General features: G+C 48.8%; 41 protein-coding genes (1 of these 41 cut by a window edge). 27 read left to right on the top strand and 14 right to left on the bottom strand.

From position 1 onward, the window contains the following. The 6 genes from lpdA to ACN0UN_RS06870 all read left to right on the top strand — a co-directional run. Positions 1-1,957, top strand: a 1,957-nt coding sequence (gene lpdA / locus ACN0UN_RS06895; protein ID WP_417659352.1) for a dihydrolipoyl dehydrogenase, incomplete at its 5' end; no start/stop codon positions are given. Beyond that, complete coding sequence (locus tag ACN0UN_RS06890; protein ID WP_417659351.1) at positions 1,958-3,037, top strand: ABC transporter substrate-binding protein; 1,080 nt, start codon at positions 1,958-1,960, stop codon at positions 3,035-3,037. Then, on the top strand, positions 3,016-4,626 hold the full coding sequence (locus tag ACN0UN_RS06885; RefSeq protein ID WP_417659350.1) for an ABC transporter permease: 1,611 nt from the start codon (positions 3,016-3,018) through the stop codon (positions 4,624-4,626). Before ACN0UN_RS06890 ends, ACN0UN_RS06885 begins: the two co-directional genes overlap by 22 nt. Beyond that, on the top strand, positions 4,613-5,239 hold the full coding sequence (locus ACN0UN_RS06880; protein WP_417659349.1) for an ATP-binding cassette domain-containing protein: 627 nt from the start codon (positions 4,613-4,615) through the stop codon (positions 5,237-5,239). The genes ACN0UN_RS06885 and ACN0UN_RS06880 overlap by 14 nt, the downstream gene beginning before the upstream one ends. Beyond that, positions 5,232-5,849, top strand: a complete 618-nt coding sequence (locus ACN0UN_RS06875) for a CDP-alcohol phosphatidyltransferase family protein (RefSeq protein WP_417659348.1) — start codon at positions 5,232-5,234, stop codon at positions 5,847-5,849. The genes ACN0UN_RS06880 and ACN0UN_RS06875 overlap by 8 nt, the downstream gene beginning before the upstream one ends. Further along, the gene (locus ACN0UN_RS06870) at positions 5,846-6,673 is read left to right on the top strand and encodes a sterol desaturase family protein (RefSeq protein WP_417659347.1); all 828 of its coding nucleotides are present in this window, start codon (positions 5,846-5,848) and stop codon (positions 6,671-6,673) included. The genes ACN0UN_RS06875 and ACN0UN_RS06870 overlap by 4 nt, the downstream gene beginning before the upstream one ends. A gap of 1 nt (position 6,674) precedes the next feature. Here the strand turns inward: ACN0UN_RS06870 and ACN0UN_RS06865 are convergent, their stop codons facing one another. After that, positions 6,675-7,823 (bottom strand): dicarboxylate/amino acid:cation symporter, encoded by a 1,149-nt coding sequence (locus tag ACN0UN_RS06865; protein WP_417659346.1) that lies wholly within the window; start codon positions 7,821-7,823, stop codon positions 6,675-6,677. A 137-nt stretch (positions 7,824-7,960) separates the two neighbouring features. On the opposite strand from ACN0UN_RS06865, the gene ACN0UN_RS06860 reads away from it, so the two are divergent. From ACN0UN_RS06860 to ACN0UN_RS06835, 6 genes are all read left to right on the top strand, one after another. Next, positions 7,961-8,500: a sigma-70 family RNA polymerase sigma factor gene (locus ACN0UN_RS06860; RefSeq protein WP_417659345.1), complete on the top strand. Its 540-nt coding sequence runs from the start codon at positions 7,961-7,963 to the stop codon at positions 8,498-8,500. Next, positions 8,497-9,171 (top strand): anti-sigma factor domain-containing protein, encoded by a 675-nt coding sequence (locus tag ACN0UN_RS06855; RefSeq protein ID WP_417659344.1) that lies wholly within the window; start codon positions 8,497-8,499, stop codon positions 9,169-9,171. Before ACN0UN_RS06860 ends, ACN0UN_RS06855 begins: the two co-directional genes overlap by 4 nt. Positions 9,172-9,271: 100 nt before the next feature. Continuing rightward, complete coding sequence (locus ACN0UN_RS06850) at positions 9,272-10,840, top strand: DUF4331 domain-containing protein (protein ID WP_417659343.1); 1,569 nt, start codon at positions 9,272-9,274, stop codon at positions 10,838-10,840. Positions 10,841-10,851: 11 nt separating this feature from the next. Further along, on the top strand, positions 10,852-11,361 hold the full coding sequence (locus ACN0UN_RS06845; protein ID WP_417659342.1) for an Ig-like domain-containing protein: 510 nt from the start codon (positions 10,852-10,854) through the stop codon (positions 11,359-11,361). Next, the gene (locus ACN0UN_RS06840; RefSeq protein WP_417659341.1) at positions 11,354-12,340 is read left to right on the top strand and encodes a tetratricopeptide repeat protein; all 987 of its coding nucleotides are present in this window, start codon (positions 11,354-11,356) and stop codon (positions 12,338-12,340) included. Before ACN0UN_RS06845 ends, ACN0UN_RS06840 begins: the two co-directional genes overlap by 8 nt. Before the next feature lie 2 nt (positions 12,341-12,342). After that, positions 12,343-12,822, top strand: coding sequence for a hypothetical protein (locus ACN0UN_RS06835; protein ID WP_417659340.1), 480 nt, complete (start codon positions 12,343-12,345; stop codon positions 12,820-12,822). A 3-nt stretch (positions 12,823-12,825) separates the two neighbouring features. On the opposite strand, the gene mnmE is transcribed toward ACN0UN_RS06835, so the two are convergent. From mnmE to rpmH, 5 genes are read right to left on the bottom strand one after another with little or no spacing between them, the layout of a single operon-like run. Then, positions 12,826-14,199, bottom strand: a complete 1,374-nt coding sequence (gene mnmE / locus ACN0UN_RS06830; protein ID WP_417659339.1) for a tRNA uridine-5-carboxymethylaminomethyl(34) synthesis GTPase MnmE — start codon at positions 14,197-14,199, stop codon at positions 12,826-12,828. Between the two features lie 3 nt (positions 14,200-14,202). After that, a complete protein-coding gene (yidC, locus tag ACN0UN_RS06825) occupies positions 14,203-15,879 on the bottom strand; it encodes a membrane protein insertase YidC (protein WP_417659338.1) in 1,677 nt (558 codons plus the stop codon). After that, positions 15,876-16,166 carry a membrane protein insertion efficiency factor YidD gene (yidD, locus tag ACN0UN_RS06820; RefSeq protein WP_417659337.1) on the bottom strand — a complete coding sequence of 97 codons (291 nt, stop codon included), beginning with the start codon at positions 16,164-16,166 and terminating at the stop codon, positions 15,876-15,878. The genes yidC and yidD overlap by 4 nt, the downstream gene beginning before the upstream one ends. Continuing rightward, positions 16,103-16,495: a ribonuclease P protein component gene (gene rnpA / locus ACN0UN_RS06815; RefSeq protein WP_417659336.1), complete on the bottom strand. Its 393-nt coding sequence runs from the start codon at positions 16,493-16,495 to the stop codon at positions 16,103-16,105. Before rnpA ends, yidD begins: the two co-directional genes overlap by 64 nt. A gap of 2 nt (positions 16,496-16,497) precedes the next feature. Next, complete coding sequence (rpmH, locus tag ACN0UN_RS06810) at positions 16,498-16,632, bottom strand: 50S ribosomal protein L34 (RefSeq protein WP_128352472.1); 135 nt, start codon at positions 16,630-16,632, stop codon at positions 16,498-16,500. A 289-nt stretch (positions 16,633-16,921) separates the two neighbouring features. Here rpmH and dnaA point away from each other — a divergent pair, with 289 nt between their 5' ends. From dnaA to gyrB, 4 genes are read left to right on the top strand one after another with little or no spacing between them, the layout of a single operon-like run. Beyond that, entirely contained in the window at positions 16,922-18,337 is a 1,416-nt protein-coding gene (gene dnaA / locus ACN0UN_RS06805) for a chromosomal replication initiator protein DnaA (RefSeq protein WP_417659335.1), read from the top strand. A gap of 48 nt (positions 18,338-18,385) precedes the next feature. Beyond that, complete coding sequence (dnaN, locus tag ACN0UN_RS06800) at positions 18,386-19,486, top strand: DNA polymerase III subunit beta (protein WP_417659334.1); 1,101 nt, start codon at positions 18,386-18,388, stop codon at positions 19,484-19,486. A gap of 21 nt (positions 19,487-19,507) precedes the next feature. After that, positions 19,508-20,590: a DNA replication/repair protein RecF gene (recF, locus tag ACN0UN_RS06795; protein ID WP_417659333.1), complete on the top strand. Its 1,083-nt coding sequence runs from the start codon at positions 19,508-19,510 to the stop codon at positions 20,588-20,590. An 11-nt stretch (positions 20,591-20,601) separates the two neighbouring features. Beyond that, on the top strand, positions 20,602-23,022 hold the full coding sequence (gene gyrB, locus ACN0UN_RS06790) for a DNA topoisomerase (ATP-hydrolyzing) subunit B (protein WP_417659332.1): 2,421 nt from the start codon (positions 20,602-20,604) through the stop codon (positions 23,020-23,022). Between the two features lie 116 nt (positions 23,023-23,138). Here the strand turns inward: gyrB and glyS are convergent, their stop codons facing one another. Continuing rightward, the gene (gene glyS / locus ACN0UN_RS06785) at positions 23,139-25,205 is read right to left on the bottom strand and encodes a glycine--tRNA ligase subunit beta (protein WP_417659331.1); all 2,067 of its coding nucleotides are present in this window, start codon (positions 25,203-25,205) and stop codon (positions 23,139-23,141) included. 11 nt (positions 25,206-25,216) lie between these two features. Next, the gene (glyQ, locus tag ACN0UN_RS06780) at positions 25,217-26,131 is read right to left on the bottom strand and encodes a glycine--tRNA ligase subunit alpha (RefSeq protein ID WP_417659330.1); all 915 of its coding nucleotides are present in this window, start codon (positions 26,129-26,131) and stop codon (positions 25,217-25,219) included. Between the two features lie 82 nt (positions 26,132-26,213). On the opposite strand from glyQ, the gene ACN0UN_RS06775 reads away from it, so the two are divergent. Genes ACN0UN_RS06775 through tusA form a run of 3 tightly spaced genes read left to right on the top strand, consistent with a single transcriptional unit; the run spans position 26,214 to position 27,574 of the window. Beyond that, positions 26,214-26,807 (top strand): DNA-3-methyladenine glycosylase I, encoded by a 594-nt coding sequence (locus tag ACN0UN_RS06775; protein WP_417659329.1) that lies wholly within the window; start codon positions 26,214-26,216, stop codon positions 26,805-26,807. A 12-nt stretch (positions 26,808-26,819) separates the two neighbouring features. Beyond that, entirely contained in the window at positions 26,820-27,299 is a 480-nt protein-coding gene (locus tag ACN0UN_RS06770) for a GNAT family N-acetyltransferase (protein ID WP_417659328.1), read from the top strand. Positions 27,300-27,337: 38 nt separating this feature from the next. Next, the gene (gene tusA, locus ACN0UN_RS06765; RefSeq protein WP_417659327.1) at positions 27,338-27,574 is read left to right on the top strand and encodes a sulfurtransferase TusA; all 237 of its coding nucleotides are present in this window, start codon (positions 27,338-27,340) and stop codon (positions 27,572-27,574) included. A 152-nt stretch (positions 27,575-27,726) separates the two neighbouring features. Here tusA and fadA read toward each other — a convergent pair whose 3' ends face one another. Both fadA and fadB read right to left on the bottom strand, forming a co-directional pair. Next, positions 27,727-28,890: an acetyl-CoA C-acyltransferase FadA gene (gene fadA, locus ACN0UN_RS06760; protein ID WP_417659326.1), complete on the bottom strand. Its 1,164-nt coding sequence runs from the start codon at positions 28,888-28,890 to the stop codon at positions 27,727-27,729. Between the two features lie 29 nt (positions 28,891-28,919). Beyond that, positions 28,920-31,061: a fatty acid oxidation complex subunit alpha FadB gene (gene fadB / locus ACN0UN_RS06755; RefSeq protein ID WP_417659325.1), complete on the bottom strand. Its 2,142-nt coding sequence runs from the start codon at positions 31,059-31,061 to the stop codon at positions 28,920-28,922. A gap of 126 nt (positions 31,062-31,187) precedes the next feature. Between fadB and ACN0UN_RS06750 the strand changes: the two genes are divergently transcribed. From ACN0UN_RS06750 to ACN0UN_RS06740, 3 genes are read left to right on the top strand one after another with little or no spacing between them, the layout of a single operon-like run. Beyond that, the gene (locus ACN0UN_RS06750; protein WP_417659324.1) at positions 31,188-33,161 is read left to right on the top strand and encodes a transglycosylase SLT domain-containing protein; all 1,974 of its coding nucleotides are present in this window, start codon (positions 31,188-31,190) and stop codon (positions 33,159-33,161) included. 7 nt (positions 33,162-33,168) lie between these two features. Beyond that, positions 33,169-33,789, top strand: coding sequence for a YigZ family protein (locus tag ACN0UN_RS06745; RefSeq protein WP_417659323.1), 621 nt, complete (start codon positions 33,169-33,171; stop codon positions 33,787-33,789). Beyond that, positions 33,789-35,240, top strand: coding sequence for a TrkH family potassium uptake protein (locus tag ACN0UN_RS06740; RefSeq protein ID WP_417659322.1), 1,452 nt, complete (start codon positions 33,789-33,791; stop codon positions 35,238-35,240). The genes ACN0UN_RS06745 and ACN0UN_RS06740 overlap by 1 nt, the downstream gene beginning before the upstream one ends. A gap of 7 nt (positions 35,241-35,247) precedes the next feature. Here the strand turns inward: ACN0UN_RS06740 and trkA are convergent, their stop codons facing one another. Genes trkA through def form a run of 4 tightly spaced genes read right to left on the bottom strand, consistent with a single transcriptional unit; the run spans position 35,248 to position 39,386 of the window. Then, entirely contained in the window at positions 35,248-36,624 is a 1,377-nt protein-coding gene (trkA, locus tag ACN0UN_RS06735) for a Trk system potassium transporter TrkA (RefSeq protein WP_417659321.1), read from the bottom strand. After that, positions 36,621-37,931, bottom strand: a complete 1,311-nt coding sequence (gene rsmB, locus ACN0UN_RS06730; RefSeq protein ID WP_417659320.1) for a 16S rRNA (cytosine(967)-C(5))-methyltransferase RsmB — start codon at positions 37,929-37,931, stop codon at positions 36,621-36,623. Before rsmB ends, trkA begins: the two co-directional genes overlap by 4 nt. Then, complete coding sequence (gene fmt, locus ACN0UN_RS06725; protein ID WP_417659319.1) at positions 37,928-38,890, bottom strand: methionyl-tRNA formyltransferase; 963 nt, start codon at positions 38,888-38,890, stop codon at positions 37,928-37,930. The genes rsmB and fmt overlap by 4 nt, the downstream gene beginning before the upstream one ends. Beyond that, a complete protein-coding gene (gene def / locus ACN0UN_RS06720) occupies positions 38,877-39,386 on the bottom strand; it encodes a peptide deformylase (RefSeq protein WP_128352454.1) in 510 nt (169 codons plus the stop codon). The genes fmt and def overlap by 14 nt, the downstream gene beginning before the upstream one ends. An 81-nt stretch (positions 39,387-39,467) precedes the next feature. On the opposite strand from def, the gene ACN0UN_RS06715 reads away from it, so the two are divergent. The 5 genes in view from ACN0UN_RS06715 to ACN0UN_RS06695 are tightly spaced (at most 45 nt apart) and all read left to right on the top strand, a layout consistent with a single transcriptional unit that may run on beyond the window. Further along, a complete protein-coding gene (locus tag ACN0UN_RS06715; protein ID WP_417659318.1) occupies positions 39,468-40,556 on the top strand; it encodes a LysM peptidoglycan-binding domain-containing protein in 1,089 nt (362 codons plus the stop codon). Between the two features lie 34 nt (positions 40,557-40,590). Then, positions 40,591-41,637, top strand: coding sequence for a DNA-processing protein DprA (dprA, locus tag ACN0UN_RS06710; RefSeq protein ID WP_417659317.1), 1,047 nt, complete (start codon positions 40,591-40,593; stop codon positions 41,635-41,637). Between the two features lie 2 nt (positions 41,638-41,639). After that, positions 41,640-42,113, top strand: coding sequence for a DUF494 family protein (locus ACN0UN_RS06705; RefSeq protein WP_417659316.1), 474 nt, complete (start codon positions 41,640-41,642; stop codon positions 42,111-42,113). Continuing rightward, positions 42,114-42,509: a type I DNA topoisomerase gene (locus tag ACN0UN_RS06700; protein ID WP_417659315.1), complete on the top strand. Its 396-nt coding sequence runs from the start codon at positions 42,114-42,116 to the stop codon at positions 42,507-42,509. A 45-nt stretch (positions 42,510-42,554) separates the two neighbouring features. Continuing rightward, positions 42,555-43,095: the 5' portion of an L-threonylcarbamoyladenylate synthase gene (locus ACN0UN_RS06695; protein ID WP_417659314.1), read on the top strand. The gene runs 26 nt beyond the window's last position; the window shows 541 of its 567 coding nt (coding positions 1-541); the start codon lies at positions 42,555-42,557; the stop codon falls past the right edge of the window.

Below are 43,095 nucleotides of genomic sequence, written 5' to 3'. Positions count from 1 at the left end.
ATTGTCGTTACCGGGCGCAACCATCATGACACTGGGTGCCGGCGCTATATTTGGTTTTGCATGGGCGCTATTGTTGGCAAGTTTTGCCAGTTCCATCGGTGCGTTATTGGCATTTTTGAGTGCTCGCTTTCTATTACACGACTGGGTGCAAGCTCGGTTTGGCAAGCGTCTTGAGGCTATCAATCAAGGTTTACAGCGCGATGGCGCCTTTTACCTGCTGAGCTTACGGTTAGTTCCATTATTTCCATTTTTTGTGATTAACCTTGCCATGGGGTTAACAAAAATTAAGGGCTGGACGTTCTACTGGGTAAGTCAGGTCGGCATGTTGCTCGGCACGGCTGTGTATGTGAACGCTGGCACGCAGTTAGCACAAGTTGATTCTCTGGGCGATGTGGTTTCTGCCGACCTCATTCTTGCCTTTGTGTTGCTTGGCGTATTTCCTTTGATCGCGAAATGGCTACTTAGCCGCATGAAACAGCGCCGCTTGCTTGGCGATTACCAGCGGCCCAAAAAATTTGATACGAACCTCGTTGTTATTGGTGCGGGTTCAGCTGGACTGGTGAGTGCGTATATTGCGGCGGCGGTAAAGGCCAAAGTGACGCTGATTGAACGCGAAAAAATGGGTGGCGACTGTTTAAATACAGGGTGCGTTCCTTCGAAAGCGCTGTTGAACGTTGCTAAAACAGTCGCACAAGCGCGAAAGGGTGCGCAGATGGGCGTGCACGTTGATGGTATTAAAGTCGACTTTGCACAGGTTATGAACCATGTACAGGACGTTATAACCAAGATAGCGCCGCACGACTCCATTGAGCGTTATACCAATCTAGGCGTTGATGTGGAGCAGGGTGACGCGAAAATTGTGTCACCGTGGGAAGTTGAAGTGACGCGCGATGGGCAAACCAAGCGCATTAGTGCACGGTCGATTATTGTGGCAACTGGCGCGCGGCCCTTAGTGCCGAAATTTGATGGGCTGGATGCGGTGCATTGGTTAACGTCGGATACGTTGTGGTCGATAAGCGAACTGCCGAAACGTTTGACGGTATTGGGCGGCGGGCCAATTGGGTGTGAATTAGCACAAGCGTTTGCGCGATTAGGCTCGCAGGTGACGGTTGTTGAAATGGCCGATCGCTTGCTTACTAATGAAGACGAAGACACAGCAAGCCGTTTGGCTAAAGCCCTAGAACATGAGGGCGTAACCCTGAAGTTATCGCATAAAGCGCTGCGGTTTGAAGCGGCCGAACAGGGTTCACGGTTGATTGCGGAACACGATGAGAAGGAAGTTCCGATTGAGTTTGATACCGTGCTTATCGCACTTGGTCGCCAGGCAAACTTAACCGGTTTTGGCTTAGAGGAGCTGGGCGTTGAGTTTGCCAAAACACTGAATGTAAGCCCGCTATTGCAGACCAATTACCCGTCTATTTATGGTTGCGGTGACGTGGTGGGGCCGTATCAGTTTACCCATGTTGCATCACATCAGGCCTGGTACGCAGCAGTTAATGCGCTGTTTGGGCCATACAAAACGTTCCGGGTGGATTACTCCGTTATACCTTGGGTAACTTACACGTCACCAGAAATTGCGAACGTCGGTTTAACCGAGCAAGAAGCGAAACGCCAAGGCGTTGACTATGAAGTCACCGAATACGACTTTTCTGATCTCGATAGGGCAATAGCTGATGCGCAAGACAGTGGCCGCATTAAAGTGTTAACCAAGCCCGGGAAGGACAAAATTTTGGGTGTAAACATTATTGGCCCGCAAGCCGGTGAGCTGCTGGCCGAATATGTATTAGCGATGAAGCAAGGCATCAGTTTAAATGCTATTTTGGGTACTATTCATAGTTACCCGACGCTAGCAGAAGCAAATAAATATGTGGCAGGTAACTGGAAGCGCGCCCATGCGCCCGAAGGATTGTTGCGCTGGGTTGCTAAGTTTCATCGCTGGCGCCGAGGAGGCGAATAAATGCAAACCATTCGAGTCTTGGTAGCAACTTTGGCGATGATTGCTGCTGTTCAGGTTACCAGTGTTGCACAGGCACAACCTGTACCGGTTAACTTATACGCATGGGGTGGCCAACCCGCTATCAATGATTATTTGCGCTGGGCCGCACGGGAGCTGGAAGCTGAAGGCATAGCTTTGCAACACGTGAAGGTTGCAGATATCGCTGAAGTGGTAAAGCAGCTAACTTCTGGCCGCAGCAATGCTGATTTAATCTGGATAAATGGTGAAAATTTTCACGCCTTAAAACGCACTGACGCCTTACTTGCTGTTGCTGAGAGGGTGAAAGGACTCGAATACTTGCGCAACGACATTGGGTGGCAAGTTGATTTTGGTGAACCGGTTGATGGTTTAGAAGTACCTTGGGGCATTGGGCAGTTTCATTTGTTGATGTGTGGTGCGTGTGTCGAATCGTTATCACTATCCGCGCAACAGTTACTGCACTATGCAAAAGCTAACCCCGGCCGTATTAGCTACCCACGACCACCAGAGTTTCACGGCACCACGTTTTTAAAAATGCTGGCACTTGATTTGGTTGCCGATACCCGTGTTTTCCAGAAGCGTACCTCAGCGGTTGATGCCGAGTCAGTCATGACACCATTTTGGGCTTATCTGGAGCAGCTGCATCCGTATCTTTGGCAGCAAGGCGAGGCCTTTCCATCGAGTGCTGCCGAGCAACTGAACCTGTTCGCCAATGCGCAGTTGCATAACGCGGTTAGCTTTAACCCAAATGAAGTGCTTGCTTTGGCGAATCAAGGGCGCATACCCGCAACCAGCAAAGCAGTCATAATTGGTGATGCAGCCATTACCAACAGTCACTATTTAGCGGTGCCCCGAAGCGCTGCGAACCCTGAAGCCGCGATTAAAGTGATTGAATTTTTACTCAGCGAAAAAGCACAACGGAAAAAAGCTGATCTGCAAGGCTGGGGTGACCCTGCCGTTATTCAGCAAGTTGAGCAAGCAACCTTATTACCGGCCGCAAACGACTTTCATGTAACCTGGCACAATTATTTGGAGAAACAGTGGGCCGCGCGCTTTCACTAGCAGTTATTTTCTTTTTAGTGCTGTTGCCACTTGGTGTGGGCGGCAGCACGTTATTGCAGTGGCCAGCATTCCCCCAAGAATTCGTGCAACAGGTGCAATGGCAAAGCTGGCTGCAGTCGGCGTTTACCAGCTTTATTTTTACCATAGGCCTAATACTCGCGGTCTGCTATCTGAGCCTGTGGTTAGGTCAGCGCATCACTGCTGGTTTATCAAGTTCACGTATCGCGCCATTGCTCGCTTTGCCGCATGCGGCGCTTGCGGTGGGGTTGATGGTTTTATTGAGTCCGAGTGGCTGGTTGGTGCGCCTTGTTCACAGTTTATTTGAGTTATTCCCCAGCCCACCTGCCCATTGGTGGATAGCCGACAAGTCATTAGTCACCATGGCCGGTGTGTTAATCATAAAAGAAGTGCCATTTTTACTATTGATGATTGCTGCACAACGCGATCAACTCCCGATACAGCGTTGGCAGACGCAGGCACAAAGCATGGGATATTCAGAGCGGCGCTGCTGGTGGTTGGTGGTGGTGCCAGCGTTGCTACCGCGCTTAAAGTTTCCGCTCTTTGCCATTGCTATTTACACGCTCTCAGTGGTCGACATTGCACTTATGGTGGGGCCAAATACGCCGCCGTTACTTGCGCCGCGGGTGCACGAGGCAAGTTTACGCTTTTCTGATTTGGCCGGCCTTGAAGCCTGGCTCGGCCAGTGGCTCATGATTGCGCTTGGGGCGGCACTATTCGCTGCTGTTGCCATCAACCAATCGGTGTATCGGCGATTTGCTTTGAATGCCCTAGGGCGCCCACCTAGTCATTCGGTGCAGCAGCCCGTAGGTTCCGGCTTTGGTAGCCAATTGTTGCTTTGGCTGTGCGGTCTGGCAGTGCTTGCCTTAATTGTCCAGAGCGTTGCGGGCGTGTGGTTTTATCCAGAGCTGTGGCCACAGCAGTGGAGCTTAGAACGCTGGATGAGCGAGTGGCCCTATGCGTGGCCGTTGTTACAAAATAGCTTGTGGCTCGCACTGGCAAGCGCGGCTGTTGGGGTGATAGGTGCCTTGCTGGTGCTAGAACGGCAACGCAGCCAACAAAAAAAGGCGCTTGGCTGGCTACCGTTATTAGTGTTGCTGATTCCTCAGCTGCCGATGGTGTTGGGTTGGCAGCGCGCTCTTGGGCAAGATTCCGGTTGGCTATGGTTACTGTGGTCGCATGCAGCCTTTACGTTCCCATACGCTTATTTGGTGTTGCATGGCGCGTATATCAGCTTTCCGTCACGCTGGTTGTATCAGGCACAAAGTTTAGGGCATTCTCCCTTCAACGCTTGGTTGCATGTGTTGCTCCCGCAGTTGCGCGGCAGTGTTGCGCTGGCGTTCGCAGTGGGCGTTGCGGTGAGTATTGCGCAATACTTACCCACGCTATGGTTGGCTGGCGTAAGTTATCCGACAGTAACGACTGAAACCGTAAGTTTGGCCGCGGGTGGCGATTGGCGCATGGCGAGTGTTTATGCCGTGTTACAAGCGCTGATTCCGGTTTTACTATTAGTTTGGGCGAGCCAGCAAGGTAATGAGCAAAGGTGGAAACGAAAGCATGTTAGAAATTAAGCACTTAACCATAAGTCAGCAACAGCGTGTGTTTCTTAGTGTCGAATCTTTACAGGTGGTTGGTGGTTCCGTTCTGACGTTAATGGGCCCTAGCGGGAGTGGTAAATCAACGCTGCTAAAATGGCTTTTGGGTGAGCCACTACCGGATTTTCAGATAACGGGCGAGCTTTGGTTGAACGGCAAACGGCGTGATCAACTGCCTATTCATGCACGTAAAATAGGGTTGTTGCATCAGCAAGGCGATTTATTTCCACACCTGCAGGTGCTTGATAACCTACTATTTGCATTACCGCGCAAAGACCCCAAACGTCACCAAGCTGCTTTAGAGGCACTAGAGGCGATGCAATTATCGGATAAGGCAGATGCGTGGCCACATCAGTTAAGTGGCGGTGAGCAGGCGCGTGTTGCGTTAATGCGGGCTTTGCTGGCTCAACCCGAGGCGTTATTGTTGGACGAGCCTTTCTCGTCATTAGATACGGCGCTACGCGGCACCGTACGCGCATGGGTATTTGCGCAACTGAAGCAGCGCGATATCCCGGTTATTTTGGTGACACACGATAAAGATGACGCGCCGGGAACAATTATTTCAATGAAGGAGCTCACACATGTTTGACCCATTATTGACTCCTGTCACACGAAAAGTTTTAGATTACCCAGCGCGGTGGTTGGTGAAGCGCCAGGTTTCCGCTGATCAAATTACGGTAGCGGGATTTTTGGTGGGCTTATTGGCGGTTCCAGCTTTGGCAGTTCAAGCCTATGAGGTTGCACTGGTTTTCATTTTGCTAAACCGTCTTACCGACGGACTTGACGGTGCAGTTGCCCGCCGCACATCAGCGACGGATGCGGGTGGCTTTCTGGACATTGTTTTAGATTTTATCTTTTACAGTGCGGTGGTGTTTGGCTTTCTGTTGGCGAGCCCGTTTGAACATGCCTTACCGGCGGGGCTACTTTTGGTCACTTTTATGGGTACAGGCGCCAGTTTTTTGGCCTTTGCCGTGATTGCAGCGAAACGCGGCATCGAAAATCCGCGATACCCGAATAAGTCATTGCACTATATGGGGGGGCTGACCGAGGGCTTTGAAACCATTGTTGCCTTTGTTGCTTTTTGCATTTGGCCCGAACATTTTGAAATGCTGGCGCTCATTTTTGCGGCCGCATGCTGGATTACAGCCATTACACGCATTGTTGTCGGTTACCGAACGCTAAGCGAGGCTAAACAGTGAACGAAACAACCATTCGACTGAGTATATTTTTAGGTGTGATGGTGGCCATGGCCGCGTGGGAAGTTTTCGCACCGAAACGTAAACCACGTTACAGCCGAACGAAGCGCTGGCCAGCCAATTTGGGCATTGTGGTGATTGACTCGCTGATTACGCGCCTATTATTACCGGCTGGCCTCGTCAGTATTGCGCTTTATGCGGGGCAGCATAATTGGGGATTGCTAAATCGGGTTGAGGTACCCGCTTGGTTGGCCGTTGTGATTGCTTTGGTGGTGCTTGATATCGCTATTTATTGGCAACATCGGCTGTTTCATCGCGTACCAATATTGTGGCGCATTCATCGTATGCACCATGCCGATCCTGATTTTGATGTCACAACGGGATTGCGTTTTCACCCAATAGAAATTGTGCTGAGTTTGGGGATTAAAGCTGTTGTTGTGGCGGCGTTAGGGGCTCCAGCTTTGGCTATTATTATTTTTGAAGTGGTGTTAAATGCCTGCTCGCTATTTAACCATGGCAATGTTGCGCTACCCAAAGGTATCGAACGCTGGGTTCGAAAGGTGTTGATCACTCAGGAGTTGCATCGTATTCATCACAGCACAGTACCACGAGAAACTAACAGTAATTATGGCTTTAGTGTCAGTTGGTGGGACCACCTTTTTGGCAGCTATACCGATAAACCGGAAGCAGGTTCTGATGGTGTCGATATCGGTTTAAGTAACTATCGTGAGGCAAAACAAACAACCACGTTGTGGGGCTTGGTGCGTATCCCGTTCGTGGATGCTGCGGCAGCCGAAGCCGCCGCAGACAAAAACGCAACCAACTAGCCTATTTGGCTTTGTTGGCTTGATCGACCAAGATAGCAATAGCGCCGTCGCCGGTGACATTACACGCCGTACCAAAGCTGTCTTGGGCCATATACAGCGCAATCATCAACGCAATAGCGGTTTCGCCAAAACCGAGCATTGAGCCGAGCAAACCTACCGCGGACATAACTGCGCCGCCAGGCACTCCTGGTGCTGCAAGCATGACGACACCCAGCATGAGAATAAACGGCAAAATAGTTAAAAACGATGGTATAGCAAGTGAGCTGTGCAGGTACATCACCGCGAGCGTGCAGCTAACAATGGTAATTGTAGAGCCTGCTAAGTGCGTGGTTGCGCAAAGTGGCACAGCGAAGTTGGCAACGTCTTCGTCCACTTTATTGTTTTTCACACTGCGTAATGTCACAGGTATGGTCGCTGCGCTCGACATGGTTCCCAGCGCAGTAAAGTAAGCCGGTAACATGTTCTTGATGAGTGTTATTGGGCTAATACCTGCTTTCAAGCCTGCCACAGTGAACATTGAAATGATGTACACCCAGTGCAGAGCAACCGCAAGCACAAGAATAATGCCAAAGGTTTTTAAGGTGCCAAATACCGTACCCGCAGCGGCCATTTCAGCGAAAACCCCTGCGATGTAAAAAGGCAGTAGCGGAATAATAACCTTGCTGAGCAACAACTCAATAATATCGCGGCCTTGATCAGACAGTTGTTTGAGTTGTTCAGCACGAGTCGCCGCAATGCCCAAACCAAAAATAAACGCCAATACCAAAGCGGTCATGATGCCAAACACGGGGGGCATGTCTAATGTAATAAAAGGCTCTACGAGTTGTGCATTGGCGGATTCGCTACTCTTTGCAGCACTGGTTAGCAGCGGCACGACAATACTGGCTACGAAGTAAGCAACAGTTCCGGCAATAATAGTCGATAGGTAGGCAATGCCAAGCGTTCGGCCAAGCAACTTACCTGAATTCTGTGGTAAGCCGGCGATACCGCTTGTGATGAAAAATAAAATAAGTAATGGGATAGTGAAAAATAGCAGTTGTCCAAAAATCTCTTTAAAGGTAATCAATAATTGAATGACCCAGACTGGCGTGTAAAGCCCGATCAATGTTCCTGCGGCGATGCCGAGTACTAGCTTAATGATCAATCCCATTGTTTTCTCTCTTGTTGTAAGGTCGTTGCGGTTACCGCGTTTGATGTTAGTGTAAAGCGATTCGTTGTAAAAAGTGAATCTAAATAGCAGGGACCATCGTACTTGAAATGTCATTCAAATAAAAAGGACCTACCGTTATGTCGTCACCACTGTCGCTGGACCGGGAACTCCAGCAAATCGCATTAGGTGACCGAGCTGCGTTCCGACGCTTGTATGAAGCAACGTCCGCTAAGTTGTACTCTGTCAGTTATGCCATTGTTCGCCGAGAAGCTTGGGCAGAAGATGCTGTTCAAGATACCTTTATTAAAATTTGGCACCGCGCTGGTGATTACAGTATCGCTAAAGGCTCGGTGATGAGCTGGTTGATTAGTATGGTTCGCTACCGTTCTATTGACCTGTTACGCAGTCGCGATAACTCGATTAACTTTAGCGGTGATATTGATGAGTTACCGGCTATCGATACCCTTGAGCACTCCCTTGATCAATTAAACCAAAACCAGCAACTCAAGTTATGTTTGCAAGAATTGCAACCACAAACCCGCCAATGTTTGCAGCTAGCTTATATCAGCGGGCTAAGCCATCAGGAAGTGAGCGATTATTTAAGTGAGGCGTTAGGTTCAGTGAAAAGCTGGATTCGTCGTGGGTTAGAAAGCTTAAAGAGGTGCTTAAAACGATGAACTATTCTACTACAGAAATTAAGCATCAATTAGCCGCACGCTACGTTATTGGAAGTATGCGTGGTTCTGCGCGGAAACGTTTTCAGCGCTTGCTCATGACGATTCCAAGCTTACGCAATGAAGTTGCGTTCTGGGAAGAACATCTCTATGCGTTAACTGATACGGTGCCTGAGCGCCAAGCTCCGGAGCGTATCTGGAAAAGTGTTGAGCAGCGCTTGGGGTGGCTACCTAAGGATCCGGTAAAGACTTCCTGGTGGTCGTGGGGATTTCGCTTAGCTGCTGCGTTATTACTAATCAATCTACTGGTTATTAGTCCGGACGAGCCTCAAAAAGTTCAAGCTTTCGAGCGCGTCGCGGTTATTCAAAATGATGACGCACAAACACTTTGGTTAATCCAACAGAACCAGCAAACGCTAAGTGTTCGCGCTGTCGGAAACATCGAGCTGCGAGCAGAGAACGATTATGAGTTGTGGATGTTGCCGCAATCAGGTAGCGCACCAATCTCTCTTGGGTTGTTACCACAACAAGGAGTTCGTTCGCTCACAATTGCGGCTACTATTAACTTGAATGACGTTGCAGCACTGGCTGTGAGCCGTGAGCCATTAGGCGGTTCGCCACTCGCTGTGCCATCGGGGCCAGTTGTTTATACGACCGACTTAGTCGAGCTTTAAAAAAAGTTGCATCCAATATGCCCACTCAATCGTTACTTGTTCGAGACCCATCACGCAGTAACGGGTTGAGAAACCATGTATATACGATTGAGAGGGCATTATGATGAACAATAAAACATTAATAGCTACAGCGGTATTGAGTGCTGTTGTTGCCGCTTCGACAGCTTTTGCTTCGAGTCACCGCGAGGCTCCGAATATAGCTCGCCTACCTACCGTTGATTCAACGGATTTTTACCTATTCAATAGTTATGAACTTGGGCGTGAGGACTACGTGACGCTCATTGCTAACTATATTCCGCTGCAGGATAGCTACGGCGGTCCAAACTATTTTGCCATGGATCCAGCCGCTGTTTACGCGGTGCACATTGATTCCGATGGCGATGCAGTGGAAGACTTATCTTTTGAGTTCCGGTTTAACAATGAAATCGCCGGCGTTAAGCTGCCTGTCGGTCCCGATGGCGTTGAGGTGAGCGTACCATTAAAACACGTTGGCGCTATTGCTGCGGGTGATTCTGGAGCGCTGAACTATAACGAGACGTATACGTTATCGGTGGTTTCAGACGCGCAAGGCTCTGGTTCTTCGGTGACAGGCGTGAACGGAGAAACAGAGTTCGTGAAGCCTTATGCTTACGTGGGTCAAAAGACCTTCGGCTCAAGTGCCGACTACGAAGCATATGCGAATCAATATGTTTACGAAGTGAGCATTCCAAACTGTAGTGCGAATGGTCGTGTCTTTGTGGGTCAGCGAAAAGATCCGTTCACGGTTAATCTTGGCGAAACCTTTGACTTGGTAAACTATGTACCCGTTGAGGGCGACAGTGCACCAGGTGCTGGTGATGGCGGTGGCTTTCCTGGCGGAATCACGCAGTCTACCGACAATGATGACTTGAACGACAAGAACACAAATGCGATTGCGCTTGAGGTGCCTAAGTCGTGTTTGGTAGGTGACGGCAATGGTGTCATCGGCGCTTGGACCACAGCAAGTTTACCGCAAGCCCGAATTTTGAATCCAAATGCGGTAGCCAATAAGCCTGAAGTTAACGGTGGTGCATTGGTTCAAGTATCGCGTTTAGGCGCACCGTTGGTGAATGAGCTCGTGATTGGTATTGACGATAAAGACCGTTTTTCGTCAGCGCATCCTTCAAGCGATGGTCAGTTTGCAACTTATGTAACGAATCCAACGTTACCCATTATTTTGGATATTCTGTTTCGCGATGCGGTAAATGCGACTCTGGGTACAAGCTTTGAAACCATCGCGCCAACAAATTATCCGCGTACCGACCTGATTGCGGCATTTTTAACAGGGTTTGAAGGTGTTAACCAGCAAGCTACGGTTACGCCGTCAGAAATGCTGAGATTAAATACCGCCATTCCAGCCACGCCAGCAGAATTACAGTCTAACTTCGGTGTTGCTGGTAATGATTTGGCGGGCTTCCCGAATGGTCGTCGACCTGGCGATGATGTGGTCGATATCGCATTGCGTGTTGTAATGGGAGCTTTGTGTCATGACATTCCAGTGAATGGACAGCCTACAAATTTAGGCTTCTGTGAGCCTGCTGATGCCAATGTTGGTACAGCGCCATTCACCGATGGAGCGCCACTTGATAGTAGCTTTTTTAATACGAGCTTCCCTTATTTGTTAACACCGCTTGCAGGTTCGCCACAATAAGGAGATGAATCATGATTAACATGATAGTTCGAATTTCTATGTTACTTGGTGTCAGCTTCATGGTTAGCGGTTGTTTAGATTCTGACCCGAATCTGAACACCGCGCCGGAAGCGATATCGACGCAAATCACCACCACTGCTGATACACCTGTAACAGGGCAATTATTAGCTGCGGATAGTGAAGAAGGCATGTTGACTTACGCGCTAGAGACTGAGCCTTCACAAGGAAGTGTTGCAGTGAACTCGGATGGTTCGTTTACCTATGTGCCGGATGCTGAATACGTAGGTAATGACGAGTTTATGTTCAGTGTTTCCGATGGTCAATTCTCATCGCGTGGCAAAGTAAGTATTGCGGTGGAATTACTGCAAGTTTCGTTCCGTGCTTCGGTACGCGACGCGATTGGGCAGAGTTCTGATGCGCAACCTTTGGCCGTGAACGGTCGTGATTATCAGCAGGATGTAACAACAACTGCTGAGTTTGATGATCTGCTCGCTGCTGGAGAGGTAGCAGGCAATGACTAAAGTAAACACTTATACACCGTTCCTCATGGTGTTGTTGGTGTTGGGCTGCGGCGCTGCCGCAGCCCCTTTTTCTTCAGCCCAGCATTATGCGAAGTTGGTTGAAGAGGGCAAGCAGGAAGCAACACATTCTTATCATCAAGAGGCTGAAGAGGTGTGGCGCTCTGTTAGCGCACGTATTCCCTCGCTAGACACAGCAGAACGTGCACAGTGGTATTTGGCACGGGCTGACTACTTGCAGTTTGGTCATCAGTTTACCGAGGCTTTGGAGACTCTAGAGCGGGTTGAAGCAACGGGTATGTTGGTGGGCAGTGCATTATTGATGCGCGCACGAATATTATTAACGCTAGGTGAGGTTGAACCGGCGGCAGCAGCATGCCAACAGTTACGAGGGCTCGCGCCAGTTGATGTTTGGGCCACGTGTGAACTGGAGGTAAAAGGGCGTGCCGGTGAGCTCAAGGTAGCGTACGAAGGGCTTAGTCAATTAGCAGAGCGGAATACAGCGAGTACCAGCGCAATCGCGTTGTGGCGCCGCCAAATACTTGCCGAGCAGGCACATTTACTGGGTAACTATGACGCGGCATTAAATTGGTTACAAAGTGACAATTACGCTACGCAACCCGTTGTGGCGCAAAAACAGATAATCGATGTGTGGTTGTTGCAAAACAGACCACAGCAGGTACTTTCGCAAACCTCTGAATGCCCAGTTAACGATTCGTTGTTGCCAGACAGTTTGATTGTGCGTTTCGCCCGGGCCGAACTGGAAGCCGACAGTGCGATGACCTGCTGGCGTGAGTTAGCTGGTGAACGAATTCATATTCGCGAATTACGGCACGATGAATTGCACACAGCGGACTTGGCTTATTACCACGCATACATTTCGAAGGACGCTGACGCTGCGCTTTATTGGGCGCGCTTAACTGTTGCGGTATCCCGTGAGCCGTTCGATCTCGCCTTACTTGATGCTGCGAAGGAGTTATGACAATGAAAGCTATTACAGTTATTACGGTTTGTTTGGTGTTTTTCGGGATTTCGCCACCGAGCGCGGCACATCGATTTAGTACCAGCTTTTTTGTAATTAGCGAAGTTGAAAACGATGGGGGCAACTTCGATTGGCAGTGGCGGTTGGTCAGACATGATTTTGAAACGCTCGTGCCGGGATTACTCAATGCGGAAAATATAAACGTGGATATGCGCGTAGCAGATTTTGTCAGTCAATCTGTCTCAATTAATGCGGAATGCCAGTTAAACGTGTTGCCGATGGAACAAAGAGATGACGTGGCATATGCAGGTCAAAACTATGTCCACATTAATGGGCGTGGTGATTGTGGTGGGAAGGCGCTAACCGAGCTATCCGTTGTTGAGGTATTTAAGAAAATTGACGACCACAAAGTAATTTTGAGTATAGAACCTGATACGAACAAGCATGTGCTGAGCAAGGATGATCCAAGCTGGATAAAATGACGGTTACTTGCCGATACAGAAACTGCTAAATATTTTGCCGAGTAAGTCGTCTGAGGTGAATTCACCTGTTATTTCATTCAGGTGTTGCTGTGTCAGCCTGAGCTCTTCCGCTAACAGTTCGCCAGCGAGGTTTTGCTCCAGTTGTTCTTGGCCGGTTAGCAAATGTTCCTGTGCGCGTTCAAGCGCGTCGAGATGGCGGCGACGCGCCATAAAACTCCCTTCACTGGTCGCGGTATAGCCGACACAGTGTTTTAGGTGTTCTCGCAGCAGCTCAATGCCACGCCCAGTTTTTGCACTTAAGTGAATGACTGGAATGTCATGAATGTATTCAATGGCCACTGGCTCTTCATTGAGATCAACTTTATTCCGAATAACGGTAAACGGCAGGTCTTCAGGCAGCTGCTCAAAAAACTCGGGCCAAATATCGGCAGGGTGTACCGCGTTTGTTTCCGTGGCGTCGACCATAAACAGTACGCGGTCAGCGCCCCGAATTTCGTCCCAGGCGCGTTGTATGCCAATACGTTCCACTTCATCAGGGCTGTCACGAAGCCCAGCTGTATCGATGATATGCAACGGCATGCCGTCAATCTGTATGTGCTCGCGCAGTACATCACGTGTGGTGCCTGCGATTGAGGTTACAATCGCTGACTCGCGGCCTGCGAGCGCATTGAGCAACGAAGATTTGCCGGCATTGGGTCGCCCAGCAATAACAACTTTCATTCCTTCGCGAAGTAGCGACCCTTGTTTGGCTTGCACCATCACTTGCTGCAGGCGGTCAAGAATCGCTTCAAGATCACCGGATACTTTACCATCACTTAAAAAGTCTATTTCTTCGTCAGGGAAATCGATCGCAGCTTCTACATACATGCGCAAATGAATGACTTGGTCAACAAGCTGGTCAATTTCGTGCGAGAAGCCGCCCTGCAGGCTCTGTAAGGCCGCTTTTGCAGCTTGCTCTGAGGTTGTATCAATAAGGTCAGCAATTGCTTCTGCTTGGGTTAAATCAAGCTTATCGTTTAAAAACGCTCGTTCGCTAAATTCACCCGGACGGGCGGGTCGTATTTCAGGAAAATCTAGAATGGCTTTAATGATCATATCGATAAGTACAGGGCCACCATGACCTTGCAGTTCGAGTACGTCTTCGCCAGTAAATGAATTCGGCCCTTTAAAAAATAGCGCAATGCCTTCATCAAGAAGGTTGCCATCAAGGTCTACAAACGGGAGGTATTCTGCTTTTCGCGCTGCAGGGCAATGGCCCAGCATACGTTCGGCGACAGTGGTTGCCGCCGGCCCGCTAACTCGAACTATGCCGACGCCGCCACGCCCTGGGGGCGTGGCTTGCGCGACAATAGTGTCATTCGTTAGCTCAAAGTCCATAGTCTACTTCTTTTTGCGGCGCTCCATCATGCCCTTCTTTTCAAGGCCACGATAGATCCACTGCATTTGACCAATGGTAATCAAGTTACTGCTTAACCAATACAGTACCAAGCCTGCAGGGAACCACAGGAAGAATACGGTAAAGATTACTGGCATGTACTGCAGCAGTTTTTGCTGCATTGGGTCGGTTGCTGGCGTTGGCTGCAACCGTTGCATCATGAACATAGACGCACCCATCAACACAGGCAGTATGTAGTATGGGTCTTTTGCTGATAAGTCGTTGATCCACAGGAATAACGGTGCGTGGCGCAATTCAACACTTTCAAGCAGTACCCAATAAAGCGCTAGGAAAATAGGAAGTTGCAGAAGCATAGGCAAACAGCCGCCAAGCGGGTTTACTTTTTCTTCTTTGTACATCTTCATCATGGCTTGCGACATTTTCTGACGGTCGTCACCATAGCGCTCACGCAAGGCTGTCATCTTAGGCTGAATCATACGCATCTTCGCCATAGACACATATTGTGCCTTGGTTAATGGATACAATAACGCCTTAATGATGATGGTAATTGCAATAATCGACAGACCCCAGTTGATCAATACACTTTGTACCAACTGGAGAAGTTTGAATATCGGTTGCGCTAACCACCACAAGAAGCCGTAATCAACAGTCAGCTCAAGGTCTTCAGCAACAACAGCCATCGCATCTTGGTCTTTCGGACCAACAAATAGGGTGGAGCGAATCTGTGCTTCAGCACCGGGTGCGACGGTGGCGGTAGGGTACATCATGCCCATAATTGCTTGGTCACCACCAAGTATGCGGGAGAACAATTGCTTACTGCCTTCACCGCGCGGAATCCATGCGGATACGAAATAATGTTCAAGCATTGCGACCCAACCGCCTTCAGTTGCGCGGTTTAAGCGTTGATCACGCATGTCGTCGAAAGCATATTTTTCGTAACGGTCTTCATCCCATGAATAAGCGCCACCTTTATAGGTTGGCATCATCATGTTGCCTGAACCTTCGGTCATCACTTGTTTCAGTTGTGCATAAAACTGCATTTGTTTGTGCGAGGTTGTTGCATTACGAATGGTGTAAACCACATCGATTGCGTATGACCCTTTTTTGAAAACAAATGTTTTAGTTACTTGGCTGCCGTCGTCAAGCGTGTAATGCAAAGGCACTTCAAGGGTATCACCGCCATTCATCTCGTAGTTGGTTTGTTCTACGTGGAACATTGGGCGGCCTTTAGCTGAATCGGTGCCGTCTGCGCCAACTAAACCAGATTGTGCGATGTAAAGCTGATTTGGGTTCGCGTGCAACAACTCAAAGCGTTCATCAGAGTTCTGGGTGCGCGCAAACTGGAGGAGCTGTGCGTTGACTACATCACCACCGTTGGTATCGATAAGAACATCGAGTACATCAGTTTTAACACGAACACGTTGGCTACCTGAAGTAACTGGCGTACTCGAAACATCACCGCTTGAGGCTTGTGGAACCGCGCTTTCGGTTGCGGTTGGCTCCATACGCGCTTCAGGAATACCTGAGTCGGTAGTTGTTTGTGACTGTTGTGCTGACGCCGCTTTTTGCGTGCCCGGCGCGGTATCAATGAGCCAATTTTGGTAGAGGAAAAAGGTTACTACCAAGAAAGCAATAAACAAGATAGAACGTGGCGAATTCATAAGTCCTTCGTCTCTGTTTTATTTTGGTTCGTTGTGTCCGGTTCACAGGGCTCTGAGCCTGGAACTGGGTCGAAGCCGCCTGGATGTCCCGGGTGGCATTTCAGAATACGCTTACTGGCAAGCCAGAAGCCTCGCATCATACCATGCTTTTTGATTGCTTCGATGGCGTATTGCGAGCATGTTGGCGTAAATCGACAACGCGGGCCTATCAACGGACTAATGATCAGTTGGTAGAGTCGGATGATGCCGATAGGTATTGCGCGCAACGCTTGCTTAAGGTTCGCCATAAGTAATCCAAACGTTGTTGTAATTCTTCCTGAGAAAGGTCAACAACCCCGTTTTTTCCAATCACGATAATATCGAATGCCGGTATTTTATGCTGTTTTAATCGAAAACTCTCGCGGATCTTACGTTTTATTCGATTTCGATCAACTGCACGTTTGGCTCGCTTTTTTGACAGCGTGACACCAAGTCGAGGGACACCGAGATTATTTGGGGTAGCAAGCATGGTGAGTTCGGCCGTAACCGCTTTCACCGGGGGATTATCGAAGACTTTTTGAAAGTGCGCGGGAGTTAAAAGACGTAACTCCCGCCCGTAACAGTAGCTCTGCTTCAATATTATGCAGACAGAACTTTACGGCCTTTGGCACGACGGCGCGCTAAAACTAAACGACCGTTTTTCGTTGCCATACGAGCACGGAAACCGTGAGTGCGCTTGCGCTTCAATACGCTTGGTTGAAATGTTCTTTTCATGACGTTACTTCCGTAGTCGAGTTACCTAAAAATTTAGAGCGCGAATTCTAACGGTTAAAAGGATCAAAGTCAACGCAAAAAGCTATCCACAAAGTGCATATTAGATTGATTCCAATTGTGGATAAGCACGCTTAATTAGTGGAGTTAATTTACTGCAAAAGCTAGCGATCAGCAGGTGCTTTTAGTACAATCAAAACAGTCTAGCAGATACTAAAAATAAAGGATCGCTACAGATCTACAATTAGTATTCTTAACCAATAACTATAACTGATAAATTCGGGAGACAGGTGTGAATAAATCGCTTTGGCAATTATGCGCAGATAGACTGCAAAGCGAATTAACCGCGCAGAATTTTAATACCTGGATCCGTCCCCTGCAATCAGAGTTAAACGACAACCTGCTGACGCTCTATGCGCCAAACTCCTACGTGGTCGACTGGATAAAAGACAAGTATCTGAATGTCATAAATGACTACTTAAATGAAATTGCCAATGATCGCGGTGAGAAGAGTCCGCGCGTTTCTTTTCGTGTTGGTGGTATTGAGAAGGCTCCAGAGAGAAATGGTGCGCAGGTTTCATCAGGTTCATCAGGCTCCAACCATCAAGCACGGCCAGCCGCACCAGCGCAGCGTAATCAGCCACGGGCAACACCGTGGAATCAGAATGACGCGCCGGCACCCGCATTTGAGTGTAATATTGATGAAGAATATACGTTTGATAATTTTGTCGAAGGTAAATCGAATCAGCTCGCGCTAGCAGCAGCACACCAGGTTGCTGAAAACCCAGGCGGTGTTTATAACCCGTTATTTGTTTATGGCGGGACAGGCCTGGGTAAAACGCATCTATTGCATGCGGTCGGTAACGCAATTCGCACGCATAAAAAAGACGCAAAGGTTTTTTATATGCGTGCAGAGCGTTTCGTACAAGACATGGTTAACGCGCTTAAGAACGGTACTATAGACGAAATGAAGCGCTACTATCGTTCGGTCGATGCACTCCTAATAGATGACATTCATTTCTTCTCTAACAAGAAAGGCACACAGGAAGAGTTTTTCCATACCTTCAATGCCTTGCTTGAAGGGAACCAGCAAATAATACTAACGAGCGATCTTTACCCCAAAGAAATCGAAGGTCTGGAAGACCGTTTACGTTCTCGCTTTGGTTGGGGGCTAACTATAGCGATTGAACCGCCCGAATTGGAAACGCGTGTCGCAATCTTAATTCGCAAAGCGCAGGAACGCGGTATTACGCTTCCCCATGAAGTAGCGTTTTTTATTGCTAAACGATTGCGCTCAAATGTGCGAGAGTTAGAGGGTGCGTTGAACCGCCTTGTTGCGAACGTGAATCTGACCGGTCGTCAGATAACAATTGATTTTGTGCGCGAGGCCCTACGCGACTTGATTGCGGCGCAGGAAAAGCTGGTCACAATTGACAATATTCAGAAAACCGTTGCTGAGTACTACAACATTAAGATGTCAGATATGCTTTCAAAGCGTCGTAGTCGCTCGGTTGCACGCCCTCGTCAAATGGCGATGGCATTGGCAAAAGAGCTTACAAATCATAGCCTTCCGGAAATTGGAGATGCTTTTGGTGGGCGTGATCACACAACAGTTTTACATGCGTGTCGCACTATAGCGAAATTAAAAGATGCGCAGAATGATTTAAAAGAAGATTACAGAAACTTAATCCGTACGCTTTCTGCATAGTCACGAAATAGTAAGCGGGCAAGGACCTAACAACAGGGGAATGTGGGCATGAAATTTTCCATCAGTCGAGATGCTTTTTTAAAGCCACTTCAAGTTGTCAGTGGGGCCGTTGAACGTCGCCACACGATTCCAATTTTATCGAACGTGCTTATTCAGGCTTCTACGGATGAGGTGCGTCTTACAGGCACCGATCTTGAGGTTGAGCTTGTTTCTGCCTGTGCAATTGAAGGCGGCGACGCGGGCGAGGTTACTGTGCCAGCCAAGAAGCTGGTGGACATTGTGCGCAGTTTGCCTGAAGGTGCAACGGTTGAGTTCAGTGCCTCGGCTGATAAGGCGATGATTCGTTCTGGCCGCAGTAAATTTACTTTGGCCACTTTGCCTGCTCAAGACTTTCCAAATATAGATGACTGGGACAGTGATATTCAGCTGATAACCAGCCAAGCGGTGCTGAAAGATCTCATGGAGCGCACGCATTTCTCAATGGCTAACCAGGATGTGCGTTATTACCTGAATGGCATGCTGTTTGAAACGGATGCCGGTATTTTGCGAACCGTCGCAACAGACGGACATCGCTTAGCAATGAGTAGTTGTGATATTGGTCAGCCGAATCTCGCGTCTCGCCAAGTGATTGTGCCAAGAAAAGGTGTTATGGAATTACTTCGTTTATTGGATGATATCGACAACGAAGTAAAAGTATTAATCGGTAACAATCACATTCGCATTGAAACAAATGGCATTGGTTTCACGAGCAAGCTGGTGGATGGTCGGTTCCCTGACTATCGCCGCGTACTTCCGAGCGGTGGCGATAAAATAGTCGTTGCAGAGAGAGACGTGCTAAAGCAAGCCTGTTCTCGAGCGTCCATTTTGTCGAATGAAAAGTATCGTGGCGTTCGTTTGAATCTTAGTTCGGGCGAAATGTGTTTGACTGCGAATAACCCAGAGCAGGAAACAGCTGAAGAAGTGTTGGAAGTTGAATATCAGGGAGACTCCCTAGAGATTGGTTTCAACGTGAGCTACCTCATTGATGTGCTCAACACGATTCAGGGCGGCAAGGTGAAGATAACCCTAGCTGGATCAGATGCGAGTGGACTTATTGAAGATAATGACGATGACTCGTCATTATATGTTGTGATGCCGATGCGCCTTTAATCAGGTGCATCAGCAACGAGTATGTTCTTAGAATCGCTGTCTGTATCACAGTTTCGCAATTTTCCTTCGGCAGTAATCACGCCAGGTAAAACCGTTAATATTATATCGGGTGCGAATGGCAGTGGTAAAACGAGTTTGATTGAAGCTATCTATTGTCTTGGGTTTGGTCGGTCGTTTCGACCGGGAACCTATCGACAATTGATTCGGAATGATGAAAGTCAGTTTACGGTTTTTGCCCGTGTTACAGAACAAGACGGCAGCAAACACCAAGTGGGCTATCAGCGAAATACCACAGGCGAAGTTCAACTGCGCATTGACCACGCTAAAGAGAAGCGATTCTCTGCATTAGCGCGATTAGTTCCTGTACAGTTAATGACACCTGAAAGTATTGAGTTGGTATTAGGTGGCCCGAAAGTTCGGCGGCAATTTATAGATTGGGGAGTGTTCCACGTGGAACACTCGTTCTATAGCGATTGGGTCGGGTTTTCAAAATTGCTGAAGCAACGTAATAGTTTGCTGAAAATGAAACGGTTTCATCAGGAACATCAGTATTGGGATGAAAAATTTAGTGAGTTCGGCGAGCGTATCCATAAGCACCGCTCTAAGTACATTGAAGGTTTTCTTCCAGTATTGAAGCAGCGGCTTGTATCATTTTTACCGGCTTATGAATTTGATTTTCATCTTCGTTCAGGTTGGGATAAAGAAATTAGGCTAAGCGATGCTTTGGTCAAGCATCGGGAACAGGATCTACGATATGGTCATTCGACAGTCGGCCCGCATAAAGCGGAGTTAAAGATTCTAGCAAACGGGGAAGAAGTGAAGAATCTACTTTCCCGAGGCCAGCTGAAGTTATTGGTAGCGGCCTTGAAATTAGTTCAGGGCGAGTATCTTCAGCAGCAAACTGGCGTACAATGTATCTACTTGGTAGATGACATTACGGCCGAATTGGATTCGGTAAGTCAGGAGAAATTTTGTGGTGCACTTGTTGCATCCAATTCACAGGTTTTTGTATCGGCTATTAACGGTGAAGAAGTACATGCACAGTTAAAAACCAAAGATACGAAGATGTTCCACGTGGAACATGGAACCGTCAAGGAACAATAGAGAAGCTGATTATGGCAGAAAATAATTACGATTCGTCCAGTATTAAAGTCCTAAAAGGACTTGATGCAGTGCGCAAACGCCCAGGTATGTACATTGGTGACACCGATGACGGAACTGGTCTCCATCACATGGTTTTTGAGGTTGTCGATAACTCAATCGATGAAGCCTTAGCTGGGCATTGTACTGATATTTTAGTGACGATTCATACCGACGGCTCAGTATCGGTTCGAGATGATGGTCGTGGTATTCCAGTTGATATTCACGAAGAAGAGGGTGTTTCCGCTGCGCAGGTCATTATGACTGTATTGCACGCAGGTGGTAAATTCGATGATAACTCTTACAAGGTGTCAGGTGGTTTACACGGTGTTGGTGTTTCTGTTGTTAACGCTTTGTCGGATAAGCTTTTGCTTACCATTCAGCGTGGCGGACACATATATCAGCAAACGTATAATCTTGGTGACCCAGTAGCGCCGATGGAGCAAATTGGCGATACCGACAAGACAGGTACAGAAATTCGTTTTTGGCCAAGCCCTAAGATTTTCGCTGATACTGAATACCATTATGACATCCTTGCGAAACGCCTTCGTGAGCTATCATTCTTAAACTCTGGTGTTTCAATCATCCTCAAAGATGAGCGAAATGAGCGACAAGATCATTTCAAATATGAAGGCGGTATCTCAGCCTTCGTTGCATATTTGAATAAAAATAAAACGCCAATACACCAAAATGTATTCCATTTTAGTAACGAGCGTGACGACGGTATTTGTGTTGAAGTATCTATGCAGTGGAATGATTCGTTCCAAGAAGGCATCTACTGCTTTACGAACAATATTCCACAACGCGATGGCGGCGCTCACTTGGCCGGATTCCGCGCGGCATTGACACGTACGTTAAATGCGTACATGGAGAAAGAAGGCCTCAATAAGAAATACAAAACCAATGCAACTGGGGACGATGCCCGAGAAGGCTTAACCGCTGTTGTGTCGGTCAAGGTTCCTGATCCGAAATTCTCTTCGCAAACAAAAGATAAACTCGTTTCGTCGGAAGTGAAGACTGCGGTCGAGCAAGCGATGAACGAACGCTTATCTGAATACTTGTTAGAGCAACCAAACGACGCAAAAATCATTGTTGGTAAAATCATTGATGCTGCGCGCGCGCGCGAAGCTGCTCGCAAAGCTCGTGATATGACCCGCCGCAAAGGTGCGTTAGACCTCGCAGGTTTGCCAGGTAAGCTGGCAGATTGCCAAGAGAAAGACCCGGCCTTGTCTGAACTCTACATTGTGGAGGGTGACTCAGCGGGCGGCTCTGCGAAGCAGGGGCGTAACCGTAAGTTCCAAGCCATTCTGCCTCTTAAAGGTAAAATTCTGAACGTCGAAAAAGCGCGTTTTGACAAAATGCTTTCATCACAAGAAGTTGCAACGTTAATCACAGCGCTTGGTTGTGGTATTGGCCGTGATGAATACAATCCGGACAAAACACGTTATCACCGCATTATCATCATGACGGATGCTGACGTCGACGGCTCGCACATTCGTACGTTGCTGTTGACCTTCTTCTACCGTCAAATGCCAGAGCTTATTGAGCGCGGCTATATGTACATTGCCCAGCCACCTCTTTATAAGGTGAAAAAAGGTAAGCAAGAAACATACATCAAGGACGACCCAGGTTTGATTCAATATCTAACCAGTCTTGCACTTGATAATGCATCGTTGCATGTGACCAAAGATGCGCCTGGTATCAGTGGTGCACATTTGGAAACTTTGGTTAACGACTATCAGTTGGCCCAAAACTCCATTAAGCAGCGCCTTTCGCGACGTATGCCGCTAGACTTCTTACAGCGCTTAGTTTATGCACCACGATTGACTGATGAAACCCTTAAAAATCAATCAGCTATGGAAGAATGGACGACTACTTTGCAAAAAGATTTGACGTCACGCGAAGTAAACTCAGCGAGCTACACGTTGCATGTTCAGCATGATGAAGAACGTAACTTGTATTTACCTGTTGTAACGGTGCGTCGTCACGGAATAGATACGCCTTATCCGTTAAGTTACGAGTTCTTAATGTCGCGCGACTATGATCAACTTGTATCCATTGGTGAAAAAATCAATGGCTTAATCGAAGTGGGCGGATTTGTTCGACGGGGTGATAAAGAAAAACCAGTTAGTGATTTCGTAGAAGCTGTTGAATGGCTTATTAACGAATCAAAACGTGGTATTTATATTCAGCGTTACAAAGGTTTGGGTGAAATGAATCCTGACCAGCTGTGGGAAACAACCATGGACCCAGCAACTCGACGCATGCTGCAAGTAACCATCGAAGACGGTATTGCAGCCGACCAGTTGTTCACAACTTTAATGGGCGACGATGTTGAGCCACGCCGCGCGTTTATTGAAACCAACGCGTTACGTGTTGCGAACCTTGACGTATAGTTTCGCTGACGAAAAGACAAGCAATAAAAAAGGGAGCCAATTGGCTCCCTTTCTTATTTTTGGAAACAAAGAAACAAGGCCAGTTATCAAGTAACCTGAATCTTATGTTCCTTAGTTTAATTTAAAACCGAGATATCCGCAATTTGTAAGAATAACTGACGTAATGTATTTAACATTGCCAACCGGTTATTCCTTACCTCAGCATCATCTGCATTAACCATCACGCCTTCGAAAAAGCTATCAACCGGTTGTTGCAAGCTTGCCAACGCCTTCAAGGCCTGAGTGTAATCGTTACCTGCAAGCGCAGTTGCTGATCGTTCTTGCGCATGCTTAATTGCACTTGCCAATTCCTGTTCAGCGGGTTCGCTTAACAGTTCAGCTGTAACTTGAGTAGGTAGTTCACCTTCAACCTTGGCAAGTATGTTGCTCACTCGTTTATTTGCCGCTGCAAGAGCTTCTGCGGCTGGCAATGACCTAAATGCTGTTACGGCATGAACACGTTGATCAAAGTCCGTAGGCGTGGTTGGACGGCGCGCTAACACGGCTTGAATCACATCGACTGCAATGCCTTGTTCTTGGTACCAAGCGCGGAACCGGCCCAGCAAGAAGTCGACAACGTCGTCTTTGACATGCGCTGCACTAAGCAGCTCGCCAAAGCTTGCAACCGAAGCCGCTACAATTTCATCAAGATCAAGAGGGTACTTTCCTTCAACCATAATGCGCAGCAAGCCAATGGCTGAGCGACGCAGTGCGAATGGGTCACGGTCGCCCTTCGGTACTTGGCCAATGCCGAATATCCCCACCAACGTATCGAGTTTATCGGCTATAGCGACTGCAGCACCGGCTTTTGAGCCAGGAAGCGAATCACCAGCGAAACGCGGCAGGTAGTGTTCAAAAATTGCTTGAGGCACGCCTTCAGGTTCATTGTCATTGCGTGCATAGTGCATACCCATAACGCCTTGGGTTTCAGGGAACTCAAGCACCATTTGTGAGGCTAAATCAGCTTTACATAAATAACCCGCCCGCTCAGCAATTTTCGGGTCAGCGCCCAGTTGAGTAGCAATTACCGAAGCAACCTGTGCAATACGGTCAGACTTGTCTTTAATGGAACCAAGCTGCTTCTGAAACAGAATATTTGCTAACCCTGGAACTCGGTCTGCCAATCGTGTCTTTTTGTCAGATTCGAAAAAGAACTGTGCATCGGCAAGGCGAGGGCGCACAACTTTCTCGTTACCTGAAATGATTTGCTGCGGGTCTTTCGACTCGATATTGGTAATAAATATAAACGCAGGCAGCAAGTTACCTTGTCCGTCTTCTAGCGGGAAATAACGCTGGTCGTCTTTCATCGTTACGATAAGCGGTTCTTTTGGTACTGCCAGAAATTGGTCATCGAAATGCGCTGACAATGCCACCGGCCATTCCACGAGCGCCGTCACTTCATCAACCAGATCATTGTCTTCAATGACTTGACCACCCAGCTTTGATGCCAGTTGCGAAATACCATGAACAATCCGTTCGCGGCGCTTAGCAAAGTCCGCGATCACCCAGGCCTTTTCCAACTCAGTTTCATAGTCGTCGGCATGGGATAAGGTTGCACCCTGCGGAGCGTGAAACCGATGCCCCAATAGATGGTTATTTGAGGCCACATCAAGAACGACACCTGGAATTAGCGTGTCGCCATACATCATGGTAATCGTTTTCACGGGGCGAATGAATTGCGCGGTACCGTTACCCCAGCGCATTGGCTTTGGAATAGGTAGCTTTTTAAGCGCTAACTGAACCAGCTCAGGAAGGACTTCCTCAAGCGCTTGGCCTTTAACCTCAGCTTTATAAAGCAACCATTCACCTTTGTCGGTAACTAAACGCTCGGCTTCGTCGACGGTAATACCGTTACCCCGCGCCCAACCTTCGGCCGCTTTGGTGGCCTTGCCGTTGTCGTCAAAAGCGACGTTAACCGCTGGGCCGCGTTTCTCAACTATCTTATCGGCTTGCTGAGACGCCAGCGCCGAAACTTGAACGGCAAGACGGCGCGGCGTCGCATAAGACTTCACCGCATCAAAAGAGAAGTCGTTTTCGCGCAGTAGCGTACTAAGGGCCTCTGTGAATGCATGACTTAACGCGCTTAGTGCTTTGGGGGGCAGTTCTTCAGTGCCAATTTCTACCAACAATGTTTGATGTTGCACGGGTCAGCTCCTTACTGTACTTCTTGATTGGATTGCGCAAGCGGAAAGCCCAGCGCTTCGCGGGCAGCGTAATAAGCCTCTGCACAACCCTTTGCCATGGTGCGAACGCGAAGAATATAGCGTTGCCGTTCGGTCACTGAAATAGCATGGCGCGCGTCCAGTAAGTTAAATGCATGCGAAGCACGCATAACCTGCTCGTAAGCCGGTAGAGGTAGGTTTGCCGATAGTAAGTGCTCACATTCTTTTTCGCAGGAATCAAAACGCCCAAACAGTACTTCGACATCAGCATGCTCGAAATTATAGGTAGACTGTTCTACTTCGTTTTGATGAAACACATCGCCATAGAGAATTTTCCCACGTGGACCATCAGTCCAAACCAGATCATAAATGCTATCAACGCCTTGAATGTACATGGCTAAGCGCTCAAGACCGTAGGTGATTTCTCCGGCAACTGGCTTGCACTCAATGCCGCCAACTTGCTGAAAGTAGGTGAACTGTGTCACTTCCATACCATTTAACCAGACTTCCCAGCCCAAGCCCCATGCACCTAGGGTTGGTGATTCCCAGTTATCCTCTACAAAGCGAATATCATGCACCAACGGGTCGAAGCCAAGCATTTCCAGCGAGCCAAGATAAAGTTCCTGAATATTGTCAGGCGACGGTTTCAATAGTACCTGGAACTGATAATAATGCTGCAGCCTGTTTGGGTTCTGACCATAACGGCCGTCGGTTGGGCGTCGACATGGCTGAACGTACGCAAAGCTTGCCGGCTCAGGACCAATAGAGCGCAAGAATGTCATAGGATGGAAGGTGCCAGCACCAACCTCCATATCTAACGGTTGAACAACCGCGCACCCTTGTTGCGCCCAGTAATCCTGTAGGGCAAGAATAAGCCCTTGAAACGTTTTTACGTCGTAGCTAGCCATGCGTCATCTCATGCTGATTTCTAAACCAAATTGGCGTAAATTATACCCTGTGTTGAAGCGAGGTTACAGGATACCGTGCGAAATGAGTGAAACAATTAACCGCTGCAGTTGGTGTGGCTCAAGCCCAGACTATATTCATTATCATGATACCGTGTGGGGGCGCCCAGTTGCCGACAGTCAGGAGCTGTTCGCAAAGTTGTGTTTGGATGGCCAACAAGCTGGCTTAAGTTGGATTACGATACTACGCAAGCAAGCCAATTACGAAAAGGCCTTCTGCGGGTTTGATCCGGAACAAATCATTGAACTCCCTGAAACCTACAAAACCGAACTTATGCATAATGCGGGAATTATTCGCAACCGATTAAAAATCGAATCCATATTCAAAAATGCGCAGGCCTACCTGAAATTGCAGGAGCAAGGCATCCAGTTTAATGAATTCTTGTGGAACTTTAGCGACGGGCAGCCGCGAATATTCGCTCGACAGGGTGGCGATATTCCCACATCAGATGAAGTTTCTGATAATATGGCAAAAGCCTTAAAAAAAGCAGGCTTTAGCTTTGTCGGTACAACCATTTGTTATGCCTTTATGCAGGCGGTGGGCATGGTGAACGACCATGTCGTAGACTGCCATTGTTATGAATCGACAAGCGAAGCAATGCGTCGTTTTTCACTTTAAGATGAGTTTGTCATGTTAGAAATTGTGCTAGCCGATTATACCAACCCGAAACACCGCCAAGCGGTCGTCGATATGCTTGACGATTACGCACAAGATCCTATGGGCGGTGGGGAAGCCTTACCCGAAAACACGCGCGCAAATCTCATCGACGAGATGGCTAAGCGTGACCATGTGTTCTCTATTTTGGCTTTTGTTGACGACCAGCCAGTCGGTCTTGCTAATTGCGTTGAAGGGTTTTCGACGTTCGCAGCAAAACCGGTGATGAATATTCACGATATCGCCGTGATCAAAGATTTTCGTGGTCAAGGCATTGCCAAGCGTCTACTTCAGGAAGTAGAAACTTTGGCGCAATTCCGAGGCTGCTGCAAATTGACACTGGAAGTTATTCAGGGCAACGAGCCGGCGAAAGTCGCCTATGAAAAGTTTGGTTTTAAGCCTTACCAGCTTGATGCAGAAATGGGTAACGCAGAGTTTTGGCAAAAATACCTGTAACCGACCGTAGTCGTTATCGGTGGAATGGGAAAGAGAGCATGACGGGCGAAGCAACTTTGCAGCTGGATACACTGGGGCTACGGTGCCCAGAACCGGTAATGCTGTTGCGCTTAACTATGCGCAAGCTAAATCTTGGTGACACGCTTGAGGTGATTGCTGACGACCCAGCAACAACACGCGACATTCCAAGCTTCTGCCGTTTTATGGATCACGAGTTATTGCTAGCAGAAACCGACACGAAGCCTTATCGCTACCTCATCCGCAAAGGCAGCTAAAAGCCAAAGGCAGCAAAAAAACAAAGGCGTTAATTGTTATTCGTTAATCGTTATTCGAAAAAAAACTCCGAAGCTTTTAAGCCTCGGAGTTTTTTGTTTCCATTCTTGGCTTTTTTTGAATAACCAATAACCAATAACGAACAACGGTATTCTTACACGCGTTCGAAGACGGTGGCGATGCCTTGGCCTAAACCAATACACATGGTCGCAACACCCAAGGTCGCATCTTTATTCTCCATCAAGTTAATTAACGTGGTGGAGATACGTGCGCCGGAGCAGCCAAGTGGGTGACCGAGGGCAATTGCGCCGCCGTTCAAGTTCACTTTGTCATCCATCACATCAAGCAAGCCCAGGCCTTTTAAAACAGGCAAGGATTGCGCTGCAAACGCCTCATTAAGCTCCCAAAGATCAATGTCTTTCACTTCGAGACCTGCACGCTTAAGTGCTTTTTGGGTTGCTGGAACTGGGCCGTAACCCATAATTGACGGGTCGCAACCAGCCGCAGCCATAGCACGAATGCGTACGCGCGGGGTTAAGCCCAGTTGCTTCGCCTTTTCGGCAGACATGACTAAACATGCTGCAGCGCCGTCAGACAACGCTGACGAGGTACCCGCAGTTACGGTGCCATTAACCGGATCAAATACCGGACGCAGCGCCGCTAGGCCTTCTACCGTGGTTTCTGGACGAATCACTTCGTCGTTTTTCACTAAATGCAAAATACCGTCAGCATCATGGCCTTCTAGTGCCAAAATTTCCTTCGCAAAACGGCCTTCAAGGGTTGCTGCATGTGCGCGTTGGTGCGAACGTGCTCCGAAAGCGTCTTGTGCTGCACGGTCAATCCCAAATTTGCGCGCAAGTAGCTCGGCAGTCATACCCATACTGCCGGCTGCACGTGCAACCGACATGTTCATACCCGGATGAAAATCGATGCCATGCGTCATCGGAACATGACCCATGTGCTCGACACCACCGGCAATCATGATGTCGCCATCGCCATGCATAATGGCTCGTGCCGCATCATGAATCGCTTGCATCGACGACCCGCACAGACGGTTAACTGTAACCGCTGCAACATGGTGTGGAATGCCAGCAATTAACGACGCGTTGCGCGCAATATTGAAGCCTTGCTCTAAGGTTTGTTGAACACAACCCCAGTAAATATCTTCCAGTTCATTTGCATCAACCTGAGGGTTACGTTCAAGCAGCCCCTTCATCAAGTGAGCTGAAAGGTCTTCGGCGCGAACATTGCGGAACACGCCATTCTTTGAACGACCCATTGGGGTACGAATACAATCGACAATCACTACGTCTTTCATAAATTCCTCCGTTAGCGCTGCGCTATTGATTAACCTGCCAGGTACGATTTGCCTGACTCGGCCATTTCACGCAGGCCATCGGTTACTTGATACATTTCACCTAAGTGCGCGTACTTGTCGGCTAAGGCTACAAACTTTTCTAAGCCTACCGTTTCAAGGTAACGGAACGGGCCGCCACGGAATGGTGGAAAACCAAGGCCGTACAGCAGGGCCATATCGCACTCGGCTGCGCTCGCGACAATACCTTCTTCCAGGCAACGAACACACTCATTAACCATAGGCACCATGCAACGTGCGATAATTTCGTCAGCGTCGAGTTGCTTATCCGAAACACCCAGCATTTCATAAACCTCAGGAGCTTTTTCTTTAGTTGGGCGGCCTTTTTTATCCACGCCATAATTGTAGAAGCCCTTGCCATTTTTCTGGCCATAGCGTTCTGCAGCAGCGAGTTTTGCAATGGCGCTACTGGTATCACGCGGCATTCGGCTGGGGAAGCCATCGGCCATGACAACCGTACAATGATCCGCCGTATCGATACCAACCACATCGGACAAATAAGCCGGGCCCATCGGCCAACCGAACTGACGTTCCATAACTTTATCGATGCCTGCAAAATCTACGCCTTCATCGACCATGCCAGCGAAACCTGCCAAGTATGGGAACAATACGCGGTTTACCAAGAAGCCTGGGCAGTCATTGACCACAATTGCGGTTTTACCCATGCGTGTGGCATAGGCAACAACAGCGGCAACAGCTTCTTCAGATGTTTTCTCACCACGGATAACTTCAACCAGCGGCATTTTATGCACAGGATTGAAAAAGTGCATACCGCAGAAACGCGATGGGTCTTTCAAGTTTTTCGCTAAGCGGTCAATAGAAATGGTCGAGGTGTTTGAGACTAAAATTGTATCGGCATCTACAATGCTTTCCATCTGTGCAAGCACTTTGCCTTTCACGTCTGGGTTTTCAACCACAGCTTCTACCACAATGTCGACGCCTTTTACGCCTTCATCAAGCAGAGTTGGGGTGATAGACGACAGTACCTTGGCCATTTTCTTATGATCCATGCGGCCGCGGTCAACCAATTTGCCCATAATTTTACTGGCTTCATTCATGCCAAGATCTAATGCATCTTGACGAATGTCTTTCATGACAACAGGTACACCCTTATACGCCGACTGGTAGGCGATGCCGCCCCCCATAATGCCAGCACCGAGTACTGCTGCGCGTTTGATTTCTTTGGTTGCCAATTTCGCTGCTTTCTTGGCCTTGCCTTTGACCATTTGGTCAGCCATGAAGATACCGACTTGGGCACGGCATGCATCTGTTTGCGTTAACCCGACAAATGCTGCATTTTCTGCTTTTAACGCTTCTTCGCGGTAATGTTTAGCACCGTCTTCAACTGCCTTAATCGCTGCATGTGGCGCAGGGTAATGTTTACCAGCTTGCGCTGCGGCCATCGCTTTCGCAGTTACGAAGGTCATCGTCGATTCTGTTTCGTTGGCTTGCAGTGGCTCAAGTTTTGGTTGACGTTTAGCTTGCCAATTTAAATCGCCCGCAATGGCCGATTTCACTATCGCTAACGCTGCGTCGCGCAATTTCTCAGGCGCTACTACCGAGTCAACTAACCCAATTTTGAGTGCATCATCAGGCTTGTTGTTTTTGCCGGTGGTAATGAGTTCAAGTGCGTTATCCGGACCAATAATACGCGGCAAGCGCATGGTGCCGCCGAAGCCTGGAATTAAACCAAGTTTAACTTCTGGCAGGCCGATAACAGCTGTGGTATCAACAACACGGTAATCACACGCTAGCGCTGCTTCGCAACCGCCACCTAAGGCAAAGCCTGTAACCGCCGCTACGGTAGGCACTGGCAGGTCTTCGAGCTGGTCAAAGACACGTGACGCTTTAGCAACCCAGACCTTGGTTTGCTCAACATCAGCAAATAAAGTAAGGAATTCGGTAATGTCAGCGCCTACAATGAAGGTAGGTTTTGAGCTTGTGACAATAACACCGCGTAAATCTTTGGTGTTGGCCAGTTGTTTGAGCGCTTGGCTGAATTCTTCCAAGGTTTTCTGGTCAAACTTGTTCACGGAGCCAGCGGCTGCGAACTGAAGCTCGGCAATGCCGTCTTCAACAAATTCGACCCGAATGCTATCACCCTGATAAATCATATTCGGTCTCCTTAAGCGTTTACTGATAATCAGATTGCTTTCGGTTAAAGTGGTTCTTATAGTCGCCCTAGAGTTTGGCCTTATTAGGGCAATTTTTCAATGGTTTTTTAAACGTGCGTTTGAATTATGTCGAAGTTAAATGATGGTTTGCGGTATTTAACGCTCGGAATTGTTGCGGTAATTGGTATGACAGGTGTAATGCAAGCCCGTTCAGCCGAAAATGCCGATATAGACGTGCGCGTGCAACAGCGCGAACTCTTTCTTGAAGCTGAAGTGGCAGTAAAGCGACGCCAGCTTGAAGACTATCAGCGACTGCGTGAAGCACTTCACAGCTATCCCTTAGCACCTTATTTAGATGCCATATACCTGCGTCAATTTGCGCAGCCCGAACAGGAAACTGAAGTATTAGATTTCCTGCACGCCTATCCGCAGTCGCCGCTGGAGTGGCAAACGCGAGCTATGTGGCTTGATAAATTGATGGCGGGGCATCATTACGAACAATTCTTACGCGACTACGATGCGCCCGGTTCAACCCGCCACCAGTGTTTTGCAATCTACGCTCAATTAGCAACCGGTACCGGTGAAACAAAGCCTATACTGCGTTTGATGAATGATATTTGGTTAACCGGTGAGTCACTTCCCGATGCCTGTGACCCTGTGCTTGAAGCTTGGCAAAACGCTGGGTTGCGCACCGATGACATGGTTTGGGAACGCATTGCATTGGCTGCAGAAGGGGGCCAGCATACGCTCATTCCTTACTTGCAAAAAATGCTACCTCAACCAATGCATTACTTGGCTGAGCATTACCGTCGTGTGCGACGTGACCCAAGTCAAATTGCTGATACCAAGTTTCTTGCTGGCGATTATCCTGTGCACGAAACGAGAATTGTAGCGTACGGACTTGGACGTTTGATTTGGCGCGACCCAGACGTTGCACTTAGAGTGATGGATACTTTACCGACGCATATCAACTTTTCTGCCGAGCAATATTTGCAGTTGCGCCAAACGTTTGCTGTTGCACTCAGTTTAAAAGGGCATGATCAAGCAGGCCGCTGGTTGGCGCGGCTTGATCCAACCGAACACACAGATGTAACCTTACATTGGCAGTTGGCTGAATGGTTACGCCACGGCGCTTGGGTGCAGGTGATGGGGCTGGTTCCACGGCTGCCCGATGCGCAGCGGGAATCAGGCCAGTGGCAGTACTGGTTCGCCCGCGCGTTGCAAGCTCTGGGTCATGAGCAAGTGGCCAAGCAGGTTTGGCAGCGCGTTGCGCAAGAGCGCAGCTATTATGGGTTTCTAGCGGCCGCCCAGTTAAATCAACCGTTAACGCTGACTAAAGACCCAATAGTCATTGATCCGGAGCACCTCAACCGAGTGCGCCAGTTACCTGGCGTTCAGCGAGCTTTCGAACTACGCGCATTAAACCGTGATATTGATGCGCGCCGCGAATGGAATGCATTAATAGAGCATGCTTCGCTTGCCGATCAGCGCGCACTAGCGATGATCGCCAGCGACTGGGGTTGGCATGATCAGGCGATTTATACGCTCGGCAAGTTAGGTGAATATGATGCGATTGCCCAGCGTTTTCCAGAAGCTTACATGGACGAGCACCAGCGCTTTTCGGATGCAGCCAAAATAGATGTAAACTGGGCGTTGGCGGTGTCGCGGCGTGAAAGTGCGTTTCGCGATGACGCACGCTCTCATGCTGGCGCTTATGGGCTCATGCAACTGTTACCCACCACCGCGAATTTGGTTGAGCGGCGTGACGTGAGCACCCACGAGTTATTTAACGCCTCGTACAATATTCGCTTAGGTACGCGCTACCTAGCTGATTTACAGCGGCGCTTAGGCAACAACTGGTTGCTAGCCACGGCCGCTTACAATGCAGGTATTTATCGCGTTTATGATTGGTTGCCAGATCAGCCACTTGAAGCTGACCGGTGGGTGGAGCTTATACCCTACGCAGAAACGCGTAATTACGTAAAGAATGTATTGGCCTACCAACAGATTTATCGCACCTTGCGTAATGATAGCCAGCAAGCCGATGTATTTGGCGAGTTGCTGCCCATGCAAATTAGTATTACTGGACCAAAACAATAGGACAGTCATGAGCGGATACTTGGTGCCCGTTGGCGTTGCAGAAGCAGAAGTTGTGGTTAAAAACAGTCGCTTTATTGCGTCGGTACGGCAGGTTTGTTCCGTACAAGAACATCAACAACATATTCAGGCGTGTCAGCAGCAATGGCCTGCAGCAAGTCATTATTGTTCGGCGGCATTATGGGGCGCACCCAATGACAGCCAGAAATACGCAATGAGTGATGATGGCGAACCTACGGGAACGGCTGGGAAGCCGATGTTTAATGTGCTACAAAGCAGTGGTATTGGTGAAATTTCGGCGGTGGTGATACGCTATTTTGGTGGCACCAAATTAGGCACCGGCGGTTTACAGCGTGCGTACAGTCAAGCGACGGCTGAAGTGCTTAAGGTTCTGCAAACACAAGAAAAAATACTACGCAAAGCGGCGCAGATAAACTACGATTACGCAGATGAAAATGTGATTTCACATGTGTTGCAGCGTTATCATGCCGAAATTGAACAGCAGGAATTTGCAGAACGCATCGCTGCGCAACTCGCCGTTGTGGCGGAAACAGCCTTAGAACTCAAAACTGAAATAAAAAACGCTACGCACGGGCGCGTAGCACTAACAATTATAAATGAGGACTCCTAGTGCGCTTTCGCGGCATTCTTCGCATTCTTGGACTATTAATTTGTTTGTTCAGTGCCACCTTAATACCGCCAGGTGTTGTGGCGCTGATCTATGAAGACGGTGGCGGCGTTGCGTTCCTGTTGTCGTTCATTGTGAGTATTATTGTGGGTTTTTTGGTGTGGTATCCAAACCGCAATGAGCGCTCAGATCTGAAAGTTCGTGACGGCTTTTTGCTCACAGTACTTTTCTGGACCGTGTTGGGCTCGGTGGGTATTTTACCTTTTTGGTTCACCGCTGAAGTGCCGCTGTCTATTACCGATGCCGCATTTGAATCTTTTTCTGGCCTAACGACCACTGGCGCTACAATTTTAACTGGCATCGATCATTTGCCCCATAGTATTTTGTTCTATCGCCAGCAACTGCAATGGCTCGGTGGTATGGGTATCATCGTGTTAGCCGTGGCAATACTGCCAATGCTGGGCATCGGCGGCATGCAGCTTTATCGCGCGGAAATTCCCGGGCCGCTAAAAGACGCCAAAATGACGCCCCGAATTGCTGATACCGCGAAGCACCTTTGGTATATTTATGTGGCGTTAACGCTGGTGTGTACCTTTGCCTATAAGCTTGCTGGCATGGGTTGGTTTGATGCCATCAGTCACGCATTTTCCACCATCGCCGTCGGCGGCTTCAGCACTTACGACGCCAGTATGGGGTATTTTGATAGCGCCACCATTAATATGATTTGTGTGGTTTTCTTGCTGCTGTCATCAATTAACTTCGCAGTACATTACGCGTCAATCACCGGGCGTTCTTTGTTGAGCTATTTCCGAGATCCAGAGGTTCGCGGGTTTATACTTATTCAAACCGTGCTGGTTGTTATCGTGTTTATGACGGTATTGGTGCACAAGGTGTTTGATACCACCGAAATCGCATTCAATCAGGCTTTATTCCAGTCGGTTTCCATTAGCACCACAGCGGGTTTTGCCACCACGGACTTTGCGTCTTGGCCACTATTTCTGCCTATCTTACTCATTTTCGCCAGTTTTATTGGGGGGTGTGCCAGCTCAACAGCTGGCGGGCTCAAAGTTGTACGCGTACTCTTACTTTTCCGTCAGGGTGCACGTGAACTGAATCGACTTGTACATCCGCAGGGAATGTATTCTGTAAAACTTGGCAAGCGCATTGTACCGCCACGTGTCGTCGAAGCGGTGTGGGGGTTTTTTGCGGCTTATGCCTTGGTTTTCGTGGTGATTATGTTGGGCTTGTTGGCGACTGGGTTAGACGACATTACCGCATTTTCCGCAACGGCTGCGTGCCTGAATAACCTTGGTCCTGGCCTTGGTGAAGTGGCCGCGAATTATGCGGGTATTTCCGACACGGCTAAATGGCTGTTGGTGGTTGCGATGTTATTTGGGCGCTTGGAAGTATTCACTATATTGGTATTGCTAACGCCCACATTTTGGCGCAGTTAAAGCCCCGTTAGAAGAACAGGGCGCTTGGTTGGAACAGGCGTTCTACTTCTCGAATGTACTTTTTATCCACTAAAAATAGAATCACGTGGTCATCGGCCTGCAAAACAGTGTCGTCGTGCGCGATGAGAACTTCATTACCGCGCACAATGGCACCAATAGTGGTGCCTGGCGGGAGCTTAATCTCATCAATGGTTTTACCAATGACTTTTGAGGTCTTCTCGTCGCCGTGAGCAATGGCCTCAATAGCTTCAGCTGCGCCTTTTCGTAGTGAGTAAGCATTCACTATGTCACCTTTGCGAATTAGGGAGAGTAACGCAGAGACTGTCGCGCGTTGCGGCGAAATAGCAATATCTATAACGTTATCTTGTACCAAATCAACGTAGGCCTGGCGCTGAATCAGCACCATGGTTTTCTTAGCGCCGAGTTTCTTAGCCAACATCGCCGACATAATGTTCGCTTCATCGTCGTTGGTCACCGCAATAAACACATCCATGTCTTCAATGTGTTCTTCAGTGAGCAAGCGCTCATCCGAGGCGTCGCCGTGAAGAATCGTGGTATTTTGCAAACTCTCGTTAAGCATCTCGGCGCGTTCTTTATTGCGCTCAATGAGTTTAACGCGGTGGTTTTCTTCCAATCGTGCGGCTAAGCCCGCACCCACATTACCGCCGCCGGCAATCATAATCCGGCGGTACTGATGTTCAAGTTTCTGCATTTCTTCCATCACCATGCGCACATAGCGGGTATCGGCAATAAAGAAGATTTCGTCACCAGCCTCAATAATGGTTGTACCCATTGGCTTTATAGCTTGTCCCTGACGGAATATTGCAGCAACGCGCGTTTCAACATTCGGCATGTGGCTTTTAAGCGTAGAAATTGCGTGCCCGACTAACTTCCCGCCGTAATAAGCTCGCACTGCAACCAAACTGGCGCGGCCGCCGGCAAATTCCATAACCTGTAGAGCGCCAGGATAATCAACCAGCCGTTTAATGTAGTCGGTAACTTGCTGCTCTGGTGAAATCAGGTGATCAACAGGAATATCATCTTTGTGGAACAGCTTATCTTTGTAATCGCTGTACTCTTCGGACCGGATGCGGGCTATGCGTTTCGGCGTGCGATATAAGGTATAGGCGATTTGACACGCCAACATGTTCGTTTCATCACTTGGGGTTACGGCAATCAGCATGTCTGCGTCTTCGCAGCCAGCCTGGCGTAACACACGCGGGTGTGACGCGTGCCCTTCAATAGTGCGAATGTCATGCAGCTCGGCCAGTGACTCAAGGCGTGCCGAATCAATATCAACAACCGTAATATCGTTGTCTTCGCCAACTAAGTTTTCAGCTAACGTACCGCCGACTTGTCCACCACCAAGAATCACTATTTTCATCTGCGCTTTTCCAGTTTTGCGTAATAGAAACCGTCACCGTCAAAATCGCCCGGCAGCCATTGCCACTCTACTGCGCCATTGGGGTTGGTTGCAACGGCAATAGCGTCGGCATGGCGCTTTTTAAATGCTTCTATTTGCAGTGTATTTTCTTCCGCCAGTATAGAACAAGTTGCATAAAGAAGGGTACCGCCCGGCTTTAAGGTGGGCCACAGGGCATCCAATATCTTTTGCTGCGTGTGCGTTAAATCAGCAATGTCACTGTCACGGCGTAGCCATTTAATGTCTGGATGGCGGCGAATCACGCCAGTAGCCGAACACGGCGCATCAAGTAATATGCGATCAAACAACTCACCATGCCACCATGCATCCACATCGCTCGCATCAGCTGCTTTTACATCGGCTTTCAACTGCAATCGGGTTAAGTTGTCGTGTACACGTTGCAGGCGCTGCGGGTCAGAGTCAATTGCAAGCATGTGTATAGACGGCTGTTGTTCGAGAATATGGGCGGTCTTTCCGCCCGGTGCTGCACAACAGTCCAGTACCGATTCGCCCGGTTGCGCATCAAGTAACCAAGCTGCATGTTGGGCTGCAATATCCTGCACCGAAACCCAGCCATCGTTAAAGTGTGGGAGGCTCTGCACATCCACGGCTTGTTCTAAGCAAATCGCGCTCGCTAATGGTGAATCAGCGCGCGCTGCAATGCCAGCTTCATCGAGTAGGGCCAAGTAGTTGTCACGATTGGTATGCTGTAAATTGATACGTAACCACATGGGAGCTTGAGCATTATTGGCAGCCATAATCGCTGACGCTTTATCTGCATACTGACTTTGAATACGATCAGCCAGCCAGCGTGGGTGCCCGTGCGTAAGTGCTGGCTTTTGTTGCAGTTGCGTTTGCAATTGCGGCAACTGGCGCTGCAAGCTGCGCAATACACCGTTGACCAAGCCTTTTTGTTTACCGCGCTTTAATAGCAATGCCGCGTCCACGGTAGCTGAAACCGCCGCGTGTTCGGCTGAACCCATATAAGTTAGTTGATATGCGCCAACCAGCAGCAGCGAATGTAAAATCTTCAACTCGCCTTTTAGCGGTTTTGCGATGAGTGCGCCGATAAAAAAATTCAATTGGGGTAGGTGGCGCAAAACACCATATGCCAGCGCTTGCGCCATACCACGGTCACGCACTGAAAGTTTGCGGTTCAACTCTGGTAGTGCCTGACTCAACGAACGGCCTTGTTCAATCACCTGAAACACCGCTTGTGCAGCTACAGCGCGACTTTCGGCACCCGGGCGCAGGTTAGTTTGAGTCATAAAATACCTACGGGCAGCTGGCTGCCAACAATGAACCCGTCACTGCGGCCATTTAAAAAATCGGCCACTGGCATTGGCTTTTTGCCTGCTGGCTGCAACTCAAGCAAACGTAATGCCTGCTCAATGGTTTGTATGACAATTCCATGTTTATCGGCTTGCAATACGGTACCTGGGGGCTTGTTACTGCCGGGCACCACATCAGCCCGCCATACTTTAACAATATCGCCTTGGCCGGCTACGAGCCAGCACATGGGCCATGGATTAAACGCCCGTACCCAGCGTTCCAATGCAATTGCAGGTTGGTTCCAATCCAGCTGTGCTTCTTCTTTACTCAGTTTTTTTGCATAGGTGGCCGCAGCGTCATCTTGCGTTTTGGCATGAGGTTGCAGAGCTTCGAGGTTATGCAATGTTTCGAGTAACGCATGTGGGCCTAATTTCGCCAGCTTGTCATATAAAGTTGCTGAGGTATCTTCGGCGGTAATCGGTAAGCGCGCTTCAAAAAGCACAGGCCCTGTATCTAAGCCGGCTTCCATTTGCATAATGGCGATGCCGGTTTCTGCATCACCTGCCCACAATGCGCGCTGAATTGGTGCGGCGCCACGCCAACGAGGAAGTAGCGAACCGTGTACGTTAATACAGCCATAGCGCGGCATATCAAGCACCGTTTGCGGCAATAAAATTCCATAGGCCACCACCACCATAACGTCTGCTTGATAAGCGGCAAGCTCTGCCTGAACTTCGGGGGCTTTCAATGATTGTGGTTGGTGTATCGGTAACTGGTGTTGCAATGCAAGTTGCTTAACCGGACTGGCCTGAAGTTTCTTACCGCGCCCCGCTGGGCGGTCCGGTTGGGTGTAGACAGCAACCACCTCGGTTTGCTCATCATCAATCAATGCAGCAAGGTGTTCGGCGGCAAACTCTGGTGTACCGGCGAACACCACCTTTTTAGGATTCGGCATTTACACGCGCTTCTTTTTCGAGTTTTTTACGAATTCGGTCGCGTTTTAGCGGCGACAAGTAGTCAACGAACAGCTTACCATTGAGGTGATCGATTTCATGCTGAATGCAAATGGCCAGCAATCCTTCGGCGGTTAAAGAAAACTGCTCACCGTTTCGGTCAAGTGCCGTGACGGTAACTTTGCCAGCACGTTCAACTTTGGCGTAAACTCCAGGAAACGACAAGCAGCCCTCTTCATTGGTGAAGTGACCTTCTTGTGCTGTAATCTCTGGGTTAATAAATACGAGCGCTTCGTTCTGATCTTCACTGCAGTCAGCAACGAATAGGCGGCGGTGGATATCGACTTGCGTCGCGGCCAAACCTACGCCATTGGATTCGTACATGGTTTCGAACATGTTATCGATGTCGGCACGCAAGGCATCATCAACCTGCTTAATTGGTTGTGCGATGGTGCGTAATCGTTCGTCGGGATATTTTAAAATTGTTAATTTACTCATAACCTATCATTCGCTAGTTTCATCTTGCGTGATTTTAACGTAATTTGGGGATGAACACACGGTTTTACAATGGAGCTTACGATGACCAAATGGCAACTACCGGCGATTGCGCTAATCGGTTTTCTGTTGGTATCACCACAGCATGTAGCCGTGGCGCAATCGAACACGGAACAGCAAACCTCAGGCGATGTGCTTACTTTGCGTGACAATGCACCGCAAGAGTATGTGGTAAAGAAAGGGGATACGCTGTGGGATATCTCTGAAATGTACCTGAATGACCCATGGTATTGGCCTGAGTTGTGGCGCATTAATGAAGACGTGGCCAACCCGCATTTGATTTACCCGGGAGACAAACTCACCTTGGTGTGGATTGATGGTAAACCGCAACTTACACGCAAAGAATATGTTGCGCTGTTACCACAAGGTGAAGTGAAAGATAAAGGTGAACCGATTCCGACGTTTTCGCGTGAAATGCTGGCCCCCCTGCTTACCGAACACCGCTTGATCACGAAATCAGAGATGACTGCGTTGCCACAGGTGCTTGGCGATAACCGTGGGGCACCGCGAGTCAATGGCATGCTGCCGATATTTATCAAGGGCAACGTCGAGAAAACGACTTACAGTGTATTTACGCCAATCGAAAGGCTGCCGCAAGGCGAGTTACTTCGCTATGTTGGCGATGTTAACGTTACCTTTAACAGCGGTGAGTTGGCTGAGGGAGAATTGAGCCGCATTCAGCGCGAGATTCGCCGCGGCGATTACCTCATGGATGCACGCCCTTTAAACATACCTGAAATTATTACGCCAGTGCCAGGTAACGCAATAGATGGTCAAGTTATTGCGTCGCTGAATAACAGAAAAGAGCAGGGCAAATACGACGTGGTTATGATTGATAAAGGTCGTGCGGATGGTGTCAAAGTTGGCCAAATGTACCAAGCGATTCGTCCGGGCTCGACCGTTTTTGTTGAAGGCGAAGAAATTAAGTTGGTGAACTTTTATAAACCGGCGGATGATCTTTCCAGACTTTGGCGCAACACGGTGCAATTACCCGTTTCGGCAACCGCTGAAATGATGGTTTTAGAAGTGCAAGAAACAACCAGTTTTGCCATGGTGTTGCGTTCGCGAGAATGGCTATCCGTAGGCGATTATTTTATTCCGAAGCAATTCTAAACACTGCTTCACTAACAATTCGGAGGTTTTCAGCATGGACGCTGAAACCGCAACGGCGATGCTGGCGCTTGCCAGCGCGCCAAGCAAACATCGGAAATTTTTACGCAGCTTAAGTTCTTTTGAGCAAATTCTTCATCACGCACGGCTGCCAGAAACCAATATCGTACCCGCACATGTCGACCGACTTCTTCGGTGGCTAAAGCAACCTGAATGCCATCTTATTCACCTACGCGACTCACGTTATCCAGAGCGATTGCAGCACATTGACGATCCACCTCTCATATTATTCGCACACGGTGACCTTAGCTGCTTGCAAGGTACCTGTGTCGCTATTGTAGGCAGTCGCAATGCTTCACCTGTAGGACAGCATTCAGCGGATTACTTTGCGCGTGGTTTGGCGCGTTCAGGTGTTGTTGTCAGTAGTGGATTAGCAGCGGGTATTGATGCAGCGGCACATCGTGCCGCGTTGTCTGAAGGCCGAACCTTGGCCGTATTAGGCACTGGGCCGGATATTTACTACCCACCACGCAATCAGCAGTTGCAACAACAAATCATGCAGGCAGGGCTGGTGATTAGTGAATTTCCGCCTGGTATGCCGGGTAAGCGTGATCACTTTCCACGGCGCAACCGTATTCTTAGCGGACTGGCGCAACTGGTATTGGTGGTTGAGGCAAAGCTTCGCAGCGGTACCTTGGTTACCGCTAGCCTTGCGCAAGCGCAGCAGCGAATTGTCATGGCCGTGCCCGGTTCAATATGGGATCCAGCCCACAGTGGGTGTTTCAAGTTGCTCAGTGAAGGCGCAGGATTAGCTGTTTCGGTAAGCGATATTTTGCATGAGTTGAATTTACCTGATTTACCCCCATTTAATGATGAACAAGGGCACGGGCAAATTAATTCAACCCGAAGCTTGGCAAACCGCCAATTGTTGGCTAATGTGGGATCAGAGGTCACATCAATCGATACCATTGTAGCGCGCAGCGGGCTGCCGGTTGCCATTGTTACAGAGCAGTTGGTGTTACTTGAGTTAGAGGGGAGCGTGACCTCAATTGCAGGCGGTTATATAAAAATGGGGAGGCGCTAACGATGTTTGATATCCTCATGTACTTGTTCGAAAACTATATTCATTCGGACATGGAGGTTGTAGTTAACCATGATGAGCTGACTGATGAACTTACGCGCGCTGGTTTCCATCGCCAAGAGATTCATAAGGCACTCGCTTGGTTAGAGCGACTGGCTGACTTGCAGGACAGTCAGCTAAAACCATACCTGAATAAGTCTCCGAACAGCAGTACACGGGTCTTTACGGCCGAAGAAGTTGCGCGTCTGGATTGTTCCAGCCGTGGGTTCTTAATGTATCTCGAAAACCTTGGTGTGCTTGATTTTTCAACGCGTGAAATGGTTATTGATCGCGTTATGGAACTCGACATGCCGCAGTTTACGCTGGACGATTTGAAGTGGGTGGTGCTGATGGTACTATTTAATGTACCAGGCCATGAAGAAGCTTACGATCAAATGGAAGGCTTGCTGTTTGAGGAACCCGAGGGTTTATTGCATTAAATGACCGATAACTTTTTGGAGCCTCAGTCACTGGGCGTACCATGCCCCCGGTGTCAGCGCGATCTGCAGCTAAAAAAAGGCCGATATGGCCTTTATGTTGGTTGTAGTGGCCATCCTGACTGCGATTATATGACGGCTGCTGATTTTGACCCCGGAACCGATGCGCAGTGCCCAACCTGCAAACAAGGCAAGCTTGTGCAAAAGACAAGCCGCTTTGGTAATTCGTTTTACGCTTGCGACCATTACCCTAAATGCAAATACTCGGTTAACCTGCCGCCGGTGCCGGAAAGCTGCCCAAAATGTGACTTTCCTCTGTTGCTAAAGAAAAAAACCGCCGCCGGTGAACGCTGGATTTGCGCCGATGATTCCTGTGATTACAAATCTTCGATAAAATAGCGCGCAATCGTTAACTGAACCATTTTTTGTAAAAGAGATAAATTCATGACTGAGCAGACCGATCCGTGGTTGCCCGCAAAGCAAGCATTTGCGCAAGGCGAACTTCTTGCCTATCCGACCGAGGCTGTGTTTGGCTTGGGGTGTGACCCACGTAATGAACGTGCTGTGCAGAAGCTGTTGCAGGCAAAGCAACGCCCTCAGGAAAAAGGCCTCATTTTAATTGCCGCCGATTACAGCCAACTGGTGGGTTTTGTGGCTGATGCAAAAATCCCTCAAGACAAGCGTTTTAGCGTGTTTTCAAATTGGCCAGGAGCGGTAACGCTATTATTACCAGCAGCGGAGAATGTGCCGGAGTGGTTGCGTGGAGCGCATGATAAAATTGCAGTTCGCGTGACTGCACATGAACCTGCTCGGCAATTATGTAAGGCTCTTGGCAGTGCCATCGTTTCGACCAGTGCGAACTTGTCGGGGCAACCAGCGCTTACTACAGCCGCAGACGTACGTAAAACATTTGGAGACAGTATTGCATGGGTGATGGATGCACCGACGGGCGGCGCAACGAAGCCGTCACGGATAATTGACCCGC

The sequence above is a fragment of the Pseudidiomarina sp. genome (assembly GCF_048267825.1).
Taxonomy (GTDB): Bacteria; Pseudomonadota; Gammaproteobacteria; order Enterobacterales; family Alteromonadaceae; genus Pseudidiomarina.
This window is presented reverse-complemented; position numbering and strand designations above follow the sequence as displayed.

Bases quoted from the DNA above. Each gene is read 5' to 3' on its own strand.
- ACN0UN_RS06890 (WP_417659351.1), top strand. From the start codon at position 1,958: ATGCAAACCATTCGAGTCTTGGTAGCAACTTTGGCGATGATTGCTGCT.
- ACN0UN_RS06880 (WP_417659349.1), top strand. From the start codon at position 4,613: ATGTTAGAAATTAAGCACTTAACCATAAGTCAGCAACAGCGTGTGTTT.
- ACN0UN_RS06875 (WP_417659348.1), top strand. From the start codon at position 5,232: ATGTTTGACCCATTATTGACTCCTGTCACACGAAAAGTTTTAGATTAC.
- ACN0UN_RS06865 (WP_417659346.1), bottom strand. From the start codon at position 7,823: ATGGGATTGATCATTAAGCTAGTACTCGGCATCGCCGCAGGAACATTG.
- ACN0UN_RS06860 (WP_417659345.1), top strand. From the start codon at position 7,961: ATGTCGTCACCACTGTCGCTGGACCGGGAACTCCAGCAAATCGCATTA.
- ACN0UN_RS06855 (WP_417659344.1), top strand. From the start codon at position 8,497: ATGAACTATTCTACTACAGAAATTAAGCATCAATTAGCCGCACGCTAC.
- ACN0UN_RS06850 (WP_417659343.1), top strand. From the start codon at position 9,272: ATGATGAACAATAAAACATTAATAGCTACAGCGGTATTGAGTGCTGTT.
- ACN0UN_RS06845 (WP_417659342.1), top strand. From the start codon at position 10,852: ATGATTAACATGATAGTTCGAATTTCTATGTTACTTGGTGTCAGCTTC.
- ACN0UN_RS06840 (WP_417659341.1), top strand. From the start codon at position 11,354: ATGACTAAAGTAAACACTTATACACCGTTCCTCATGGTGTTGTTGGTG.
- ACN0UN_RS06835 (WP_417659340.1), top strand. From the start codon at position 12,343: ATGAAAGCTATTACAGTTATTACGGTTTGTTTGGTGTTTTTCGGGATT.
- mnmE (WP_417659339.1), bottom strand. From the start codon at position 14,199: ATGGACTTTGAGCTAACGAATGACACTATTGTCGCGCAAGCCACGCCC.
- yidC (WP_417659338.1), bottom strand. From the start codon at position 15,879: ATGAATTCGCCACGTTCTATCTTGTTTATTGCTTTCTTGGTAGTAACC.
- yidD (WP_417659337.1), bottom strand. From the start codon at position 16,166: ATGGCGAACCTTAAGCAAGCGTTGCGCGCAATACCTATCGGCATCATC.
- rpmH (WP_128352472.1), bottom strand. From the start codon at position 16,632: ATGAAAAGAACATTTCAACCAAGCGTATTGAAGCGCAAGCGCACTCAC.
- dnaN (WP_417659334.1), top strand. From the start codon at position 18,386: ATGAAATTTTCCATCAGTCGAGATGCTTTTTTAAAGCCACTTCAAGTT.
- recF (WP_417659333.1), top strand. From the start codon at position 19,508: ATGTTCTTAGAATCGCTGTCTGTATCACAGTTTCGCAATTTTCCTTCG.
- gyrB (WP_417659332.1), top strand. From the start codon at position 20,602: ATGGCAGAAAATAATTACGATTCGTCCAGTATTAAAGTCCTAAAAGGA.
- glyQ (WP_417659330.1), bottom strand. From the start codon at position 26,131: ATGGCTAGCTACGACGTAAAAACGTTTCAAGGGCTTATTCTTGCCCTA.
- ACN0UN_RS06775 (WP_417659329.1), top strand. From the start codon at position 26,214: ATGAGTGAAACAATTAACCGCTGCAGTTGGTGTGGCTCAAGCCCAGAC.
- ACN0UN_RS06770 (WP_417659328.1), top strand. From the start codon at position 26,820: ATGTTAGAAATTGTGCTAGCCGATTATACCAACCCGAAACACCGCCAA.
- tusA (WP_417659327.1), top strand. From the start codon at position 27,338: ATGACGGGCGAAGCAACTTTGCAGCTGGATACACTGGGGCTACGGTGC.
- fadA (WP_417659326.1), bottom strand. From the start codon at position 28,890: ATGAAAGACGTAGTGATTGTCGATTGTATTCGTACCCCAATGGGTCGT.
- fadB (WP_417659325.1), bottom strand. From the start codon at position 31,061: ATGATTTATCAGGGTGATAGCATTCGGGTCGAATTTGTTGAAGACGGC.
- ACN0UN_RS06750 (WP_417659324.1), top strand. From the start codon at position 31,188: ATGTCGAAGTTAAATGATGGTTTGCGGTATTTAACGCTCGGAATTGTT.
- ACN0UN_RS06745 (WP_417659323.1), top strand. From the start codon at position 33,169: ATGAGCGGATACTTGGTGCCCGTTGGCGTTGCAGAAGCAGAAGTTGTG.
- trkA (WP_417659321.1), bottom strand. From the start codon at position 36,624: ATGAAAATAGTGATTCTTGGTGGTGGACAAGTCGGCGGTACGTTAGCT.
- rsmB (WP_417659320.1), bottom strand. From the start codon at position 37,931: ATGACTCAAACTAACCTGCGCCCGGGTGCCGAAAGTCGCGCTGTAGCT.
- fmt (WP_417659319.1), bottom strand. From the start codon at position 38,890: ATGCCGAATCCTAAAAAGGTGGTGTTCGCCGGTACACCAGAGTTTGCC.
- def (WP_128352454.1), bottom strand. From the start codon at position 39,386: ATGAGTAAATTAACAATTTTAAAATATCCCGACGAACGATTACGCACC.
- ACN0UN_RS06715 (WP_417659318.1), top strand. From the start codon at position 39,468: ATGACCAAATGGCAACTACCGGCGATTGCGCTAATCGGTTTTCTGTTG.
- dprA (WP_417659317.1), top strand. From the start codon at position 40,591: ATGGACGCTGAAACCGCAACGGCGATGCTGGCGCTTGCCAGCGCGCCA.
- ACN0UN_RS06705 (WP_417659316.1), top strand. From the start codon at position 41,640: ATGTTTGATATCCTCATGTACTTGTTCGAAAACTATATTCATTCGGAC.
- ACN0UN_RS06700 (WP_417659315.1), top strand. From the start codon at position 42,114: ATGACCGATAACTTTTTGGAGCCTCAGTCACTGGGCGTACCATGCCCC.